At 59.8% G+C, this 57,671-nt stretch carries 45 protein-coding genes (1 of these 45 running past the window's edge); 22 read left to right on the top strand and 23 right to left on the bottom strand.

Going from position 1 to position 57,671, the window contains the following annotated elements; genetic code table 11:
• The 3 genes in view from C7I87_RS20880 to C7I87_RS20870 are tightly spaced (each overlapping or abutting the next) and all read left to right on the top strand, a layout consistent with a single transcriptional unit that may run on beyond the window.
• Positions 1-2,756 carry the 3' portion of a class I SAM-dependent DNA methyltransferase gene (locus C7I87_RS20880; protein ID WP_149905990.1) on the top strand. It extends 25 nt beyond the left edge of the window, so the window shows 2,756 of its 2,781 coding nt (coding positions 26-2,781); the start codon falls outside the window, past its left edge; the stop codon is at positions 2,754-2,756.
• On the top strand, positions 2,753-4,807 hold the full coding sequence (locus C7I87_RS20875) for a DEAD/DEAH box helicase (RefSeq protein WP_149905989.1): 2,055 nt from the start codon (positions 2,753-2,755) through the stop codon (positions 4,805-4,807). The genes C7I87_RS20880 and C7I87_RS20875 overlap by 4 nt, the downstream gene beginning before the upstream one ends.
• Positions 4,804-5,982: a GIY-YIG nuclease family protein gene (locus tag C7I87_RS20870; protein ID WP_149905988.1), complete on the top strand. Its 1,179-nt coding sequence runs from the start codon at positions 4,804-4,806 to the stop codon at positions 5,980-5,982. Before C7I87_RS20875 ends, C7I87_RS20870 begins: the two co-directional genes overlap by 4 nt.
• 9 nt (positions 5,983-5,991) lie before the next feature.
• Here the strand turns inward: C7I87_RS20870 and C7I87_RS20865 are convergent, their stop codons facing one another.
• Positions 5,992-7,857, bottom strand: a complete 1,866-nt coding sequence (locus tag C7I87_RS20865; RefSeq protein WP_149905987.1) for a DUF262 domain-containing protein — start codon at positions 7,855-7,857, stop codon at positions 5,992-5,994.
• Between the two features lie 348 nt (positions 7,858-8,205).
• On the opposite strand from C7I87_RS20865, the gene C7I87_RS36640 reads away from it, so the two are divergent.
• Both C7I87_RS36640 and C7I87_RS20850 read left to right on the top strand, forming a co-directional pair.
• The gene (locus tag C7I87_RS36640) at positions 8,206-8,745 is read left to right on the top strand and encodes a hypothetical protein (protein WP_306440511.1); all 540 of its coding nucleotides are present in this window, start codon (positions 8,206-8,208) and stop codon (positions 8,743-8,745) included.
• 512 nt (positions 8,746-9,257) lie between these two features.
• Positions 9,258-11,198: a ParB/RepB/Spo0J family partition protein gene (locus C7I87_RS20850; protein WP_149905986.1), complete on the top strand. Its 1,941-nt coding sequence runs from the start codon at positions 9,258-9,260 to the stop codon at positions 11,196-11,198.
• A 156-nt stretch (positions 11,199-11,354) separates the two neighbouring features.
• Here C7I87_RS20850 and C7I87_RS20845 read toward each other — a convergent pair whose 3' ends face one another.
• The 4 genes from C7I87_RS20845 to C7I87_RS20830 form a co-directional block, all read right to left on the bottom strand.
• Positions 11,355-11,633, bottom strand: a complete 279-nt coding sequence (locus C7I87_RS20845; protein WP_149905985.1) for a DUF2285 domain-containing protein — start codon at positions 11,631-11,633, stop codon at positions 11,355-11,357.
• Positions 11,634-11,788: 155 nt separating this feature from the next.
• Positions 11,789-12,226 (bottom strand): hypothetical protein, encoded by a 438-nt coding sequence (locus C7I87_RS20840; protein WP_149905984.1) that lies wholly within the window; start codon positions 12,224-12,226, stop codon positions 11,789-11,791.
• A 204-nt stretch (positions 12,227-12,430) separates the two neighbouring features.
• Positions 12,431-13,024 (bottom strand): hypothetical protein, encoded by a 594-nt coding sequence (locus C7I87_RS20835; protein ID WP_149905983.1) that lies wholly within the window; start codon positions 13,022-13,024, stop codon positions 12,431-12,433.
• Positions 13,025-13,254: 230 nt separating this feature from the next.
• Positions 13,255-13,944 carry a hypothetical protein gene (locus C7I87_RS20830; protein ID WP_149905982.1) on the bottom strand — a complete coding sequence of 230 codons (690 nt, stop codon included), beginning with the start codon at positions 13,942-13,944 and terminating at the stop codon, positions 13,255-13,257.
• A 166-nt stretch (positions 13,945-14,110) separates the two neighbouring features.
• On the opposite strand from C7I87_RS20830, the gene C7I87_RS20825 reads away from it, so the two are divergent.
• Positions 14,111-14,656, top strand: coding sequence for a recombinase family protein (locus tag C7I87_RS20825; RefSeq protein WP_149905981.1), 546 nt, complete (start codon positions 14,111-14,113; stop codon positions 14,654-14,656).
• A 52-nt stretch (positions 14,657-14,708) separates the two neighbouring features.
• Here C7I87_RS20825 and C7I87_RS20820 read toward each other — a convergent pair whose 3' ends face one another.
• A complete protein-coding gene (locus C7I87_RS20820) occupies positions 14,709-15,212 on the bottom strand; it encodes a hypothetical protein (protein WP_149905980.1) in 504 nt (167 codons plus the stop codon).
• 408 nt (positions 15,213-15,620) lie between these two features.
• Between C7I87_RS20820 and C7I87_RS20815 the strand changes: the two genes are divergently transcribed.
• Positions 15,621-15,923, top strand: a complete 303-nt coding sequence (locus tag C7I87_RS20815; RefSeq protein ID WP_149905979.1) for a hypothetical protein — start codon at positions 15,621-15,623, stop codon at positions 15,921-15,923.
• On the opposite strand, the gene C7I87_RS20810 is transcribed toward C7I87_RS20815, so the two are convergent.
• The 4 genes from C7I87_RS20810 to C7I87_RS20795 all read right to left on the bottom strand — a co-directional run bounded on the left by C7I87_RS20810 (position 15,866) and on the right by C7I87_RS20795 (position 20,834).
• Positions 15,866-16,408 carry a HEPN domain-containing protein gene (locus tag C7I87_RS20810; RefSeq protein ID WP_246696331.1) on the bottom strand — a complete coding sequence of 181 codons (543 nt, stop codon included), beginning with the start codon at positions 16,406-16,408 and terminating at the stop codon, positions 15,866-15,868. The genes C7I87_RS20815 and C7I87_RS20810 overlap by 58 nt on opposite strands.
• A gap of 65 nt (positions 16,409-16,473) precedes the next feature.
• Complete coding sequence (locus tag C7I87_RS20805) at positions 16,474-16,971, bottom strand: hypothetical protein (RefSeq protein WP_149905978.1); 498 nt, start codon at positions 16,969-16,971, stop codon at positions 16,474-16,476.
• 87 nt (positions 16,972-17,058) lie between these two features.
• A complete protein-coding gene (locus C7I87_RS20800) occupies positions 17,059-17,271 on the bottom strand; it encodes a hypothetical protein (RefSeq protein ID WP_149905977.1) in 213 nt (70 codons plus the stop codon).
• A gap of 377 nt (positions 17,272-17,648) precedes the next feature.
• Entirely contained in the window at positions 17,649-20,834 is a 3,186-nt protein-coding gene (locus tag C7I87_RS20795; protein ID WP_149905976.1) for a beta strand repeat-containing protein, read from the bottom strand.
• A gap of 294 nt (positions 20,835-21,128) precedes the next feature.
• Between C7I87_RS20795 and C7I87_RS20790 the strand changes: the two genes are divergently transcribed.
• Positions 21,129-21,815, top strand: coding sequence for a hypothetical protein (locus tag C7I87_RS20790; RefSeq protein WP_149905975.1), 687 nt, complete (start codon positions 21,129-21,131; stop codon positions 21,813-21,815).
• A 95-nt stretch (positions 21,816-21,910) separates the two neighbouring features.
• Here C7I87_RS20790 and C7I87_RS20785 read toward each other — a convergent pair whose 3' ends face one another.
• From C7I87_RS20785 to C7I87_RS20775, 3 genes are all read right to left on the bottom strand, one after another.
• Positions 21,911-22,306 carry a hypothetical protein gene (locus C7I87_RS20785; protein ID WP_149905974.1) on the bottom strand — a complete coding sequence of 132 codons (396 nt, stop codon included), beginning with the start codon at positions 22,304-22,306 and terminating at the stop codon, positions 21,911-21,913.
• Positions 22,307-22,401: 95 nt separating this feature from the next.
• Positions 22,402-22,653 carry a hypothetical protein gene (locus C7I87_RS20780; protein WP_149905973.1) on the bottom strand — a complete coding sequence of 84 codons (252 nt, stop codon included), beginning with the start codon at positions 22,651-22,653 and terminating at the stop codon, positions 22,402-22,404.
• 103 nt (positions 22,654-22,756) lie between these two features.
• Complete coding sequence (locus C7I87_RS20775) at positions 22,757-22,963, bottom strand: DUF2188 domain-containing protein (RefSeq protein WP_149905972.1); 207 nt, start codon at positions 22,961-22,963, stop codon at positions 22,757-22,759.
• 239 nt (positions 22,964-23,202) lie between these two features.
• Between C7I87_RS20775 and C7I87_RS20770 the strand changes: the two genes are divergently transcribed.
• The gene (locus tag C7I87_RS20770; RefSeq protein WP_149905971.1) at positions 23,203-23,949 is read left to right on the top strand and encodes a Crp/Fnr family transcriptional regulator; all 747 of its coding nucleotides are present in this window, start codon (positions 23,203-23,205) and stop codon (positions 23,947-23,949) included.
• A 678-nt stretch (positions 23,950-24,627) separates the two neighbouring features.
• Here C7I87_RS20770 and C7I87_RS20760 read toward each other — a convergent pair.
• Complete coding sequence (locus C7I87_RS20760; RefSeq protein WP_149905969.1) at positions 24,628-26,001, bottom strand: integrase family protein; 1,374 nt, start codon at positions 25,999-26,001, stop codon at positions 24,628-24,630.
• Between the two features lie 279 nt (positions 26,002-26,280).
• Between C7I87_RS20760 and C7I87_RS20755 the strand changes: the two genes are divergently transcribed.
• Positions 26,281-27,555 carry a YiiX/YebB-like N1pC/P60 family cysteine hydrolase gene (locus C7I87_RS20755; protein WP_149905968.1) on the top strand — a complete coding sequence of 425 codons (1,275 nt, stop codon included), beginning with the start codon at positions 26,281-26,283 and terminating at the stop codon, positions 27,553-27,555.
• Positions 27,556-27,569: 14 nt separating this feature from the next.
• Positions 27,570-30,473 carry an SEC-C metal-binding domain-containing protein gene (locus C7I87_RS36000; protein WP_246696330.1) on the top strand — a complete coding sequence of 968 codons (2,904 nt, stop codon included), beginning with the start codon at positions 27,570-27,572 and terminating at the stop codon, positions 30,471-30,473.
• A gap of 220 nt (positions 30,474-30,693) precedes the next feature.
• On the opposite strand, the gene C7I87_RS20745 is transcribed toward C7I87_RS36000, so the two are convergent.
• The 7 genes from C7I87_RS20745 to C7I87_RS20715 form a co-directional block, all read right to left on the bottom strand.
• Positions 30,694-31,347, bottom strand: coding sequence for a hypothetical protein (locus tag C7I87_RS20745; RefSeq protein ID WP_149905967.1), 654 nt, complete (start codon positions 31,345-31,347; stop codon positions 30,694-30,696).
• A complete protein-coding gene (locus C7I87_RS20740) occupies positions 31,347-34,445 on the bottom strand; it encodes an HsdM family class I SAM-dependent methyltransferase (RefSeq protein WP_149905966.1) in 3,099 nt (1,032 codons plus the stop codon). Before C7I87_RS20740 ends, C7I87_RS20745 begins: the two co-directional genes overlap by 1 nt.
• Positions 34,442-34,915 carry a hypothetical protein gene (locus C7I87_RS20735; protein ID WP_149905965.1) on the bottom strand — a complete coding sequence of 158 codons (474 nt, stop codon included), beginning with the start codon at positions 34,913-34,915 and terminating at the stop codon, positions 34,442-34,444. Before C7I87_RS20735 ends, C7I87_RS20740 begins: the two co-directional genes overlap by 4 nt.
• Positions 34,916-35,422: 507 nt before the next feature.
• Positions 35,423-37,786 (bottom strand): xanthine dehydrogenase family protein molybdopterin-binding subunit, encoded by a 2,364-nt coding sequence (locus tag C7I87_RS20730; RefSeq protein ID WP_149905964.1) that lies wholly within the window; start codon positions 37,784-37,786, stop codon positions 35,423-35,425.
• On the bottom strand, positions 37,783-38,772 hold the full coding sequence (locus C7I87_RS20725; RefSeq protein WP_149905963.1) for an FAD binding domain-containing protein: 990 nt from the start codon (positions 38,770-38,772) through the stop codon (positions 37,783-37,785). Before C7I87_RS20725 ends, C7I87_RS20730 begins: the two co-directional genes overlap by 4 nt.
• Complete coding sequence (locus C7I87_RS20720) at positions 38,769-39,278, bottom strand: (2Fe-2S)-binding protein (RefSeq protein ID WP_149905962.1); 510 nt, start codon at positions 39,276-39,278, stop codon at positions 38,769-38,771. Before C7I87_RS20720 ends, C7I87_RS20725 begins: the two co-directional genes overlap by 4 nt.
• Before the next feature lie 70 nt (positions 39,279-39,348).
• A complete protein-coding gene (locus C7I87_RS20715) occupies positions 39,349-39,786 on the bottom strand; it encodes a MarR family winged helix-turn-helix transcriptional regulator (protein ID WP_149905961.1) in 438 nt (145 codons plus the stop codon).
• A 434-nt stretch (positions 39,787-40,220) separates the two neighbouring features.
• Here C7I87_RS20715 and secE point away from each other — a divergent pair, with 434 nt between their 5' ends.
• The 8 genes from secE (at position 40,221) to rpoC (ending at position 52,359) form a co-directional block, all read left to right on the top strand.
• On the top strand, positions 40,221-40,424 hold the full coding sequence (secE, locus tag C7I87_RS20710; protein WP_013531408.1) for a preprotein translocase subunit SecE: 204 nt from the start codon (positions 40,221-40,223) through the stop codon (positions 40,422-40,424).
• A 28-nt stretch (positions 40,425-40,452) separates the two neighbouring features.
• Positions 40,453-40,980 carry a transcription termination/antitermination protein NusG gene (nusG, locus tag C7I87_RS20705; RefSeq protein WP_015317996.1) on the top strand — a complete coding sequence of 176 codons (528 nt, stop codon included), beginning with the start codon at positions 40,453-40,455 and terminating at the stop codon, positions 40,978-40,980.
• A gap of 174 nt (positions 40,981-41,154) precedes the next feature.
• Positions 41,155-41,583, top strand: coding sequence for a 50S ribosomal protein L11 (gene rplK, locus C7I87_RS20700; RefSeq protein WP_010909262.1), 429 nt, complete (start codon positions 41,155-41,157; stop codon positions 41,581-41,583).
• 4 nt (positions 41,584-41,587) lie between these two features.
• Entirely contained in the window at positions 41,588-42,286 is a 699-nt protein-coding gene (gene rplA, locus C7I87_RS20695) for a 50S ribosomal protein L1 (protein WP_027044965.1), read from the top strand.
• 392 nt (positions 42,287-42,678) lie between these two features.
• The gene (rplJ, locus tag C7I87_RS20690; RefSeq protein ID WP_027146631.1) at positions 42,679-43,197 is read left to right on the top strand and encodes a 50S ribosomal protein L10; all 519 of its coding nucleotides are present in this window, start codon (positions 42,679-42,681) and stop codon (positions 43,195-43,197) included.
• A 54-nt stretch (positions 43,198-43,251) separates the two neighbouring features.
• The gene (rplL, locus tag C7I87_RS20685) at positions 43,252-43,629 is read left to right on the top strand and encodes a 50S ribosomal protein L7/L12 (RefSeq protein ID WP_015317993.1); all 378 of its coding nucleotides are present in this window, start codon (positions 43,252-43,254) and stop codon (positions 43,627-43,629) included.
• A gap of 266 nt (positions 43,630-43,895) precedes the next feature.
• The gene (gene rpoB / locus C7I87_RS20680) at positions 43,896-48,032 is read left to right on the top strand and encodes a DNA-directed RNA polymerase subunit beta (RefSeq protein ID WP_149905960.1); all 4,137 of its coding nucleotides are present in this window, start codon (positions 43,896-43,898) and stop codon (positions 48,030-48,032) included.
• Between the two features lie 130 nt (positions 48,033-48,162).
• The gene (gene rpoC / locus C7I87_RS20675; RefSeq protein WP_149905959.1) at positions 48,163-52,359 is read left to right on the top strand and encodes a DNA-directed RNA polymerase subunit beta'; all 4,197 of its coding nucleotides are present in this window, start codon (positions 48,163-48,165) and stop codon (positions 52,357-52,359) included.
• A gap of 354 nt (positions 52,360-52,713) precedes the next feature.
• Here rpoC and C7I87_RS20665 read toward each other — a convergent pair whose 3' ends face one another.
• Both C7I87_RS20665 and C7I87_RS20660 read right to left on the bottom strand, forming a co-directional pair.
• A complete protein-coding gene (locus tag C7I87_RS20665; protein ID WP_188393919.1) occupies positions 52,714-53,637 on the bottom strand; it encodes a Gfo/Idh/MocA family protein in 924 nt (307 codons plus the stop codon).
• Between the two features lie 145 nt (positions 53,638-53,782).
• Complete coding sequence (locus C7I87_RS20660; protein WP_127277968.1) at positions 53,783-54,064, bottom strand: transcriptional regulator; 282 nt, start codon at positions 54,062-54,064, stop codon at positions 53,783-53,785.
• A 483-nt stretch (positions 54,065-54,547) separates the two neighbouring features.
• Here C7I87_RS20660 and rpsL point away from each other — a divergent pair, with 483 nt between their 5' ends.
• The 3 genes from rpsL to fusA are packed head-to-tail and all read left to right on the top strand — an operon-like array spanning position 54,548 to position 57,570.
• Complete coding sequence (gene rpsL, locus C7I87_RS20655; protein ID WP_006333356.1) at positions 54,548-54,919, top strand: 30S ribosomal protein S12; 372 nt, start codon at positions 54,548-54,550, stop codon at positions 54,917-54,919.
• Positions 54,920-54,979: 60 nt separating this feature from the next.
• A complete protein-coding gene (gene rpsG, locus C7I87_RS20650) occupies positions 54,980-55,450 on the top strand; it encodes a 30S ribosomal protein S7 (protein WP_008875664.1) in 471 nt (156 codons plus the stop codon).
• A 29-nt stretch (positions 55,451-55,479) separates the two neighbouring features.
• Positions 55,480-57,570 carry an elongation factor G gene (gene fusA, locus C7I87_RS20645; RefSeq protein ID WP_127869367.1) on the top strand — a complete coding sequence of 697 codons (2,091 nt, stop codon included), beginning with the start codon at positions 55,480-55,482 and terminating at the stop codon, positions 57,568-57,570.
• Positions 57,571-57,671 lie beyond the last annotated feature (101 nt).

Genomic DNA, 57,671 nt, shown 5'->3' with positions numbered 1-57,671 from the left:
CGATATCGGCCCTTGCGGAGCAGCCGTTTGACCGCGAGGAGTTCCCGTACCTGTTTCTCCAAGCCTTCGGTAACAAGGAAACCACGTTAAAACGGCTGCGCGCCGGCGCATCGAATAAGTCGGACGTAGGCGGCGTTCTCCAGACCAGCAATATCCACATCGCCGTCTCGCCGGCCGGTGAGGTTGGCAAAACGCTGGCGGTCCTCCGGGCTAGCCCTGCGACGGCTAAGGCGAAGGCAAAGTTCGTGTTGGCGACCGATGGCGACGTGTTCGAGGCCGAGGACCTGACGAGCGGTGAAACCGTAGCGTGCGCCTATGCTGACTTTCCGGACCACTTTGGGTTTTTCCTGCCACTCGCGGGCATCACCACCGTACAGCAAATCCGCGAAAGTTCATTCGATATACGGGCGACAGGCCGCCTGAACCGGCTTTACGTCGAGCTCTTGAGGGAGAACCCGGAGTGGGGCACCGGCGCGCGGCGGCAGGACATGAACCACTTCATGGCCCGACTGATCTTTTGCTTCTTCGCGGAAGATACCGATATTTTCATGCAGTCAGGTCTCTTCACAGGCACGATCGAGCGAATGAGCGCCAGGGATTCGGCCGACACCCACTCGGTCATCAGTGAGATATTCCGGGCCATGAACACCAAGACCACCGAGAGGCCGGGCTCCAAGCTGGCCCGCTGGGCTGATGTGTTTCCTTACGTGAATGGCGGGCTTTTTTCTGGCAGTACCGACGTGCCGCGCTTCAGCAAAATTGCGCGTTCGTACCTCCTGCACATTGGCAATCTCGACTGGAAAAAGATCAACCCGGACATCTTCGGGTCGATGATCCAGGCGGTCGCCGACGATGAAGAGCGCGGGGCGCTCGGCATGCACTACACCAGCGTGCCGAACATCCTGAAAGTGCTGAATCCGTTGTTTCTGGATGATTTACGGGCGAAGCTGGGGGAGGCTGCGGACAACCCCCGCATGCTGCTGAATTTGCGCAAGCGGATGGCCAGGATTAGAGTCTTCGACCCAGCGTGCGGCTCCGGGAATTTTCTGGTGATTGCCTACAAGGAAATGCGGGCGATCGAGGCCGAGATTAACCGGCGACGCGGTGAACCCGATTGCCGAAGCGAAATCCCTCTCACCAATTTTCGGGGCATTGAACTTAGGGATTTTCCAGCCGAGATCGCGCGCCTTGCGCTCATCATCGCCGAGTATCAATGCGATGTTCTCTATCGGGGCCAGAAGGAGGCCTTGGCCGAATTCCTGCCGCTGGATGCCATGAACTGGATCACCTGCGCCAACGCGTTGCGATTGGACTGGTTGAGCGTCTGCCCGCCGACAGGGACAGGGGTCAAATTCCATGCCGATGATCTCTTTCATGCGCCACTCGAACAGGCTCAGATCGACTTCGAGAATGAGGGCGGGGAGACGTATATTTGCGGGAATCCGCCATACCTCGGGAGCAAGTGGCAAACAGATGAGCACAAGTCCGATCTCAAGGCGATTTTCGAGGGGCGGACGAATAGCTGGAAATCACTAGACTACGTCGCGGGCTGGTTCATGAAGGCGGCGGACTACGGGACGCGCACCAGCGCAGTCGCGGCCTTCGTGGCTACAAATTCGATTTGTCAGGGTCAACAAGTTCCATATCTCTGGCCTCTAATCTTTCAGACTGGCCATGAGATTGCATTCGCGCATACCAACTTCAAATGGGCCAATCTAGCCAGTTACAATGCAGGCGTCACGGTGGTGATAGTCGGAATATCAAATCACGTTGGAACACGCCGCTCACTTGTTTCAGTGGCGGATGACGGTGCCTTAATTTCCAAAGACGCCGAGAATATCAATGCGTATCTGATCGCCGGGCCGGACGTCATAGTCCATCCGCTCTCCAGGAGCCTTTCTGGCCTTCCAGAAATGGCAAGAGGTAACTCACCGACCGACGGTGGGCACCTAATTCTTGAGCACAGTGAAGTCGCAGAACTCGGCCTCAGCGACGAGGAGTTCGCTCTATTCATTCGCCCGTTTGTTGGCTCAAGGGAATTGATTTCTGGAAGCCGTAGATTCTGCATTTGGATCGAAGACAGAGCCGTAGATAAAGCCCTGGGCATACCAAGCATCAAGCAGAGGATCGAAGGAGTACGCCAGTTCCGACTGGAAAGTCAAAAGGCGGCAACGGTTAAGGCAGCCAACTGGCCATACAGGTTTGATGAACGAAAACCGCTACCGAAGGACCCGGTAATCTGCGTGCCCGTGATCAGCTCTGAAAATCGTCCCTATCTACCTGCTGCATTGCTGGCTAGTGGAACGGTAGTATCGAACAAGGCGTTCACGCTTCATGGCCGTGAATTATGGCCCCTGGCGATTATATGTTCCCGGCTCAACTTGACTTGGGTCGCTGCAGTCTGCGCCCGGATGCGAACTGATTACTCCTACACAAACACCCTTGGCTGGAACACCTTTCCAGTCCCGACACTTACGGAGAAGAACAAGGCCGACCTGACCCGCTGCGCTGAAGACATCATGCTGGTGCGCGAGGCGCATTTTCCGGCGACGATCGCCGATCTCTACGACCCTGACGATATGCCTGTCGACCTGCGCGAGGCGCACGAGCGTAACGATGAAATGCTTGAACGCATCTATATAGGTCGCCGATTCCGTAACGACACCGAGCGGCTGGAAAAGTTATTTGAGCTCTACACCAAGGTTATCGGTGGGCAGGGAGCGACCAATAAACAAAAGGCAGGGGCAAGCGCGTGAACAGAGAAGTGAAATCCGTACCGTCTATTTCGGTCGCCTATGCCCATACAGGGAATTCAACCAAAGCCAATGAGCTCGGCATGCGTCCCATGCAGGAGCGTGCTTTCGATAAGCGAGGTGAACAGTACCTGCTGATCAAATCCCCGCCAGCGTCAGGCAAAAGTCGTGCGCTCATGTTCGTTGCGCTCGACAAGCTGAGGAACCAGGGCCTTAAACAGGCAATCGTCGTGGTGCCGGAAAAGTCTATCGGCTCGAGCTTCAACGACGAGCCGCTGACCAAATACGGCTTCTGGGCCGACTGGACCGTTGCCCCCAGATGGAACCTTTGTAACGCGCCTGGCGCCGATGGCGGCAAGGTCAATGCGTTGGGGGCTTTCCTCGCCAGCAGCGACAAGGTGCTCGTGTGCACCCATGCCACCTTCCGCTTCGCGGTGGACAAGTTCGGGGTCGAGGCGTTCGATAACTGTTTGATTGCGGTCGACGAGTTCCATCACGTCTCTGTCCATCCCGATAACAAGCTCGGTTTGCATCTGGGCCAGTTCATCGGTCGGGACCGCGTCCATATCGTGGCCATGACCGGCTCGTACTTCCGGGGCGACGCGGACGCCGTCCTGTCCCCTGAAGACGAAGCCAAATTCGATACCGTCACCTACACCTACTATGAGCAGTTGAACGGCTACGAATATCTGAAAGAGCTCGATATCGGCTACTATTTCTATTCCGGGTCTTATGCCGACGACATTCTTGTGGTGTTGGATCCGGCCGAAAAGACCATCATCCACATTCCCAATGTTAATTCCCGCGAAAGCACCAAGGACAAGGTCCGCGAGGTTGAGCACATCATTGAGGAGCTGGGCGAATGGCAGGGCGCCGACCCGGTTACCGGCTTCCAGCTGGTAAAAACGACCGACGGACGCGTGCTGAAAATCGCCGACTTGGTCGACGACGACCCTGCTAAACGGGACCGCGTTTCGGCGGCCTTGAAGGACCCGGCGCAAAAGAACAACCGCGATCATGTGGACATCATCATCGCTCTTGGCATGGCAAAGGAGGGTTTTGATTGGATTTGGTGTGAGCACGCGCTGACGGTCGGCTACCGGTCGAGCCTGACAGAGATTGTCCAAATCATCGGCCGCGCGACACGCGACGCTCCCGGCAAGACCCGTACCCGCTTCACCAATCTGATCGCGGAGCCTGATGCGTCCGAGCAGGCCGTCACCGAGGCCGTCAACGACACGCTTAAGGCGATCGCGGCAAGCTTGCTCATGGAGCAGGTGCTTGCACCGAGATTTTCTTTTACGCCTAAAAACGCGGGTAGCGGGCCGGTGGAAGGGTTTGACTACGGGGAAAAGGGCTATGACCCCGAGCAGTGCAATGTTGGGTTTGATCGCCAGAACGGGAAGTTCCAGATCGAGATCAAAGGGCTGGTTGAACCTAAAAGCAAAGAAGCGGCCCGTATCTGCAATGAAGACCTTAACGAGGTCATCGCCTCCTTCGTCCAGGATAAGAATACGATCGAACGGGGTCTGTTCGACCGCGAGCTGGTTCCCGAGGAGCTCACCCAGCTTCGCATGGGCAAGATCATCAAGGACAAATATCCCGACCTGGATGCGGAGGATCAGGAGGCCGTGCGTCAGCACGCCGTGGCCGCCCTCAATCTGACTCAGAAGGCCAAAGAAATAGCCCTAAGTTCGACAGATACTGCGACAGCCGGCAACACCGCTTTTATCCAGGGCGTCCGGCAATTCGCGATGGACGTGCGCGAGCTCGACATCGATATGATTGACCGCATCAACCCGTTCGGCGAGGCTTATTCGATCTTAGCCAAGACGATGAGCGAGGAAAGCCTCAAGCAGGTTGCGGCCATCATTACCGCCAGGCGGGTCAATCTGTCGCTTGAGGACGCGCGGGAACTGGCCAAGCGCGCCCTAGCATTCAAGCAGGAGCGCGGTCGCCTGCCATCGATCACGTCGGCCGACGCGTGGGAGAAGCGCATGGCCGAAGGCGTCGCTTTTCTCGCCCGTAAGACCAAAGAGGCGGCACAACAATGACCGACTTTTCCGACCTTGAATTGTTGGATGCCCTCGGCGTTGAGTTGGATCACGATAAGGCGTCTGCCCGATCTCCACGCGAAGAACGTGTTATCGCGGGATTTGAAGAAATCCAGCGCTTTGTCGAGACGCACGGCCGTCAGCCGCAGCATGGTGAGGGTGGCGACATTTTTGAGAGGATTTATGCTGTACGCCTCGATCGGCTGCGATCTCTGGACGACTGCCGTGTCATTTTGGAACCCCTTGACCGACAGGGGCTCTTGTCGGCCGACACGCAACATCAGGCAGTCACCACTGCGACTGATGATGATGAACTGCTGGCGCTGCTAGGAGTCACTGATGGCGCAGACGGTGATCTTTCTGATCTTCGGCATGTCCGCTCAACTGCCGACCGGCGGGCTGCCGAGGACATTGCCAACCGAGAGCTTTGCAAGGATTTCGAAAAGTTTAAGCCCTTATTCGAGCAGGTGCAGAAAGACCTGGAAACAGGGCTCCGGCAGACAAAGCCGTTTGCGATGAAGGCCGAGATCCAGCCCGGCCATCTGTTCATCGTCGGTGGCCAGAAGGCCTATGTTGCTGAAATGGGGGAGATTTTTTCGAACGCCCAAGGTCGCACCGATGCGCGTCTGCGCGTCATTTTCGACAACGGTACGGAAAGCAACCTGCTGATGCGCTCGTTGCAGCGAGCCCTCCATAAAGACGATGCCGGCCGGCGCATCTCCGATCCCGTCGCGGGGCCCTTGTTTACCCAAGAGAGCGAGGATGGAGACGAGGCGAGCGGGACTATCTATGTGCTACGCAGCAAATCCACTGATCCCGCGGTCGTCGCTAATCGTTCAATTTTGCATAAGATTGGAGTTACGGGCGGCAGCGTTGAACGCCGCATCGCCAATGCGCGGCTCGACCCGACTTTCCTGATGGCCGATGTCGAGATAGTCGCCACCTATGAGCTCTTCAACATTTCCCGCGCCCGGCTGGAAAACGTCATCCATCGGATCTTCGGCGCCGCCCGCCTGGATATCGAAATAAAGGACCGCTTCGGGAATACGATCATTCCGCGCGAATGGTTCCTGGTGCCTCGCTTTGTCATCGACGAAGCCATCGAGAAAATCAGGGATGGCACGATCGCCGGCTACGCTTACGATCCGGCGACCGGCACCCTGCGACTATCATAAGAGCTCAGATTAACGCTCCCAGACGCTCAATGCCCGCTCGAACAGCTGCTCTCCACGGGTCTGAACGGTGCTTTCGTCCCAAACTGACATTTCAAGCAGGCTCTGGTTAATCGGGAGCAGCGAGTGTTTCATCATTTCTGGCCGCTTTTTGTCCCAAGACTGATTGGATTGAGAGGTGTTCAGACCGGAGCTAAGAATCGTCAAATTTCCAAGCGTTTGAATGGCAACCTCGCGCTTCCTGGTAGCCGTCACGCGCGGATCCGCAGGGGAGGCTGAATACAGCTCCGTAAAATCCATGCCTTGCCCACCATCTGGCAACGGCCAGGTTTTGGTCCAGGTTTGGGGCATGATGTGCTCGACGGTTGGCTGGGTGCCGAAAACAACAGCTTCAGACTTTGAGGACATGAACGTCTGATTGAGACGGCTGAAGAGGTGGACCAATTTAGGGCTGTTCAACGGTCCATAGAGCTGTTTGCTTACCCAAGCCTCCCGGAAAGTGGCGTCATCCGGCCAAACCCCGGATTCGCCTGTCTGGGCGAGGAGCAGAGCTTTGAGCTTGGCAGCGCTGAAGCCATCCCTGCGAAGATTGCGCGTGAGCCCGAGGAATATTCTATTGTAGTTCTTTGTGCCGAGATTGCAGACTGCCCGGCGCAAAAGGTACGACTCAAGGATTTCAGATATTGCCTGCCATTCTGTCGCTTCCAGATTGGCATCAAGCAGGGCCAGGAGAAGCGGGTACGCTGTCCTGATATCGTAAGCCTCTAGAAATGTGCATAGGCCGTAGATCTCGTCGCTTTTTTCGGGGGCGATGATGCGGCGAAACTGGTCGCCTTGCCGGGCCAAAGTTTTGAGCTCGGTAGCCACGTCAGGAAAGGGCTTCTCGGATTCAATCCAATGTCGATACTCGATGTAGAGGTGCTTGATGGGGATGTCCTGCCCCTGTCGGCTGGACAAAAAATGCTGCATGAAAAGGTCACTACGCGGTCGCGTCAGACGCCCCTGTTTAACCTCTTCGCGCCAGAATTCTTCATCGAAACGAGCCCAGTATTGCTTGTAACTGGCCTCCACATCGAGGCCATCGCGGCTTGCCCGGAAGAAAATGTAGTTCCTCAGCAGGTCGGCGGGGAGCAGTGGCTGTCCCCGCGCATTCAACGTTTCAAAAATGACCTGTGGATCATCGTCCTTCTGAAGGTCGATCACGACCACCATCAGGGCGTTTCGCAACGTTTGAAAGCACTCGTCAACGCGGGTCGTGAGGGGAAATTCTGAGGCAAGAGGCGCTTCGCCATTCTCACCGCTGAAAAACCCAATTAGTTGCTCGTAGAAAAACAGATAGGCCTCGACCATCCGAGGCCGAGGGTCGGGCTTGCGAGCGTAAGGCTTCTTTCGAAGTGGATGCCTTCTCAGAACTTCGGTGCGACTACCGGAAACAATTACGTCGGTAAATTGAGGTCGATCGAGTTGCGTAGGCCACACTTTAAAGCGGTCCACGGATTGATCGGCCATCATTCCAGTATTCTCCAGAAATTTGGAGCACTCAGCAGCCAGCGCAGGGCACTCTTTCTCGCTGCAGAAGTCTCGGTAGGCCGCGAGGAATATCTGAAGCGTCGTCAAGCGTTGCTGACCATCGATGACTTGGCGCACCACAACATGACCGGTTGGGGTTTGCTTCTGATCGAGGACCATGGCCCCAAGGAAGTGAACAGGAGCGTCTTTGCGCCCATCCAACGCCTCGGTGAACTTCCGCTCAATATCCTCCCAAAGCGGCAGCCATTGCTGCTCTTCGCTCCAAACGTATTGCCGCTGAAAAAGCGGCACCTCAAGCCTCTGCTTGGCATCAAAAACAGCTAAAAGTGAAGTCTTGTGAACATCCATACTGCGATATGACATCAAAGCACAGGGCCGTCGATAGAAATGGTGGTGCCAAAGTGAGCTTGTGGAAAAAAATGGCGCTCAGGATACCTTGTGACGAATTCACTGCTTTTGGAAATGGATCGATGGCACCCTCGCCGGGGCGGTCGGTCCCGCGTCCCGCCTGTGGCGGCGCTATGCTGGCGCTCCTTAGGCCGCCCTGTTGAACCGGTCTCAGGGCTACAAACTTTCTCGACTGACTTGGGTACCGCTGGCGGGCATTTCGGTGCTTCAGCATTGTTCGTCGGGTGCACGGCAGGGTTGCAAATCGGGAGCATTGTGATAAGGCATTTATGCGAAGAGGCTTTTGAAATGAAGCGGATGCGAGAAGCGGATATTCCGGCGTTCGTGCAGGAGGTGGCCGCAACCGGCTGCGACATCTGCGCCGTCGGCCCTGGTCACTACGTTATGGGCGACGTCGATGTTCCGCGCGGCAAGCGCAGAGGGCTGTACAAGAAGCTCGGCGAAATTGACGCTCGCTACGGCAGTCGCGATCACCTGCGGTACAAGATCGCGTCGCATCTGACTTCGATTGGCCGCTATATCGACACGCCTCCATTAGAAGCAGAAGCTTGGGGGCAACTTCCCGCCTCCAAACGCAAGATTGATGACAAGGCGCCGGACCTGGCCGCCATCACGGAGTACGACGTGGCGCACATCCCGACCTACGCCGCCCTGCTACTCGCGGAAGCGGAGGGTGCCGATTGGCGTCACGTGGCACGAGTTACGCTGAGTATCGACCCGGAGCGTGATCGGGAACGGGCTCGTCGGGCCTGGGCATCACACTTGGCGCGGGCGCTGTGGCTGGCAACGAGAGCCTGCGGGAAGCTTCGGAGCGATTTGTTGCAATAGGCCATCTGCCAGTCGCAAGTCTTGGCAGTTATTTGCATGAGGTCGGCGCAGTCAATAAGGCGCCCTTCGCCGGGGGCTGTCGGTCCCGCATCCCGCCTGACGGCGGCGCTATGCTGATGCTCCTGCGGCCGCCCTGTTGAACCGGTCTCAGGGCCACGAACTTTCTCCAGCACCGAACTGACTTGGTCCCGCTGGCGGGCATTTCGGTGCTTCCGCCTTGTACGCCCTTCTTTGTTGGAGCCGCTCTCGCGGCACGGCTGCGCCGATATGGATGTGCCTGGCGGCACCTTTCTTGTGAGACGGGGAGAGAGGCGCGCGGCCCTCTCTCCCTGCAAGCCGCCGCGGGCGGCTTCCCCCATCTTCCTCCGCTTCGCTCCGTGCAGACCGGGGAGACCCCTCCGCCCCCGGGACTTGCCCCCTCTCTCCCCGCTACTCGCCGCGAGGCAGGGGTTCAGGTGACCTGAACCCGAAGGGGAAGGGTTTTCCTGAAACGAAAATCAAAGGAGCAAGTCATGAATACCGCTGAAATCACCATCCCGCTCGGCAAGTTGGTACCGAGCAGGGCCAACGTCCGCCGCGTCAATTCCGAGGCAGGCAGGGCCGAATTGGCCGCCAGCATCGAAGCCCACGGCCTCATCCACAACCTCGTGACCCGCAAGGCCCCGAAGGGAGCCAAGTTCGAGGTCGTCGCGGGAGGGCGGCGTCTAGGGGCATTGCGGTTCCTACTGGACGAGGGCCGCACCGTGCAGGGCGTGACCGTGACGAAGGACTATCCGGTCAGGGCCATCCTGCGCGAAGACGGCAGTGATACCGAGATTTCGCTGGCCGAGAACGACCAACGGGAGCCGATGCACCCGGTGGACGAGGTCATTGCCTACCGCGACCTTGTGGAACAGGGTATGGCAGCCGAGAACATTGCGTCCCGTTTCGGCAAGTCGATTGTCACGGTGCGCCAGCGCCTGAAACTGTCCAGCCTGTCGCCGCGCATTCTCGATGCCATGCGAGCCGACGAGGTGACACTTGAGCAAGCCAAGGCTCTCGCGGTGAGCGACGACCATACAGCGCAGGAGGCAGCGTGGTTCGAGCAGGATGGCTGGAGCCGCAACCCCTCCAATCTCCGGTCATTCCTGACTAACGCGCACGTGCGTGGAACAGACCGGCTGGCCCGTTATGTCGGCATCGAAGCGTACGAAGCTGCCGGGGGTGGGGTGTTGCGCGACCTGTTTGCCGAAGATGAGTTGACGTTCCTCACCGACCGGCCCCTGCTGGTGAAGCTTGCCAGCGACCGGCTGGAGACGATGGCCGAGGAATTGCGTCTATTCGGCTGGAAATGGGTGGAAATCAGCCTCGACACCACCTTCATCCATGGCTGCGGGTTTGGGCGTATCCACGCCGTTCGCCGTGACCCTACCGAGACCGAGCAGGTAGAGCTATCGGCACTCGGCGGCCAGTATGACGAATTGGCCGAGGCCATCGACGCCTATGCCGAGGGCGACCCGCAAATCGAGGCCGATGAGGCCAAGCTGCAGGCACTGGAAAGCCGCATGGAGGCCATCCAGAACGCCGCAGAGGCCTTTGACCCGCAAGAGATGGCGCTGGCGGGCTGTGTCGTAGCCATTTCCCACGGAGGAACGGTGCAGGTGACGCCGGGGCTGGTGAAGGCCGAAGACCTGAAGGCCCTAGCGGCCTTACAGGGCAGCAACGCAGGCAGTGACGATGATGAGGGCGACGACCCGGCGCAGGGGAAAGCCAACGAAGTTGAGGTTGCCGGTATGTCGGCGGCCCTCACCGAGGAACTGACAGCTATTCGCACCGCAGCCTTGCGTGTGGAACTCTCGAACCGTCCCGAAGTCGCATTGGTCGCCATCCTGCATGCGCTGGTGAGCCGGACGTTTTACGACTACCACCATGGGCGCATCGAGGCTGCGGTGGAAGTCACCGGCCAGCGCCGCAATCTCGCCCCATCCATCAAGGAGCCGGATGCCTGCCGGGCTTTGACCGGCTGGAACGAGGTCTTGGAAATGTGGGGACACCGCTTGCCCGGAAACCCCAACGACCTGTGGCTCTGGTTGATGGATCAGCCACAAGACGTCTTGATGGAGCTGTTGGCGGTGGTGACGGCAGCCAATCTCAACGCCGTAGTGGCCCGCCATGAAACCGGCAAGGAACGCATCGCCAACGCCGACCTGATGGCCGAAGCACTCGGACTGGATATGGGCCTGTGGTGGGCACCGGAAGCGGCGTTCCTGTCGCGGCTGTCGAAGGCCGACATCAGTGGCGTGATGCGCGAAGCCGGGTGCCCGGAAGAGGCCGCGAAAGCGGTTGAACGCGCCCCGAAACCCGAAGGCGTCTTGCAGGCCGAAAAGGAACTGGACGGCAAGGCTTGGCTTCCCGCCGCATTGCGAGCGCCGGTCAAGGTTGACGGCAAAAACTTGGCAATCGCGGCGGAGTAGCCACCTTCATCGCCTAAGGCCGGGGCAGCGATGCCCCGGCTTTTTTGCGTGCGGAATGGTCCCCGGCCGATGTCGAACCGGCCGAGACCCAGGCGAGGGCGCCCCTGGCCCGCCCCTCGCGCTCCCCGCCCACCCGACGGTCCTCTGCCAAGGTTCTCAATGCGGGGCACCACCTGCCAGTAAATATTTGAACCCGTTCGTCGTCATCCACCGCGCACGCGCAAGATGCGTCTCCCAGGCCCGGAAAGCGCGTTCGGGCTCGGTCTCAGGATCGATGTGCAGAACGATCTTGGCCACTTCCCGCCAGTCGGCGTCCTCGGTGGCTGCATCGAGCAGGCGAATGTAGGTCAGCAAATGCTCTTCGTCATAGCCGGTCAGGACCGGAGAAGTTGGCGCCTCATCGGCGACAGCGGGGTCGAGCAGCGGCTGGAGCATTTTTTCTTTCTAGCATCGTCGTCGGCGAAGGAAAGGGTCAATGCGGATTCCCTGCGGCCAAGCCGCAGCTGCGGCGTCTCTATGTGTGCCGCCAACACAAGATCGTCCCTCTACCCGCCTTAAAGTGGCTCTGGTTCTCCAGGGCTGCCAATTGCTTAAATCGGACGCCTCTTACCGTCTAACGATTCCCTAAGCTCTTGAATTTCCTCTACGGTCATGGAGCGATTGCTCCAATTATTTCGGCCGATACCGCCCTCCGTTTTTAATGTTTTGTGGCTGCTTCCGTTGTACGCGGTTGTGAAGGAGGTCATATATTCCAGGTCTTCCCGGTCAGCTCGATTTGGCTTTCCGCGTCCCAGGATAGCGTCTCGAAATGCGGCGTCGCTTATCTGAACTGTACGATTTCGGTCGGGCTCAATTCGATAGTGCGGGCGTTTACCTTCCCCCGAAAGACCGATGTAAACTCGCGCCGATCCAAATTTCTTCGTGCATTCGTGCATGTTAGAGAAGACGGCCCTGAGGTACTCTTTTGGGTCGTCAAGCTTTGTCACTATGTCGGCAATAGTCGCATCAGGCGAAAGAATTTGTGCCATATGGAACTCCTGTTGAACGGGTGCACAGCCAACTCAGGCCGATGACGAGGCCCGGAGGCCCGGAGGCCCGGAAACTGAACCTAACATGCCACCGTTGGTGGGCCGGTGTTTTTTGCGCCCGGAATCTCCCACCGCTACCGAACCTGCCGAGACTCATGCGAGGGCGTCCCTCCCGCTCCCCGAGCACCCGCTAAGACACATCGGTCATTTTTTGCAGAAGTTGGCCTTCATGTAGTGGATCGCATCGTTCAGACGATTTTCTGCCGCATCCCCTTTGGTCTTGCGGGAATCGTCAAGCGGGCCAATCCGAGGCCATTCGCCCTTATCAAGCTCGGGCTGCCGATATTGGCAATAGTACTTTTCCCCTACAACGCATTGGAACTTTGCCCCCTCGAAAGTTGTCGGTTTGTTATCGCCCGTCTGCGTGGCATGTGACACCCCCGAAAGGTCAGCCTTGAGCGTATAGGAGCCAATGGAGCCAAGATCCTGTTGCGGCGTGAAATCTTTCACCTGATACGTGAATGAGCACCCTCCATCATGCGTGACACTGACCTGAAACATGGTGCGGCTCTGCTGACCGCTCGATGCTACAACATCGAGGACCAACGGTTTGGTCGACGAAGAGATGACCTTGAGGCCGAAACCCTTTTGATCCGTACGTTCGAATCCGACCTCAAGTCCCGACAGGATGAACGCAGCAAGCTCTTCCTGGGATTTGCCGTCGAAAGGCCCGGCCGAGCTTGAGCAAGCCGATAGAACAGACGCGGCAAAGCCCGCTGCGAGCAGTTTCGTTTTCATGGTGATGATCCTCAGAGACATGAATTCGGTTGTTAAAAGGAATTGCGGAAGGGCGTCCTCACTACAGGACCGGTCCGCGGCGGCACTTGCTTCTGGCGGCCAGGAGCGTAGGTGCCCCCGAGAACTGCGCTGGCGACCAGGCCAGCGCCCGGAGTTGTGACGATGGGGCTGACGACCGCCGACGATGTAACGTGTCGGGATCGGCGATCGCGAACATCTACAGTGCCGGCCTATTGGCGGCGGTTCAGTGTGACGGCCAGGCTACAGCTCGTCAGGCGCAACTCATTTGCGGTGACTGAGTAGCCGCATACTGTTGTCTGGGCCCCAAACATGCCCGAGCCGGGCTCGAGCTTCAGACGTCCACCATCGAGCCTCGTCCATTTCCAGACGCCTTGATTGCCACCGCTGCCAAAGAGAGCGGTCCCGTCGCTCAGAAATTCAACGTTGGAACCGACGCCATCTTGGGCCACGTATTTGCCCTCGATGCTGGCGGCGAAGGACGCCACCGATGAGAAGTTTGGCAACCTGGTGATCCCCAAAGCGATGCCGACCAAGACGCCAAGCAGAACCGCCGCAACAGCGGCGACAACCTGACCGAACGCATTGCGTTTAGCTTGGGATCGCTGTTGAAGACTCGCATCCGCCGTAAGGCCCTTCCTGTAGGTCCCATATGCGCAATAGGCGAATAGCGCGGCCAGCAGGAACCGAATGGCAAACAAACCGATGTCGTAAGAACCGGGAAGAAAGAAGGGGAAGAAGACCAGCGCGGCGATACCCCACGCGATAGTCGGGATCTTAATAGCGTTTGGCATGAAAATTACCTCGAAAAGAGAGATCAAGGCGGATTCCATGCCGTGGCAGAACGGCTGAACCCGCCGCTCGGCCTGCGCCGTTGGCGGGTTCTGCATATCAAAAATCACGATATTTGAGCCGGAACATAAGCTATCGCTAACTAACGTGGGATTGGGATTTTCGCGCGATATTTAGGCAAACGGTCGTGACCGACACAGGGAATATCGACAAAAATATCAGGACGACGATGTTGCAAATATCGTGATTTTTGAAGCAAACAGGAGGCGCACGTGAATGAAATACGGATATGCGCGGGTCTCGACCGAGGCTCAGGATTTAGCCGCGCAGGTTGAGCGTCTGAAGGCAGCCGGCTGCCAGAAGATTTTCTTCGAAAAGCGAAGCGGCAAGGATACCAACCGCCCGCAGCTCCAGCGCCTGCTGAGGGTACTGAAACCAGATGACATCGTGCATGCCGTCGTTAGCGACCGGATGGCGCGGGATCCCTTTGACATGCTGCATATCCTCCGCACCGTGACCGCGGCTGGAGCTGGTCTGCGCCTGCTGGACGAGCCTTTTATCGACACCGCATCGGAAATGTCAGACCTCATCCTGTTTCTCGTCGGATGGGCCGCCAAATGGCAGAGGCGCAGGATCCTGGAAAACACCTCGAATGGGCGGGCTCGCGCCAAAGCGAGGGGCGTCAAATTTGGCAGGAAGCCCAAGCTTACAAAGCAACAGCAGGGGGAAGCGCTGGCGCGACTTGCGGCCGGGGAGGCGAGAGGGGAGGTTGCCCAACGCTTCAACGTCAGCAGCAGCACGATTTCGCGGCTGCATCCGTGAGCTTCACGGGTAGCGGATCTCCCGCTGACGATCTGTAACGAATCTGGAAAATTTATGACACTGTAACGATCGGGCCGGCCAGCAAATCTTGCCAATCATACAAGCCGGAATATAGCATTCGGTACACGTATTCGTCAGCGTTGTCTTTGCTCTCGGCGTCATGGAATATTGTCGCTTTGAATTTCTGCATATATTTATTGAATTTTTCTGACGTCCAAAAATCCGACCCTAAGAGCTTCCAGACCATATATTCGGCAAACGCCTCCCGACTCTCTTGTGAGTAATCCTTATTGAACGGGACATGCTCTAGCTGTATCTCGTGCGCCAAATCACGCTCTGGGTATTCGTCCCCAGTTAAGATGATAGACGCCGCCCGGAACAATGCGGCCTCATGAGAAAACCTGTCATCTTTCCCCAAGGATCGCGCTTCCGCAAATATCTGGTCATATGCCGAACCACAAAGCCGTCGTATTTCATCCGCAGCTTCCATCATTTCGCTACGGCTCAGGGATCCAACCCTGCTCTTCATCATTGAAACATACTGGTCAAGCGCCATACGGCACGATCCTCTAGCAGCTCTCTTGCAACAGACACTGAAAGTCACAATAGCTTAAAATAAAGCGGACAAGCGAGCCCGGAGACCGCAGCGACAGTGGTTATTTCGTGCGGTACCCTCTTTGGCGAGGGCATGGCAGCAGAATCAACTGCTTATCAGATAATACTGCGTTTCCGGTCTAAGCTGACCGGTTCCCCAGGCCTTCAAAGGGGGTTGGTAAACTGCCTTCGGTGCTGACCCTTCTGCTGAGGATTGCATCTGCGAAATTCTCGGATATCCTGTTCGCGCGCATGTGAGCACAAGGTGGCGCCTGGCGCATCGACTAGCCACCTCTTCAAGAACCAGCGTCGGCATGGCGACCGAAAATGCTGAGGCAAGAGACCGCCATTCCATAAGGAAACAACCGTCATGGATACCCATGCCGTTATAGCGTCCCTGCCAGTCGCGGGGGTTGACCGAGCTTTGCTCATTGAGACCGCCAACGCCGCGTTCGAAAGGGTTATTGAGCGGATTGAACCGAACAATGAAGCACTAACCCGAAGCCTCTGGGATGCCGGTGACTACATTGACAGCTGGCTTGCTACTGACCTGCTCAACAAGCTGCCGATGCCGCGCGATGAGGTTGCGTACTATGTCGATGTATTCCTGGTTCATCACGTCATTGGTTTGGCGGAAGAGGCGGACAGGGAGGCCGCCGAATCGCGGGCATGAGCCTCGGCGGCGCCTGCAATTCGCTTTGATGGCGGCAGCCTCGTTGGCGGCGGCGCCATCAATCCGGTCACCTTAGCCGCCACCTGGTCGAGGGTGGCGGTAAGTCGGTTGATCTGCGAGACGGTTGCGGCGAGTTCGGGGCCGTAGCGGGTGACCAGATACTCGCGGTTCTGGCTAAGGGACCGAAGATGGTTGGCCGTTTTCACGCGAAGGCGTAGCCCCGCTTGCAGGGCATGTTCTGTGCGCGCCGCCAGGTCGTGCTGCATCTTGCGGATTTCATTGGGATTGTGCCCACGGTGGAGCAAAAGCGCGGTCAGATAGAGTTCGACGGCGTGGATGGCGGAAAGCCTGAACGGCGCCCAGGTCAGCGGCTTGCCTGAACGGCCGAGCGGAAGAAGCAGGGTTGCCGCCTTGCGGTACTCTTCCGCCAGTTCATAAATCTGCTGCGGGGAGGCCAGTTCTCCCGGATATTTGGAATCTGTCATCGCCATCTACGCAACGTGGTACGGGTTTGCGGGTCGGTTCGGCACGCGGAAAGGGCCAAAAAAGGTCACTGTGATTGTTCGCGCCCCCATCTCCAAGAGGCATCCCGAGACTCGTGATGAAATGCCAATTCATCGACGACCGGAATTCCCAGGCGCCGAGCACCTGCTGCAAACCCGGCAAGAGAATACTCTTCGAGTTCACCTGTTTTCAGGCCGCTTTGATTGACGCAAAGTGCGGTCAACATCGGCAGCCCACGGGCGTAACAAACGTCGAGCAGCCGATCGAGGTGGCCGTTTGCGCCACTTATGAGCCGGTGTGCCTGGCTCCATGCAACATCGCTGGCCCTCGCCAGATCCCCATAGGTTATGCATCTTTGTTCGATCGCTGCCTGGCGCAGGAGAGCGAGCGACTTGTCAATGTTCAGCTTATGCTTGATCTGGCTGCGCCTTGCCCGTTCCTCAAGCAGTTCGTGATAGAACGGTAGGGCCGTTGCGCCCTTCAGCTCATAATTGCGGATGAAGTTTTCAATCTCCTTATCTGTCTTTGCGGGCAAAGCGGTCATCGCAAACTCCTACTACGTGATAACGGAATTGACGGGGAGAAACGTCGCCGGATCGACGCAAGCTAAAAGGCCTATGGTGACTATGGGCTAAGCCCATCCGATATGATCTTTTTGGGAGAGTTTCAGAAACAGATTGAACCAGAACAGGTATTCGGAATTTCCGCGATTGCCAGACACTTCGAAGGCGCAATAGGCAACGGACGTTTTAGGGTCCTTGGCATGCTTTTCGGTCGCCGCTTCGATCGCTTCCTCGTCAGTTAGCGTCTCCCACCCCTCAAAAGTGCTGACGTAATTTTTCATACCGAATTCCTCGACCTTCGAAAAATATAGCTCTCTGCGCATGCCGTTGACTGCTGAAGTGAGCCAAAAGGCGCCAGCCCAGCGCGATCAGAATCCATACGTTTTCGGGTTGGCCAGCACCCGACCGTCAGATGCGGATCGGAAACATCAACCTGCTGCAACACCTCAATCATGGTGGCCCGATCTTGCCGCCGAACTGCGGCTACCCACCGATCGAGAATGCCAACATGGAATAACCGCTCGTTGATCGTCATGCCTGCCAGGCTCGGCTTGTCTTGCTCACCCATGGCCGCAGATTGGCATGGCAACACTCCGGCGCCAACGGTTTATGAGTTCACGACCTCGGAAAGCCCGCTGGCTCCGGCTCTACCCGATCACTACTGCCGGCAATAATAAGGGCGACCATTGACCATTTTCATGGTGCCGTAGGTGGATGGCCCACAGATGGTGGGCGGACCATCTGCCAACTGCAGGACGGTAGCCGAGACGGTTCCGGAAACCTCCAGCGCCGCGCTGGGGGTCCTGCCTATTCCCAAGCGGTTGTTAATATAGGCAGTGCTGGCGCTGACCGCGCCGGTGGTGCTGACTCCGCCCGCGACCCAGATGCCGTTGTAGTAGTAGCCGGTGGTGACGCCGGATTCGGTAATGGAGATGGAGTTGGTATTGCCGTTGGCGATAACCTGGGCGGTGCCGGATGTAATGCGATCGGCGGTGGTTGTGGTGCCGGATGTGTTGCTGAAGGAGGACCAGCCGGTACCGTCGCATCCTTGGAACGCACCCGAGACGTAGCGGATGGCGCCGGTGCGGTTAGTGTCGCAGGTTTCGCCGCTGTTGGAGAGCTTAAGAGAACCGGAGATATCGAGGGTGGTGGAAGGTGTCTTGCCATTCATGGCGATGCCCATGGCGCCCACGGTGGTGACGATGCCGCTGTTATCAATGTTGAGGCGGGTCAGTCCATTGGTGCGCAAAAGGACGTTGTCACCACCATTGGTTCCGATAGTCATGGCGCCTGCCGAGTAGTCGATGATACCCACTGTATTGGGTGCGCCGGCGCGGCTGAGGAAGATGGTGCTGCTGGCGGCACCCCCGTAAATGTGGAGGGTTGCGCTGGGGGAGGATGTACCGATACCGACCTGGCCAGTGCCAAGGATACGCATGAGTTCGGTGCCGCCTGCCATAAAGTAATGGTTACGGGTGCTATTATAGCTGGTGTAATACAGGTTACCGCTGGAGCCGTTGATGCTGGAGTAGAGCCCAGTTATGTCGCTCAGGCGAATAATAGGCGATGCACTCATGATGTTGAGTGTTGTGCTGGGAGTTGTCGTGCCGATACCTACGCTGCCACTGACGTAAAGGTTGGTGGTAGAGATGGCGCCGGTGGTGGAGACGCCGCCCGCGACCCAGATGCCGTTATAGTAGTAGCCGGTGGTGACGCCGGACTCGGTGATGCTGACGGAGTTGGAGTTACCGTTGGCGATGACCTTGATGGTGTTAGAGGCGATGCGGTCACTTCCCGCCGCGGTGACGCCAGTGAGGCCGGAGCCGTCGCCGACGAATGTGCCGTTGATGGTGGTGCCGGAGATGTTGGTGAAGTAGCCGTTGGTGGCGGAGACGGTGCCGCTGCGCGTTGCGTCGATCAGGCTGGCGGATACGTAAGTGGTGCTGACGCCCTTACCGACGTAGACCCCGGCGGTGGAAACTTCAACAATATTCCCGTCGCCCAAGACCACCTGATTGGACTTGTTAGGCTGGGCGTTGTAGCCGACGCCTGTGACGTTGCTGAAAGTATTGGACACGCCGCTGGTGTAGACGGCATAGGCGCCAAGGGCGGTGACGTTGCTGCCGATGTTGTTCCGCCCTGCGAGATAACCCACGGCGGCGGTATTGGCGCCGGTATTGTATTGGCCCGCGTAGGATCCAATTACGGTGGAGTTGGAGCCTGTGTTATACTTCCCGGCAGCAACCCCCATCGCCACCAGGGCGTAGCCGGAGTTCAACTGCCCGGCTTCCTCACCCACAGCCGTCACAAAGGGGGACGTATTGTCCTTCCCGGCGAAATAGCCGACGCCTGTAAGGTGGGTCTGGGTGTTATTCTGCCCGGCAAAGCCGCCGACCAGGGTGGCATAGTCCCCGCTGTTAATCTGCCCTGCACCATAGCCCAAGGCGGAGAGGTAGAGGCCGGAATTGGCCTGGCCTGCCAAGTACCCCGCCGCCGTTGTGTTATTGCCGGTATTGTTCTGTGCTGCCTGATAGCCCATTGCCGTAACGGCTGTACCGGAGTTTTGGTAACCGGCATACGAACCGATTACCGTGGTGTTGCTTCCGGTGTTGGAATAACCCGCGTAATAGCCATAGGCGGAAACCTGCGTGCCGGAGTTACGTGACCCGGCGTCGTATCCGACGGCGGTCAGCTGGGGGCCGTTGTTGTAGTGCCCGGCATCCACACCAATGGCGACACTGTAGTTCCCTGTGTTAATCACGCCCGCCCCATAGCCCATGGTGGTAAGCCCGAAACCGGTGTTATTGGCGGCGGCCCCATAGCCCGTCGCAGTGGTATTACTGGTGGTGTTGTATTGTGCCGCCTGGTAGCCCACTGCCGTGACGTACGAGCCGCTGTTGTTTTGCCCGGCACCACTGCCCACGGCCACCACGCTGGTGCCCGTGACGACATCGAGCAGGCCACGGACGGTAAGGTTGCCGTTTGGGGTTAAGGTTGCCACTGAGGTGCCAGAGGTAAGGCGGTCGGTGACCGCACTGACGCCGGTCAGCCCGGAGCCATTACCGACGAAAGAGGTGGCGGAGACCGTGCCGGTGATGCTGACGCCCTTGCCGACGTAAACGCCGCTGGTGCTCACCTCAACCACGTTGCCATTGCCCAGCACCACCTGGTTGGACTTGTCGGCAGTATAAACCTTGTAGCCCAGCAGGGTGACGTTGCTGTAGGTGTTGGATGTGCCAGCCCAGGCCCCGAGGGCGGTGACGTTGTTTCCGATATTGTTCTGGGCGGCGGCATGTCCCACGGCTGTGAGCGCACTACCGGTGTTAGTTTGCCCGGCGTAATCACCCACCCCCGTGACCCATGTCCCTGAGTTGGCGTATCCGGCCGACCTCCCCACCAGCGTTACGTTGCTGCTATTGTTGGTCGACCCGGCGTTAGTGCCGATGACAACGACATCGGCGCCAGAATTGGTCGACCCGGCATTGTTGCCGATCGCGACCACATTCGTGCCGGTCACGATTTCAAGTCTCCCGGCCAAGGTCAGGACACCGTTCCGGTCGATAACGGCCGCACTTGTGCCGCTCACAATGCGATCGGTTGTAAACGTGACGCCGGTGAGGCCAGAGCCGTCGCCCACAAACGTACCCGTGATCGTCGAGCCGCTGACAACCGGCGCGTCGGCCGGGCAACCGATGTCGCCCCGGCTTGCCTCGCCGTAACAAAGCCGGCTCCCGGTGACGCCCATGGTGGTCGAGACGTTGGCGACCTGGCCCCAATCTTGTGCCCATGCCGGCGCCGCCGCCAGGGTGGCGGCCAACACTAAAAGGCGGAAAAGGAGGCGCATAAAGTCACTCTACCGCAACCCCAGCCGCTTGGCGTCGCCAGTGATACCAAATGGAGCAACCGCCGTTGCCGCTTCGCCACTGCGGTGACCATCGAATGTGTCAGGAAGGTTCCAGGCCGGCGAATTGGCAGTTGCCGCCGCCGTCGGGCGCGCGCCCGGCAACACCTGCGGCGCAAAGCACACACACCCCTACAAGAAACCGTTTGGCCTCGTGTCAGAATTATTTGTGCGGCATATTATACGGTTAAGCATCTACACAATGTAACTGCTCAACCAGTAAGGAATCCCCTGACAATGAACCTCGCCTTCAACCGCCTGCTCAGCCGCATGTCCTCCAACAAGGGCTATACGATTGACCAGACCATCCTGATCGTCGCCATTATTGCCATTCTGATCACGCTTGTGATCATTACTGTGGGGTGGCAGCTCATTAACCGCTCCTCCGGTACCAAGGCTGGCGCCCAGTTCAAGCAGGTTGAAGATGCCAACGGCCAGTTCTATTCCGGCCAGCATATGTGGCCAAGCGTTGCCCTTACTACCGCCGGCACCCCGACCAGCAACATGGCGGTCCTGGTTGCCAACAGCATTCCCGCCGCGAGCTGGGCTTCCAATGTCGATAAAACCGATCTGCGTAACATTCTGCCTGGCTTCCGTACCAGCGGTACCGGTACCGCCACGGTTGTTTACCATGGTTTCGGCGGTGGTAGCTCCACCACCGGCGTCATTACCGAACAGGTCAACACGATGGCCACGGTGGGTGCCGACCAACGCATGGTTGTCCAGTTTGTCGATGTTCCCCTGTCAGACGCCAAGGAAGCCGACAAGGCCCTCGATGGCGCCATCGATGCCACCAAAGGCCGCATTGTGTACGGTACCAGTGCTTGCTTGAACGGGACCATCGGCGGTGCAACCACGATCCCGACCACTCAACCAACGGCGAGCCTTGTTACCGTCTGCTACGCCGCCAACACCGCCCAGTAGCCAATGGTCTATGCTGAAAGCCGCCACGTTAGGGCGGCTTTCAGAGTTCTTAAGCCGGGAAGAGCAGTTCAAATCCTCCGCTCTGAGGCCCGAGCCTATTGCTGCCGGTAGTAGGCATCCCATGCCAGTTTAATGTCTGCGAATGTCCATTCCCTACGTCGGCCATAAGCGGGGCTTGGGCGAGTAGAACATTCGTTCAGACCGGTTTGCCTCTGGAACTTCATGAACCACGCGGTGGATTTTGGCTTGCCACGGGTTGTCGATTCAATCTGGCAGATGAGGCCCCTATGCGCCCAATGGTCTTGCGGGTTCGCTATGGAGGCCGGGTCTGCCAGATAAGCGCGGAGTTTTTGCAGGGTTGCGTCGTCGGGCGTCTGATGGAGTTCGGCACGCAAGGACGCGACGGCTAAGCTTGCGCCCTCCCGGGCGGCTTCTGTGAGCATATCGCGCAGCTGGGTTCTGGTCAGCACAAGCGCGTGCATGGCTTCCATGGGCAAAGGCTTTCATTGATGGGGTATCGCGGCTGAAGGCGCCGCCATACCATTGCCTCACATGCCGAAAATGACGTCAAGCGTTATACGAGCCATCACTGTCTGTGGAGCAGCCGCTCGATCGGGCAACTGGCTTGTCGGTGGTTCTCGACGAGGACGGCCTTACCGTTGGTTTTAATCAGCTCCCGGTTTGCACCACCTGGATCCTCCGATTCCTTGGGACATGCGATAGCGCCATCGTGCTGGAAGCCGGCGGATATGGCTTTGGCCGTATCAGGCGCCGCCCAGGACAGGAGGGCGACGCTGACCAAGAATGAGATCAGCAAGGCGAACGCGGTCGCGAGCACGACAGGATCCTGTTTGAAGGCCCAAGCATAATCGACGCGCTCCGGATCGGTTGTTCACGATGGATGAGGGGTGTGTGTCGTGGTTAGCGCCTGCTTAACAATTTCAGGCTGTCGGCCATTCGGTGCGCCACTTGCCGTCAATGCCCTGAACCAAGACCTCGGCCTCATGCCCTTGTGCTGAGGCGAATGTCGCAGCGTTCACAGCGGCCAGGACAGCAGCTGAGTGAGTGTCGAACGGATAGTCCTTGCCGTCATATCGGACACTCCACCGGTGGACGTCCTTGGAGATGTAGTATTTCGCGTTTGCCATTCTCGCCGCCCGAAGTCCGCCACCAAAGCATCAAAGTTGTTTATCGAAAAGTCGATCGAAGTCGAGCGCCGGCATCAAGGGCGAATCCATCGTCACGTCCGAACAGGGCCTGTTAAAGGTGCGCTTCGCGAATTTGCGCGTGGCGCCCATAGGGTATACGCTAACGTATCGGCCGCCCTTTATTCGGATGCAGTCGACAGTGAGAGGTACGCGCTCTTGCCCGTAACGGGAGAAGAGCGATGCCCCAATCCCTCCTTCGTAATTATGTTTTGAAAACACTCGCAGCCGAAGATTTTGCCCTGTTGCAGCCTTCGATGCACCACGTTGTTCTCGACATCAAGGCGCGGCTGGAAGACGCCAACAGGCCCATTCAACACGTCTATTTCCCCGAGGCAGGCATTGCTTCTGTGGTCGCCGCCATGTCAGGGGGCAGGCAAAGTGAAGTCGGCCTCATCGGACACGATGGCATGACAGGGGTTGCGGTCATTCTCGGCCGCGACAGCTCCCCGAACGAAACCTATATCCAGGTCGCCAGCGATGGCTGGTGCCTGCCGGCAGCCAAGCTTCGTGCGGTACTCTCGGAAAGCGCGACCCTTCGTGAATCGCTTTTGCGGTACGCCCATGCCTTCCTGATCCAGTCTTCCCGGACGGCCTTGGTCAATGGCCATTCAAAGCTTGAGGAACGACTGGCGCGCTGGCTGCTGATGGTTCATGACCGGGTGGAGGGCGACAAAATCTATCTGACGCACGAATTTCTGGCGACGATGCTCGGAACACGGCGTCCCGGCGTCACTACCTCACTGCAAATGCTGGAGTACCGGGGGCTGATCCACGCCAGGCGCGGGGAGATCACGATCGTCGACCGTCCCGGAATGATCAAGCTGACCAGTGGTGCCTACGGCGAGGAAGAACAACGCCACTTCGGCACGGCTTTGCCGAATGTCCGGACTCAGCCGGGCGTGGCCGCCAAGAGCGGGCGCGTTTAGTCGATCCTAATGAACTGGCCTTACTAGCGCAAACACGCCTTTGCCCGCCTGTCGCACGAAATCATGCCGGAGCTCGCCCCACGTGCCCATCGGCTTATGGCACGTCGAACACGGGATGACGGTGTTGGAATCGGGCTGGTCCGGAAGATCAAGGCGAACCGTGCCGCATTCGGGACATTGCAAGGTACCATTCAGCCGGTGCTGGGTCATCGTATCGCTCCAGAAACGTCGACAGACTGATGGTCAGGTGTAGCGAGGCAACCAGAGAAATAGGCTGTCGCTTTACCTCAAATAGCGAAGATATGATCCGGATTTTTGCCGAGTCAAGCGTATCGCCGGCCTCGCGGAATCGCACAATTTCAAGCTATCGCTCTTTGCTCTATGGAGGAGGGGGACAGCGATCCTCATCGCGCTTCCTTAGGCGGTCCCGTCTGTCTCACTGTCCTCATCAAGCTCCAGCGGAACCGGCAAATAGGCGTTGGCTGTCAGCCAATTGCTGACGATTGTCCTGATCAGGTCGGATTTCCGCCGTTGCGAGAAGTGCGGCAGGTCAGAACACATTGATGCCGAGCTTGTGCACCTAGTCGGAGAGGAGGCGATCACCGGGCGATACCGCCGTCTCGTCGAAATCAGGTTCGTGCGGCGGGAGATCTGGCGGGACGAGCCCTGAGACGCGTTCTAGATGCCGAGCAGCACGCCAAGCCGTTCGGTCACCGGGCGCAGCGGATCCACCAGTCCGAGATCGTAGATCATGGTGGTTTCGAGATTGCCCTTGTGGTCCACGTAATGGGAGATCGCCTCGTGCGATACACCCTGACCGGTCAGCATCAGCGAAATCGCAATCCGCTTGAGGTCGTAAAGCTGGAAATACTCCGGCACACCCGGAAGGGCTTTGAACCTGTCTAGCCCCTTGCGGAAGTTGTCGCGGGGCAGGGCCATGTCCGTGTGCGACGGGAACAGCAACTTGCTTTCAGGCCAGCGAAGGCGCTGGGCCTGCACCATCCCGGCAACCCGAGGATGGATGGGCACCGAACGATAGGCGTATTCATAGAGCGAACGCGAGAGCTTGAGGCCCTTGGTATTGTGCTTGTGCCAGACCAGTTTCTCCAGATCGAAATGGTCGAATTCCGCGTTGGTCAGGTCACTGGGGCGGGCCATGGTCAGGAACAGGATGCCCATGAAATTGCAGAGCTCCTGCATCTGGTCGTTGGTAGTTGTTATCCGCGCCTTGACCAGGGCCGTATCCCGTTTGGCAAGCCCTTCGAGCTTGGCGGTTTCGGGCGGCACATCGAGGATCGGATAGAAGATGTGGGCCGCAATCTGCCTAATCTGTTCGGTGGAATAGTCCCGGCGGCGCCGCATCACTTTCCGCGCCCTGATCGGGCTGCACGGGTTGCGCATATCCACGAGCTGCATCCGGATCGCCCAGTTGAATAGCGCCGTAACGTGCCCCAAGGCGTCGTTGTGGCTGTACGGCGAGGAAAACTGCCGCTGGAATCGTTCAGTGTCCAAGGGTTTGATCGAGGAAAACGGCCGGTCCGCAAACATCGAACCGAAGTCAATATACGGTTTGCGGATGTTATGACCTCGACGAGTGACCTTTTTCGGCCGCTTCCGGTGCCACGTCGCCACAAATATTGCGAAGTTGACCTGATACCCCGCCGATAGCGTCTGGATATGACTCTCCCAATAGCGGTCAATAGCCTCGCGGACCGTCAGGAGATGGGCGCGGCGCTTGTCGCAGTCATCAAGGTCAGGATTTTCGCCGGCCTCCAACTGACGTTGCCGCTGGCCGACGGCCAGGCGCGCAGAGGCTACGTTGAGGACGATGGTGGAGCCCAGAGCCTTCCGGTAACGTTTGCCGTTGAACTGATAGGCGTGGACAAAGGATTTATGCCCCAACGCTGTGACGCGCAGACCTAACCCTGAGACGGAGCCGTTGCGGATACGCCGATCCAATCCCACGGGATGGTCCCAATAGATTTCCTGGTCTTTTTCAGAAGGGCAGTTAGCGGCAAGGACAACGGAATCATCCAAAAATAACTTAGGCATTTCATGTAACTTTCATGTAACCGATTTATAGCAAATGTTACATAGAAAGTGAAGTAATGATGTGGGAATACTTCATAGAAATGACGGTATATCAGATATATAATTGTTCGTTTTCGACTAGTCATTCCCAGCTTTTGCGGTTGACATTGTAGGGGTCACTGGTTCGAACCCAGTATCGCCCACCAAATTTTTCAACAAGTTACGTGAACTTCAATCACGCCGCTTGTTTCTGTGTAACTTTCGTGTAACCGCACTCTGAGCGGTTTAGTCGGGGGAGATATGAAGCGCATCAAGATCGACAGCGTTGAGCCGGGAGACATTCTGTTCACGGCACGACCCGGCACCAGCAAAGCGGTCCGCATCGCGACGCATGGCATCGTGTCTCACGCTATGATTTGCGTACAGCATGGCTCCTTCATCGACTCGACAATGGACGGCGTTCAGGCGCGCAATCTGCAGCGCGAGCTGTTCCGGGACGATGAAAAGGTATTTCACTTCCGCCTTAAGGAGCCCGTCACACAGGAAGTCTTATCGAGCGTTATTGACTATGCCCGCGCCGAGATTGGTGCGCGTTATTCGCTGCCGGAGGCTGGGCGTTCAGTGCCCGCAGCGCGTTCAATGCGTAAGCCGAGGACGAAACGCCAGTTCTGCTCCCGTTTGGTTGCAAGGGTGTACAAGAAGGCCGGCATCGATCTTGTTCCGGACGCCGACTATTGCTCACCGGAAGTTCTGCGGCTTAGCCCCTTGCTGGTAGAGGTGCCGGTCGAGACAGAGACGGTTCCTCCCCAGGAGGTGAAATGGTCGAAAGCTCGCAGGAACCCAGTCAAGGCCACGCATAAAGCCCAGAACGCCGTCCTCGCCGCAGCACGGTCTGTTGATCCTGATGTCGAGAGCCTCAACGATATCTATCCCTTACTCGTCAATCGGCCTGACGCGGATCCAGTCATAGCAGCTGCCCTCCGTAGCAGCGGCTACCTCGATGTGTGGCGAATGGAAATTGGCCTGCATCCGTGGCGCTATGACCAGAGCCTCATCGAACAGATGACTGGTTCACAGGAGGATCTGCGGGAATATTGCATCGGCACAGTCAGAGAGGCCTATAGCGGCGGCGTCCGGTTCGCGGTCAATCTTGTTCAACTCTATGCACTTAACAGCAAACACCCGCGTGAATCCCTGCGCCTGCAGATCGAGCTCTATCAAACCCTCGTTCAGAACGACCAGCGGCGTCGGGAAGTCGCCTACACGTGGCTTGCCGAACATTATCCAGACGACCTGAAACGGTACATGGAACAGGTCGAGCCGCACAGCGCCTACTGGTACTCAATTGTTGACCGAGTCGAACCACACCTGGCGGCTCTGTCCCGTCACGCCGTAGAGGCGGAGGGTGGGACGAACGTTTGCTCATCCTGTGGAGACGAGCCGACGCTGGACTATCGGTTGGTCAATGGCGCCGAGACCATGCCTGGAGTGCCATCCTTGCGCCTTTGCGACGACTGCATCAGAAATCGTCGTGGCATGGGCAACGTGCTGGTCCGGTTTCTGGCCGCATCATGAAAAAGGAAGCTGCAATGTACGCTGCAAACGGGGAGGACTCGCCGCCCTTGTCCCAATCGACCCGAGTCGGCCCCAGCGTTCTCGACCCCGCGCAACTGGTTCGAATTGAAGCGGTCCATCGTGGCTTCCTTTTCCAGCACCTTTACACCGTGCAATGCCTGCTGTCGGCGGCAGCGTTGGCGGCAAAGACCGTTTCTGTCGAAAGCGACGAAGATGTCGAGGTGCAACTGGACGGAACTCGCATCTACGTCCAAGTGAAGCATCGCAAGGAAGCCCTCGCCTGGAATGATATCGAGAGCGCTATGGCGCGATTTGCGGAATTGCGTGCCTCCCATGCCAGAGGAGAGCGCGACGGCACTGCGCATTTCGTCGTCGTCTGCAATGCACAGCCGAACGGGCCTTTGTTGGAAAGGCTTGGTGCAGGCGATTGGCCCGGGGACGTAACCATCGACTGGCCGGCGGCCGCACCGGCCAAACGGATCCTTCCTCTCCCGCAGCCCTCTTTGATGGAAGCAGTCCAGGCTACTTGTGGGCTGGCAGAAACCTTGCCGTTTGCAACGCTGGCGCCTGAGACACTTGTCTGGAAGCTGGCAGGGCTCGTCACGCTTGCGGCGACAGGAGAGAAGGCGACGCTCGACCATGTGTTTGCTGCGCCAGACCTTCCGGCCCTTTTTGAGCAACTGGTGCTGCAATTGCAAGATCTGCCAGTGCCTCCGGTCCCCTATCGGGTACAACAGAATGAGCCCATTCTCTCAACGGGCGAGCGAATCCGTCTGATCGTTGGCTATTCGGGCGCAGGCAAAACCTCATGGCTGGCACAATCCGCCCAGCATGCTCCGAATCCTCTGGTCTACCTCGACGTCGCTGACCTCCCAGGAGCGGCTCTGGCCAATGCTGTCGCGCGCGAGGTCGCCGGGCGTTTGCTCGGCGGCGGGCAGGGCCTTGGCGAGATCTTTCTTCCTGGGGCTTCTGGCCGCGAAATCCTGCAGCTTCTCTCTCGCCGCGTGCATGAACTCGGAGAAGTCGTGACGGTTGCCCTGGACAATGTCCACAAGCTGGTTGCTGACGATCTGATCGGTGTGGTTCAGGCGGCTGAGAATATCCGCTTCGTGCTTCTCGGCCGACCGGAGGGTGAAGTCGCCGCGATCGAAGCCATTATCGGGGCTACTCGTGAAAATCTGTCAGGGTGGGCGCCTGATACGGTTGCTGCTGCCGCACATGAAGCAGGATGTCACGGCGATGCCGCGGATTGTCAGCACTTGATCGACTTGACGGGAGGGCTCCCGCTTTTCGTGCTCAATGCGCTCTCCGTAGCAAGGTCCGACTACGAGGGTTCGGCGAAGCGCCTGTGTGCAGACTTGGCGCGCTCGGCCCACACCAGAGAGATGGCGCAGGAATTTATCCTGGGCCGCGTCTTCGAACGCTTGCCAAGCGCTGTGGCCGAAGTCGCAGACCTCCTCAGTCTTTGCGATGCGCCCATCACGCGTGAGGAAGCTGGCTCATACGTCGGCGCCGCCGGAGGGCCAGAACGACCGATCTTTTTGCAATCGCTTCGCCATCTCCTGAGTCAGGGCCTGCTGCAGGCCTTCGCGGGCGACAAGATCAAGTTGCATGATGCGGCCCGAGTCGTCGGCAAAGGGCGCCTCGCTCTTCACGGGACAGAGGCGATGAGGGCGCGTCAGGAGGCCCTGAGAACGGTGGTCCAGGAGAGCCTTCAAACGAGCTGGAGCCCGATGAAGCTCTCTTTGTTCTTGCGGCTCACGGGTGCAGTGGGTCGGCTCGATGTGCTGGTCGAGATGGCGACGGAAGAACTGTTTCACGAGATGGGCGTCTGGCCCGAGGTCGAAGCCTACCTCGAGCACGGCGCGCAGGACGAAACCGTTCCTCCAGATCAGCGCATCAAGGCTCTTGATGCTTTGGCCTTTGCCGATATGAAAGCCGACTCGGATCGGGCGGCCGTTTGGCTCGATCAGATGGACGCGCTGATCACGGCCAATAATCTCGGAGGGGAGGAGCGGCTTCGTGCGGGCATGAAGCGCATGAACTTCTTGGCGAGGATTGGTGACCGTCGGGGAGCAGTGAGCCTGATAGCAGACCTAACACCAATCGTCGAAGAACTGCCCGCCGCGCATCGACGCATCTTTTCATACAATATCGCCTGCGCCGAACTCGCACTTGGAGAGCCGACGGCGGCCGTGGCGCGGGTCGACCCTTTGATAGGGGAATACTACGATCTCATCGGGCTAACGCCCGCACGGGTCATGGGCAACAATGCGCCGGACCTTGCCAAAATGTTGAAGAAGGGAGCGGATGTTGACGATATCAAGCATCTTGCGGATTCCCTCGACCTTTTAGCCAAGGCGATGGATGCGCAGGGCAAACCTTCGCCTTTCGCGCGAATTCACGCTTTGAAGTTCTACGACCTGGCACGTGCGCCGGATTCTATATTCCGTGTTGCGCAGGATGTCGTTGACCAGTTTATCCGCCGCAACGATTTCGATGGCGCATTGAACATGATGGAGACGATTGTCCTGCCGCAACTGCGGCAATGGAAGTTGGCGGATTACCTCATCACCGTTCGCTCGCACTACGCCGTCGTTTTGGCCTACTGCGGTCGATTTGATGATGCAGAGGCGGAAATCGCTCGACTTATGCCGTATGAGCCCGGTCTCAAGCCGTTGGTACAAAAGGAACTAGCCGCTCAGGGTGAGTTGATCCGGCATCTTCGTGCAGTCGGGCCGCCACCCAAGTGGGTTCCTCCGCCGGGGGCCTTGGAGCAAGCTGCGGCGCTGCTGAAGGGAAACGGGCGCATTCCGACTGTGCGGGGTCCAGTAGCGGTGCGGAAGGTAGGTCGTAACGAGCGATGCCCATGTGGATCAGGCGAAAAATACAAACGGTGCCACGGGCGGGTCAGTTGATAGATCGATGCTAGTTTCTTGGGAACGGCACCTTCTTGGGCAGGCATTTCGCCCGCTCCCCTTGCCGCCTAGTACGGGAACACGGGTAGGGCCAGGATCGATGGTCTATCGTTGGCCATAGCGAACGCGAAAACCGTTCTCCATGCCTCCCTCCATGGTCCTGGACGATGGAGGCGCCATCTGCTGTCGAACTCAGGAATGGTCGATCGGGTTCCGTTCGTCAGCCAATTGGCGCAGTCACTGATGGATAAGAAAATAGCGCGTGTCGAAGCTCAATTTCTAATCCAGCTGGACGGGTGTGCCGTGTTCGGAATCGTTCGATGGTTTCGATTGCGGCAAGTGGCGTTGGCCCATCGATGAGAGCAAGAGGAGGATGGCTTCCTATGGCGCTGGCGAGCCGCGCCTTGGCAAAGGGCACATCCCCGTCCAGCACATAGCCCAGCATGCAGCCGACAGGCAGATGCTCCGCATACTGTTCACTGAGAAAACGCATCATGCCTTGGGTGACGTACACGGTGGCCAAGGAGCTGCGGCTTCCGCCGTTGATCACGTTGAGCCGCTTGCACTCATAGGCCAGATATCGCTCCCGTTCCCAGTCGAAGAGCACGGCGATGTCGATGATGCCCTTGCTGTATTTCGACCCGTCCGTAGCGAGGCCAAATGGCTCGAACTGATACTCGACCCAATGGCACAGCCGACGCACGACGACGTCCTTGGTGAGATGATCGACGAGGTTGATGGTGATGTCATCTTCCCCGGGCTGTTCGGGTAGAATGGCCATGCAAGCGGGCCACGCGACGGCGATCCTCTCCAAGAAGCGGTCATCAAACGAAACGAAGCTGTCGACCCACTCCTGCATATCACCGATTAGCATCAATCAGCACTCCGCCGTTGCGGCACGGCTGCGGCTTGCTGGAGATCGAGCGCTATACCATCCGCATCGGCGAGCGCGGTGGAGCGTAGCCAAAAGCGCATCTGCATCGGCTTGATGAGGTAAAGGTAGTCACCGACGAACAACCGGAGGTCCGGCATCAGCTGGAAATTGCCATCGAGGGGCCTGTTGATGTGAGCAGCGAGTTGCTCAAGAACGTCGCTTAGCTCGCCGCCGGCATCCTCGGCATAGCCTTCATGGCCGCCCAGGTGCAGGCGAAGTATCGCTAGGTCCGCTCCGCGCGCGACGAGGCGAGCATGAATTTTCTTGTCTTTGAACCAGTCCGCCAGGCTGGCCGCCAATGTGCGCGCGTATTGTGCCCGTTGCGGTTCGTCCGGTGCACCCCACAGTTTCGGGAAGTGGCCTTCATGAGGCTGCAGCGCGGGCAGGATCGCATCGACGGTATCGTCGATCAGCGCGATTTCATCGGGGGACAGGCAAAAATATTGGTACGCCAGCCGATCGATGGTTCGAAGGATCTCGCTCTCTTCGATCTGCATCGAAAACGGCCCGTTCGACCGTCCGCGTGCGTCGTCAACGATCGCAATCAGCTCACGAGCTGCTCGAGCGGCGGCATTTTGATCGGGAACATCGGCCGGCGACGGAAATGGCAATCGCAGCAGGTCGGCCTGCTGGACCTCCGGTCGATCCGAACCGAACGACGCGGTGCCATGAAAGGCGTACCAGACCGCGACGCGACTATTGAGTATCGCGGTTAGGACCTTCGCACGGTCGTGTTGGCCATCCGGCACCATGATCGCCTGGAATATATGCTGGAAGGTCAGCGGCTCGTCGCAGTAGGCGGCCCGCATGCGATTTTGCGATGTCTCCACCCCACGCGGGATAAGAATGCGCGTACCGTCGAACCCGGCCTCGAATCCGCGACGGCGAACCGTCGGTGAAGCGGCCGGATGCAAGCCTTCCGCAGCCTGAGCCAAACGTGAATACGCTGTAATCGGTAGGTCTGGCAATCGACCGACGTACTCGCTGGCGAGCGGTGGCGCGTCGCTTTCGCTGCCCTCATTGAAAGGCTGATAGCCTTGGCCGATCACCCATCGATCGCCCGGCTCTTCACGGCGACGGCTCAGGCTGCCGAAGTCGTTGACGAAGGCCTCCAGCTTGGGAAGCCTGGCGAGGTAACCAAATAGCTTGGCGTCTGGGTCCCGCATCCAAAGCCGTTGCTTGAAGATAAGCGGGTTATCCAGAACCGCGCCGACCCCAAGTCCGGCCTTGTCGGCGCTGCTCAGGGTAATGACACGTTTGATGCGGAGATTAAGATCGGCCTTCGGCGCCCAATAATCGAAACGATATGGGAAACCGTCCGCTTTCGCGCTGCCGTAGATAATCAGAGCGGCGGGGCGATGGGCTTTCTCGAAGAGCTGAAATCGAAGGTCCGCGAAGTTGATGATGCGGCGGACCTGAGATTTCCGGAAGAACGCGTCACGTGCGTCAACCGTGTTTTGGGCGTGGTTGTGCAAAAATCCCATCGCTGGCAACAGGAACGCGATCAGTCCGTCATCGGCGAGATGTGAGAGGGCTTTCCAACTGAATGCCCAGGCGTCTTCGCCTCCAGGCATAGGATGGCCGGTCTTCTTGCTCCACTGGACGGACGAGCGCGCCGGGCCTCGGCGGCTGGTCCATGGCGGATTTCCGATGATGACATCGTACCGGGCGCCGTCTGGCGACACCTCGAAAAAGTCTCGGCAGACGAGGGTCTTGCCCCAAAGCTCGGGGAGGAGTTTTCCCCGGGTGATGAGTTTTCGGATGTCGCGTGGCGAAACCTCTTCGAGCAGAGCGACATAGAGCGAGAACACCGCGACCCGAACGGCGCCGCCATTTAGATCCCAGCCATTAATTTGGCTCAGCAGTGATAGAAGCGTCTTCCAGGAAATCGTCTGCGTTTTGTGCTTGGCGCGCCAATGCTCGCATAGCCGCTGGAACGACCGGACAAGGAAAACGCCCGAACCGCAGGCGGGGTCGAGGAAGTTTCCACTCGTGCGTGTCGCGTCCGGCAACATCTCCCAGGCTTGGGAAACGACGGTGTCGGCGAGGAACATGGGCGTGTAATAGGCGCCATTGGCGCGGCGTTCGGCCTCGCGTTCCCCCAGAAAGCGATCATAGACGGCGCTGACTAGCTCGATCGGGATATAGCGGAAGTCATAACCCCAGAACCGTTGCTGGCCTGAATGCGCCATCTCTTCGCGCCCCGATCGAAAGCGGGCCAAGATGGTAAGATGGGTGGCCGTGACTTCTGGCGCCTCGCCTTTTGGCTCGAAAGAGCAGGGCGCAACGAACAGGTCACCATTGAAATCTGTGTGGAGCGTACGAAAGAGCGATCGAAAGAGATCGACGTCGCCGGTTTCCAGCAACGCGGAGAAACTCTCAGCGCTCTTCTCGGTAACGGCCGCAAAATAGGCAGGCGTTACGATCTCCCGGTCTTCAAGATAGGCGATAAACATCGCCTGGATCAGCAAGGCTTGCGCCGCATCAGGGGCAAGCGCGGCAGCTTGCAGGAGTTCGTGGGACGCGTTCAGATTGTCGAGTAGGACTTGGTCGATACGTTCCTTAGGGGGGAAGTAATCGCCGTAGTCCTTCCAGAGCCGTCCGGATTCCGCTCCATAGATCAGATTCTGAAATCTTAGAGCTTCGGTCGTCAGGCTGAGGCTATCAATGAGGCAACGAGTCTCGAATGCGTCACCGGGATCGCTGAACGGAGTACGCGCGAGCGAAAACGCTCTGAGAGTGTCATCGGCGATAACTAACAATAGGCTCGCCAAGCCCTGATTCCAGAGCGCGCCGTGAAGATCGATAATCTTGGCACGATCATAATGATCGGCTTCGAGGATGGCGACGGTGGGAACTCCCTGGACGCAGAAGATCGCCGAAACACCCATTTCATTCAGTGCCGCGCGGATAGCTGGCGCATGCGGCACGTCGCTAACGGCGTCAGCCGACTCGTAGAGTTCGGGTGAGCGCCGATGTGTGAGCCCTAAACGGTCCTTCCACTCTGTCGCCAGTGCTGAAGCGAAGACGGTGGTCATGCTCGTTTTCCGCGTTGCTCAGGCTGACCGGGCACGGAAGTCGGGGGAAACTGTAGGTATCCTTGCACGTCATCGGATTCAGTCGCTGTGAGCGCGGAGCGCAGGCGAGATATGATCGGGCCACAAGGAACGCGAAGGGTGGAAGCGTCCAGCGATGGGCGATCCGCCTTCACGTCCACAAGGCGGAGATTGTCGACTTCGATCAGAGCAATGCAGTTTTCAAGCGACAGCCATGACCTTCCCCGACACTCCATGAACAGTTGATCGAAACGGTGCCCGACGGTGCCAACACGGACACCGAAATCCCTGACGAGTTCCGCGACAATTGCCATCGCAACAACGTCTCCAGGCGTGAAGCTAGGAGCATGTCCCTTGTGCATCGCCAGCGCGGGAATGGCATCCCGCCACGTGCGGAACGCATCCACCGAAATGGAAAGCAGCTCGCGGATCTGGCTTTGGGTGTAACGCATTCGACTACATTAGTATGGAAAATGCCCTAGATCAACCCGGGATGAACCCCTAGAGTGTTCCCTGTACGTTCTTGCGCCATTTTTGTTCAATTTGCAACCGGACGTGAAAGAATGGTGAGGGGATAGTCCGCCCTCGATCCCATCGAGCGAAAGAAGCCTTTAATCTCTCAGGCAAGCCGACGACGGTGCGCCCAATCAAGCGAAAGTATAGCGATTGGCTTTCACAAATCCTTGCACATCGCTCAGAAAAATGCCAAATATCACTTTGAAAGCAATGAGATATGAAAAGGCTATTCGGTCTCCAAAACCGCAGGTCGTAGGTTCGAGCCCTGCTGCCCGTGCCATTCCTTCCGAGGAATGATGAACGCCTCGAGACTTCCCCATGGCCGAAATTGTGTGCCAGAGCCTTGTGCAACATGCCTTGGCGCTGAACGTCTCCTTTTCGCTCTATCGACGCCTTGACTTCGAAGTGGCTGACTTCTTGTTGGTCTGATCAGATATTTGTTTTCACGGGAATTCCGGACGGGAAATCGCTTCGCGCTTTTCCGGAGTTGCATTGGAGGCCAGCTTGTCGAGGGTGATAGGCAGGTCGCGCACGCGAGTACCGGTAGCGTTGAACACGGCATTGGCGACCGCTGCGGCCACGCCGGTCGTACCGATCTCGCCGATGCCGCGCGCGCCCATGGGAGTGCGCGGATCAGGAATGTCCGTCCACAGCACATCGATCTCCGGCACGTCCAGATGCACCGGCACGTGATAGTCGGCCAGCGACGTGCTCATGATTCGGCCGCTTCGCTCGTCGAGCAGCGTCTCTTCCGTCAGGGCCATTCCCAGCCCCATGATCATGCCGCCCTTGAACTGGCTCGTTGCGGTCTTCGCATTGAGAATACGGCCGCAATCGAAGGCGCCGACCAGGCGATCTATCCGGATTTCCCCGGTAACCTCGCTCACGCGCAGCTGGCAGAAAATGGCCGACGTGCTGTGCATTGAGAATTTGAGCATTTCCAGCGGCGCACCGCTTTCGCCTGTGACGCTGAGCTCGTTGCGTCCCGAGCGCCGAAAAATCGAAGCGAAGCTCTCGTGCCGGGAGGGGTCCTCGATGCTGCGCAGCCCGCTGTCGGCGAATTCGACCTCACTCGCCCTGAGGCCCGCCAGCGGCGTGTCGTTGCCGGCAAGGCGCAACAACTCGGCGGCAAGTTTGCCGCTCGCTGCACTGATAGCCGCGCCGAGCGAGGCTGTCTGGGACGATCCGCCGGCGAAGCTGGCGAACGGCAGGCGGGAGTCGCCGATAGTCACCGAGACGCTATCGAGCGGCAGACCCAGCCGGTCCGCTGCGTGCTGCCGTTGGACGGTCGCGGTCCCCATTCCCATCTCGTGCGCGGCGCTTGCGACATGCGCCTGACCGCCAGCGTCGAGGGTGATTCGCGCGGAAGTGCCCGGCATGCGGGCGAAAGGGAAGGTTCCGCCCGCGCAGCCCATACCAACCAGCCATTCCCCTTCGCATCGCGCACGAGGTGCAGGCGCGCGCCTGGCCCAACCGATGCGTTCGGCACCTAAGTCGTACGCGGTCATCGTGGCGCTCTGCGAGTGAGGGGAGCCGCTGATCGGATCGCAGGAAGCGATGTTGCGGCGCCTCAATTCGACCGGGTCCATCCCCAGTTGATGGGCGAGTTCGTCCATCGCGCATTCAATCGCGAAAGTTCCTGGAGCCTCTCCGGGGGCACGCATGAAAGAGTTGGCCAGCAGGTCGAGATCGACGTGGTGCTGGACGATGTCGAAGCTTCCGGACGCATAGAGCGATCGCCCGGTGAGACTGAAGCCTTCGTCGCATATGCTGTGCTGCGGCTTGGTTGCATAGCCGTGATGCAGCAAGGCGGTGAGCTTCCCATCGGCGCCGGCCCCCAGCGCCACCCGCTGCTCAGTCTGAGTGCGACCGCCCACGAGGCGGTGCATGCTCGCTCGCGACAGCACGACACGCACCGGCCGCCCGGCAAGCTTTGCCGCGGCGGCGCCGAGGATCTGATGGTCCCACATCCCCTTTGCGCCGAAACCACCCCCAACGAAGGGTGAACTGACGAAGACATCCGCCTCTTTCAGCCCGAACACTTTTGCCAGAGAACCCGCCGTAGCGTGAATCATCTGCGTCGCGTCGTGGACGATCAGTCGCCCGTCCTGCCAGGCGATCGTGGCGGCGTGCGGTTCGATCGGGTTATGGTTCTGCCACGGCGTCCTGTAGACCGCATCGATCTTGTAGGCCGCTTCGGCCAGCTTCTTTCTGGCATTGCCCTTGTCGACCCGGTTCCGCTCGATCAGTATTGAGTCCGGCGTGCGCGCATTTTTCTTCCCCTCCTTGAACCGCGTGCGTGACTGCTCGGCATTGTAACGAATCCGGACCAGCGTGGCGGCATGTTCGGCCTGTTCGCGGGTTTCGGCGAGTATGACGGCGACCGCCTGTCCGTTCCACCGGATTTCAGCGTCCTGCATCACCGGAAGCGTGTGGTTGCCTGCCGCCTTCAGATTGGTGATGCCGATCGCGGGGGGCACCGACATTTTCGGCGCGTTGCGATATGTCATCACCAGCGCGACCCCTGGCGCGGCTTCGGCGGCGGAAACATCGAGCTCGGCGATCTTGCCGCGCGCGATGGTGGAATGGACAAAAGCGGCATGGAGCAGGTTCGCCATCGGCACTTCGGCCGCGAAGCGCGCCGCGCCGCAAACCTTGTCCGGACCGTCGATACGTGACTGTTGTGTACCGAGCGTCGCGCGCTTCTGGATGATCGGATCGGGCGTGCCGCCGGGCAGCCAACTGGCCGGAACGCGCCCCAGCACTGTGCGAACTCCGCCGACGAGGGCGTTCTGTAGCTTGCTCATGCGCGCTCTCCTGCCAGCGATTCAAGGACGGCGGCGGTCGTCCGCTGCACCAGGCCGATCTTGAACGCATTGCCTTCAAGCGGCTGCGCCTTGGTCAGTTCCTCTTCCGCGGCGGAGAGAAAGTTTGCGCGGGTCGCCGGCAATCCGCGAAGCGCAGCCTCGGCACGCGTGGCGCGCCATGGTTTTGCGGCCACGCCGCCAAGCGCGATCCGGGCTTCGGCGATCTTGCCTCCCACCACTTCCAGGCCAGCTGCCACGGACACCAAAGCGAATGCGTAACTCGAGCGGTCGCGGACCTTGCGATATTCAGAATTCGCCATTGCGGGGGTCGCGGGCGGAAGCTCTATCGCGGTGATCATCTCCCCGGGCCGCAAGACAGTCTCGATCTGTGGGCTGGCGCCGGGCAAAACGTGAAACTCGGCAAGCGGCACGGTTCGCTCACCCTCGGGTCCGACGAGATGCACCAGCGCGGCGAGCGCGGCAAGCGCTACGCACATGTCCGAGGGATGGGTTGCCACGCAGTCGTTCGATACACCCAGAATGGCGTGATAACGGTTGAACCCGCCTATCGCGTCACAGCCGCTACCAGGCTGCCGTTTGTTACATCGCGCCCCATCCACATCGTAGAAGTAGGCGCAGCGTGTCCGCTGCATAATGTTGCCGCCGACCGTGGCCATGTTGCGGATCTGCGCCGAGGCCCCGGCCAGTAGAGCGCGCGACAGCATCGGATAGCGACCACGGACCATCGGGTGCGCGGCGAGCGCGCTGTTCTTCACCGATGCGTCGACGAGAAGCGCGCCGTTACCGACTTCGTGAATGTTGGCGGCCAGACGGCTGACGTCGACCAGTTTGGAAGCGGACTCGACATTCTGCCTGAGCAGATCAACAAGGTTCGTGCCTCCGCCGATGAATCGGGCGCCGCTGGCAGCGCCGAGCGACAGGGCTTCCGCGCAATCGCGCGCGACATGAAATGCAAAGGGTGTCATGCCGCCTCTCTACCAAGCATTTCCTCGATCGCTTCGACGATGCCGTTATGTGCTCCGCAGCGGCACAGATTGCCGCTCATTCGTTCACGGATTTCCTCTCGGGTCGGCCCATCGGGGCCGGCGGCGAGATTGGCAGTAACATGACTTGGGTCGCCGCGCCGCAACTCCCGCGCCATGGCGACCGCCGAGCAGATCTGGCCTGGAGTGCAATAGCCGCACTGCAAGCCGTCGTGTTCGATGAACGCCTTCTGCAGTGGGTGGAGGCTGCCATCCGCTCCTTGCATCCCCTCGATCGTGAGGACATCACGGCCATCGGCCTGTGCAGCCAAGGTGAGGCAAGATAGCACCCGTTCCCCGTCCAGCAGGACAGTACAAGCGCCGCAGGCACCCTGATTGCAACCGAGTTTCGTGCCGGTGAGGCTCAGCCGCTCGCGCAACATGTCGAGCAGCGACACGCGCGAATCGTAGGGAACGGCATAATCGGATCCGTTGATCGTGATGGTCACAGGCGCCTCCATTCGGGGATCGGCAGAGGAAAGGCAGCAGGCCTGTTATTATGATAGTACGAAATTCGTACTATTCAACGTTCGTATCTGCGATTTTCTCGGTAAGCCGGATCAATTCCTGTTGTTCACTGGCATTGAGTGCCCTGAGCATTGCTATGCAGGCGTTGCGGTAACCGGCTTTTTGATCGCCGACCACCTCCACGCCCTTCGCCGTGGCGGTGAGGGCTACCGTCCTGCGGTTCTCTTCCGGCCGGCGGCGCTCGATCAGTCCCTTGCGTACAAGCCTGTCCGTGGCCGAGGACATGGTTGTCGGCGCGACGTCGAGATAGCGGGCGACGTCCGCCGCACCGCACCCGGCATTATCGCAGATGAAGACCAATGTCTGAGCGTCTAGTGCGTTAAGCGCGTTCTCCGCTGCCGCGGCGGCTTCGGCTACCTTGAACCGGCGCGTGAAGCGCTCGAAGGCGGTGGTAAGGTGCTCAACCTGTTCTTGCGTCGGCTCGGTCATCGTCCCAAGAAAGCATGTCTCAGGCATGGATGCCAAGTTATCCGCCGCCATACCGCCGTACGCGCTTTCATACGCGAACTGGATCGAGGTGGAGAATGGAGGATTGCGGTTGCCATTTGAAAATCGGCGACCCGCTTGCCATATTAGCCCAATTGGGGCATAAGGACGCCATAGCCGGGACGGAACGACTGGATGGTTCCGAGGCGGCGTTTGGTCATAAAGCGGACACTTGCCACTTGCGTGGATCAAGAATCGGTTTTATGTAGACGAGACAGACACGCGACGCGTGAAGCTGGGAAGCCGGCTTTACGCGTCTGATTTGCATGGGCGAAATGATTGCGCTGATTCGGCGCGAGATTGAGCTCAGGCGGCACGTCCCGGTCAGCGGGATCATCCAGGGGACCCGGCCAACGGGTCTTGAAGACAGGCGGCATATGGCTTCGAAAACCACAAATCCTTTCGTCTTTCTCCAGCAGGTGCGCGCGGAGACAGCCAAGGTGACTTGGCCGTCGCGCCGCGAGACGATGATCTCGACGGTCATGGTCCTGGCTTTTGCTGTGATCGCGATGATCTTCTTCTTCACCGCCGATCAGCTCATGGGCCTCGCGGTCGAGCAGATTCTGGGCATTGGACGCTAAGTCCGGCGATTACGGAGAAGTCGTAAAAATGGCTACGCGCTGGTACATCGTCCACGCTTATTCGAACTTCGAGAAGAAGGTCGCCGAGGACATCGAGAACAAGGCCAAGCAGAAGGGCTTGTCTGCCGATATCGAGCAGATCGTGGTGCCGACCGAGAAGGTGGTCGAGGTTCGTCGCGGCCGCAAGGTCGACGCCGAGCGCAAGTTCTTCCCGGGCTATGTGCTCTTGAAGGCCAACCTGACCGACGCCGTGTTCTCGCTGGTCAAGAACACGCCGAAGGTCACCGGTTTCCTCGGAGACTCCAAGCCGGTGCCGATCACCGAGGCGGAAGCGCAGCGCATCCTGAACCAGGTGCAGGAAGGCGTCGAGCGGCCGAAGCCGTCGGTCACTTTCGAAATCGGCGAGGCGATCCGCGTTTCGGATGGTCCCTTCGCGTCCTTCAACGGTTTCGTCCAGGAAGTGGACGAGGAGCGGGCGCGGCTCAAGGTGGAAGTTTCGATCTTCGGGCGCGCTGTGCCTGTCGATCTGGAATTCGGACAGGTCGAAAAGGGCTGATCCGAAATCCCTGATGCCGGTCTGGCGATCAGGGGAGGCGGTGCGGCAGCGCGCAGCCCTATGAACGGTGGGAGGCGAAGGCGGCTTTAGCCGGCCGCAAGAACCGCACCACCAGACTGCAACCGCCGGTGTTTCCCATATCTGGGCCCGGCATAGACAAAGGCAGGAAAAGAGATGGCTAAGAAAATTGCAGGCCAGCTCAAGCTCCAGGTCTCCGCGGGATCGGCTACGCCGTCGCCCCCGATCGGCCCGGCGCTTGGTCAGCGTGGCATCAACATCATGGAGTTCTGCAAGGCGTTCAACGCGCAGACCCAGGAAATGGAAAAGGGATCGCCGGTTCCGGTCGTCATCACCTATTACCAGGACAAGTCGTTCACCTTCGTCATGAAGACGCCGCCGGTGAGCTACTTCCTGAAGAAGGCCGCGAACCTGAAGTCGGGCTCGAAGGAGCCGGGCAAGGTCAAGGCTGGTACCGTTTCGCGCGACAAGGTTCGCGAAATCGCGACGGCCAAGATGAAGGATCTGAACGCGAACGACGTCGAAGCGGCCATGCGTATGGTCGAGGGCTCGGCCCGCTCGATGGGTCTGGAAGTGGTGGGCTGAGATCATGGCAAAGATTGCAAAGCGTGTATCGAAGACTCGTGAAGGCATCGATCCCAACAAGGCCTATGCGCTCGGTGATGCGCTGAAGCTGCTCAAGGATCGTTCCTCGGTCAAGTTCGACGAGACCGTCGAAGTCGCCATGAACCTCGGCGTCGACCCGCGTCATGCCGACCAGATGGTCCGCGGCGTGGTCAATCTGCCGAACGGCACCGGCCGCTCGGTCCGTGTCGCCGTGTTCGCCCGTGGCGACAAGGCTGAAGAGGCCAAGGCCGCCGGCGCCGACATCGTCGGTGCCGAGGATCTGGTCGACATCGTCCAGAAGGGCACGATCGATTTCGATCGCTGCATCGCCACGCCGGACATGATGCCGCTCGTCGGCCGTCTCGGCAAGGTGCTCGGCCCGCGCGGAATGATGCCGAACCCGAAGGTCGGCACCGTCACCACCGACGTCGCCGCGGCGGTTAAGGCATCGAAGGGCGGTGCGGTCGAGTTCCGCGTCGAGAAGGCCGGCATCGTTCATGCCGGCGTCGGCAAGGTCTCGTTCGACGTCAAGGCGCTGGAAGAGAACATCCGTGCCTTCGCCGATGCGGTGACCAAGGCAAAGCCGGCTGGCGCCAAGGGCAACTACGTCAAGAAGGTGTCTGTCACCTCGACGATGGGCCCAGGCCTCAAGCTCGACGTCTCGACGCTCGCCGCGTCCTGATTAGACCATTTTGGATCGGCCTCTCGAAGGCTGATCCGTGACTGAATTCCGGGCCTCGGATTTATCCTGGGCCCGGTACCGGAAGCCGGAAGGCTTCCGGACATCCTGTCCGAGATTGCGGGCGGCCCGAGTCTTGATTCAAGAGGAGGGCCTTAATTCATGTGGGCCTGCATGAGACGGGTGAAAACCGGACAACGGAGCAACAAGCTCCAATGAAAGGTTCGAACCGTGTTTGCCTTTTGTCTGCGCATCGCCGGCTTGGCCGTCGATGTGGCGAAAGGGGGCAGGATCCTCGAGCGTCGTTCGGGAGATCCGTTACTGGATGGCCCGGCCGGCAAAAGGCAACCCGACGCCTGTCCTCGTATTGGGCAGGGGTCAACTGGAGATAGGCAGTGGACAGAGCGGAAAAACGCGAACTCGTCACGGGCCTGAATGATGCGTTCTCGGGCGCAGGTTCAGTCGTCGTGGCCCACTATGCCGGTATCACCGTCGCGCAAATGAACGACCTTCGGTCGAAAATGCGCGCCGCCGGTGGCACCGTTAAAGTCGCGAAGAACCGTCTCGCCAAAATCGCTCTTCAGGGCACGGACTCCGCATCGATCATCGACCTGTTCAAGGGACAGACGCTGATCGCCTATTCGGAGGATCCGATTGCGGCGCCGAAGGTCGCGTCCGATTTCGCCAAGGGGAATGACAAGCTCGTCATTCTCGGTGGCGCAATGGGCACCACCTCGCTCAACGCCGACGGTGTGAAGGCACTCGCCACACTTCCGTCGCTCGATGAGCTGCGCGCCAGGCTGGTTGGCATGATCGCCACGCCGGCAACCCGGATCGCCCAGATCGTCAATGCGCCAGCGGCCTCGGTCGCGCGCGTCATCGGCGCTTACGCCCGGAAGGACGAGGCGGCATGAGGCCGTTCCTCGCTATCAAAAACACACGTTCGAACCTAACGAAGGAATACAACAATGGCTGATCTCGCAAAGATCGTAGACGACCTTTCGAAGCTGACCGTCCTCGAGGCGGCCGAGCTGTCGAAGCTTCTGGAAGAAAAGTGGGGCGTTTCGGCTGCTGCTCCGGTGGCGGTTGCCGCTGCTGGCGGCGCTGCCGCTGCTGCTGCCCCTGTCGAGGAAAAGACGGAATTCGACGTCGTCCTCACCGAGGCAGGCGCTCAGAAGATCAACGTCATCAAGGAAGTCCGCGCCATCACCGGTCTTGGCCTCAAGGAAGCCAAGGACCTGGTCGAAGCGGCTCCGAAGCCGGTCAAGGAAGGCGTTTCCAAGGCCGACGCTGACAAGTTCAAGGCCCAGCTGGAAGCAGCCGGTGCCAAGGTCGACCTGAAGTAACCGTAAAAAGCGGCGGGCGGCCTCGCGCCGTCCGCCACTCTCTTGGGTGACCAGGGGAGGCTGCGTGACGCGAGATGTACGAAAACCTCTTTCCTGAGGGCCGTAAGCCGGCCTTCAGGAAACGGGTTTTCTCCCGTTTTAGCCGGTAGCCGCCAAGCAATTGGAAAGGCGGCCGGAGAACAGACAGAGAGCCGCTGCCCAGGTGGCTCAGTATGCAAGACGAACCGCGGCGAGGTTCGTCCCGAGTTTAGAGCTAAGGAGCGACGATGGCCCAGACCCAGACTTTCAATGGCCGCAGACGCGTACGCAAATTCTTCGGAAAGATCCCGGAAGTTGCGGAGATGCCGAACCTTATCGAGGTTCAGAAGGCATCCTATGACCAGTTCCTGATGGTGGACGAGCCCAAGGGCGGACGTCCCGACGAAGGGCTGCAGGCTGTTTTCAAGTCGGTCTTCCCGATCTCCGATTTTTCCGGCTCCTCCATGCTGGAGTTCGTGAAGTACGAGTTCGAAGGACCGAAATTCGACGTTGACGAATGCCGTCAGCGCGACCTGACCTATGCCGCGCCGCTGAAGGTGACGCTGCGCCTCATCGTGTTCGACATCGACGAGGATACCGGCGCCAAGTCGATCAAGGACATCAAGGAGCAGGACGTCTACATGGGCGACATGCCGCTCATGACGCTCAACGGCACCTTCATCGTCAACGGCACCGAGCGCGTCATCGTCTCGCAGATGCACCGCTCGCCGGGCGTCTTCTTCGACCATGACAAGGGCAAGTCGCACTCGTCGGGCAAGCTTTTGTTCGCCGCCCGCGTCATCCCCTACCGAGGCTCGTGGCTCGACATCGAGTTCGATTCCAAGGACGTCGTGCACGCCCGCATCGACCGCCGCCGCAAGATCCCCGTCACGTCGCTGCTGATGGCGCTCGGCATGGACGGCGAGGAGATCCTGTCGACCTTCTACAACAAGATCACCTACAAGCGCGCCGGCGACCATTGGCGCATTCCGTTCAACGTCGAGCGTTTCCGCGGCCTCAAGGCCGTCGGCGACCTGGTCGACGCCGACACCGGCGAGATCGTCGTCGAGGCTGGCAAGAAGATCACCGCCCGCCAGGCGCGTCAGCTCGGCGAGAAGGGTCTCAAGGCGATCAAGGCGACCGACGAGGATCTGCTCGGCAACTACCTGGCCGAGGACATCGTCAACTACGCCACCGGCGAGATTTTCCTCGAGGCCGGCGACGAGATCGACGAAAAGACGCTCAAGGTGCTGCTCGGCACCGGCGAGCAGGAGATCCAGGTCCTCGACATCGACCATGTCAATGTCGGCGCCTATATCCGCAACACGCTCGCCGTCGACAAGAACGAGAGCCGCCAGGACGCGCTGTTCGACATCTACCGTGTCATGCGCCCGGGCGAGCCGCCGACGCTCGAGACCGCCGAAGCCATGTTCAACTCGCTGTTCTTCGACAGCGAGCGCTACGACCTGTCCGCCGTCGGCCGCGTCAAGATGAACATGCGCCTCGAGCTCAAGGCCGAGGACACCGTGCGCGTGCTTCGCAAGGACGACATCCTGGCCGTGGTCAGGACGCTGGTCGAACTGCGTGATGGCAAGGGCGAGATCGACGACATCGACAATCTCGGCAATCGCCGCGTGCGTTCGGTCGGCGAGCTGATGGAGAACCAGTACCGCGTCGGCCTGCTTCGCATGGAGCGCGCGATCAAGGAACGCATGTCCTCGATCGAGATCGACACGGTCATGCCGCAGGACCTGATCAACGCCAAGCCGGCGGCCGCCGCCGTGCGCGAGTTCTTCGGCTCCTCGCAGCTGTCGCAGTTCATGGATCAGACCAATCCGCTGTCGGAGATCACCCACAAGCGTCGTCTCTCGGCGCTTGGACCGGGCGGTCTGACCCGCGAGCGTGCCGGCTTCGAAGTGCGCGACGTGCACCCGACGCATTACGGCCGCATCTGCCCGATCGAGACGCCGGAAGGCCCGAATATCGGTCTGATCAACTCGCTGGCGACCTTCGCGCGCGTCAACAAGTACGGCTTCATCGAAAGCCCGTACCGCAAGATCGTCGACGGCAAGCTGACTAATGACGTCGTCTATCTCTCGGCGATGGAAGAGGCCAAGCACCATGTCGCGCAGGCCAACGCCGAGCTCGACAAGAACGGCGGTTTCGTCGACGAGTTCGTCATTTGCCGCAGCGCCGGCGAAGTGATGATGGCGCCGCGCGAAAACGTCGATCTGATGGACGTGTCGCCCAAGCAGATGGTGTCTGTTGCCGCGGCACTCATTCCGTTCCTCGAGAACGACGACGCCAACCGCGCTCTGATGGGCTCGAACATGCAGCGTCAGGCCGTGCCGCTGGTGCGCGCCGAGGCGCCGTTCGTCGGCACCGGCATGGAGCCGATCGTCGCCCGTGACTCGGGCGCCGCCATCGGCGCCCGCCGCGGCGGCATCGTCGACCAGGTGGACGCGACGCGTATCGTTATCCGCGCCACGGAAGATCTCGACCCGGGCAAGTCCGGCGTCGACATCTACCGGCTGATGAAGTTCCAGCGTTCGAACCAGAACACCTGCATCAACCAGCGTCCGCTGGTGCGCATGGGTGACCGGGTCAACAAGGGCGACATCATCGCCGACGGTCCGTCGACCGAGCTCGGTGATCTGGCGCTCGGCCGCAACGTGCTGGTCGCGTTCATGCCGTGGAACGGCTACAACTACGAGGACTCCATCCTCCTGTCCGAGCGCATCGTCGCCGACGACGTCTTCACCTCGATCCACATCGAGGAGTTCGAGGTCATGGCGCGCGATACCAAGCTCGGTCCGGAGGAAATCACGCGCGATATTCCCAATGTCTCGGAAGAAGCGCTGAAGAACCTCGACGAAGCCGGCATCGTCTATATCGGTGCGGAAGTGCAGCCGGGCGACATCCTGGTCGGCAAGATCACGCCGAAGGGCGAAAGCCCGATGACGCCGGAAGAAAAGCTTCTGCGCGCCATCTTCGGCGAAAAGGCTTCCGACGTGCGCGACACGTCGATGCGCATGCCTCCTGGAACCTTCGGCACCGTCGTCGAGGTGCGCGTGTTCAACCGCCACGGTGTGGAGAAGGACGAGCGCGCCATGGCGATCGAGCGCGAGGAGATCGAACGCCTCGCCAAGGACCGTGACGACGAGCAGGCGATCCTGGACCGCAACGTCTATGCGCGTCTTTCCGACGTTCTCGTCGGCAAGGAGGCGATCGCTGGACCGAAGGGCTTCAAGAAGGGCTCGACGCTGTCCAAGGACACGCTCGACGAGTATCCGCGTTCGCAGTGGTGGCAGTTTGCGGTGGAGAACGAAAAGCTCCAGAGCGAACTGGAAGCCCTGCGCGGCCAGTACGACGATTCCAAGAAGGCGCTCGAACAGCGCTTCATGGACAAGGTCGAGAAGGTGCAGCGCGGCGACGAAATGCCTCCGGGCGTCATGAAGATGGTCAAGGTCTTCGTGGCGGTGAAGCGCAAGATGCAGCCCGGCGACAAGATGGCCGGCCGTCACGGCAACAAGGGTGTCGTGTCGCGCATCGTTCCAGTCGAGGATATGCCTTTCCTCGAGGACGGCACGCATGCCGATATCGTGCTCAACCCGCTGGGTGTGCCGAGCCGCATGAATGTCGGCCAGATCCTGGAAACGCATCTGGGCTGGGCTTGTGCCGGGATGGGCAGGAAGATCGGCGAGATGATCGACGCCTACAAGTCGGCTGGCGACATCAAGCCGCTGCGCAAGACGTTGGAAAGCTTCATGCCGGCCAACGACCGCAACGAGCCGGTCCGCGACTATGACGACGAGAGCATTGTTCGCCTCAGCGAGCAGATGCGCCGCGGCGTCTCCATCGCGACCCCGGTGTTCGACGGCGCGCACGAGGCTGATATCAACATCATGCTGGAGCAGGCGGGCCTGCATACCAGTGGTCAGTCGCAGCTCTACGACGGACGCACCGGCGAGCCGTTCGATCGCAAGGTGACGATGGGCTATATCTACATGCTCAAGCTTCACCACCTCGTGGACGACAAGATCCACGCGCGTTCGATCGGTCCGTACTCGCTCGTCACCCAGCAGCCGCTGGGCGGCAAGGCGCAGTTCGGTGGCCAGCGCTTCGGTGAAATGGAGGTCTGGGCGCTGGAAGCCTACGGCGCCGCCTACACGCTGCAGGAAATGCTGACGGTGAAGTCGGACGACGTCGCCGGCCGCACCAAGGTCTACGAGGCGATCGTGCGAGGCGACGACACGTTCGAAGCCGGCATTCCCGAGAGCTTCAACGTGCTCGTCAAGGAAATGCGGTCGCTTGGCCTCAATGTCGAGCTGGAAAACACCAAGCTCGACGAAGCTCCGGTTCGATTGCCGGACGCAGCAGAGTAAAGGCTATGGCGCGTCGCGGAATGCCGCGGCGCGTCCACGAAATTCTACGGCCGGTGGGCCGACCACTCAGCGGGCATTCGGCCCGCGTTAGATGCAAGGGGTTTTCGAGGACCCCGAAAAGGAGAACGGCATGAACCAAGAGGTCATGAATCTCTTCAATCCGCAGGCGCCTGCGCAGGTGTTCGATTCCATCCGGATTTCGCTTGCCAGCCCTGAGAAGATTCTGTCCTGGTCGTTCGGCGAGATCAAGAAGCCGGAGACCATCAACTACCGCACCTTCAAGCCGGAGCGCGACGGCCTGTTCTGCGCGCGCATTTTTGGCCCGATCAAGGACTACGAATGCCTGTGCGGCAAGTACAAGCGCATGAAGTACAAGGGCGTCATCTGTGAGAAGTGCGGCGTCGAAGTCACGCTGTCGCGCGTCCGCCGCGAGCGCATGGGCCATATCGAGCTGGCTGCACCCGTCGCCCATATCTGGTTCCTGAAGTCGCTGCCCTCGCGCATCGGCACGCTGCTCGACATGACGCTGAAGGACATCGAGCGCGTCCTCTACTTCGAGAACTACATCGTCACCGAGCCTGGCCTCACCGCGCTGAAGGAGCACCAGCTGCTCAGCGAGGAAGAGTACATGATCGCGGTCGACGAATATGGCGAGGATAGTTTCACCGCCATGATCGGCGCCGAGGCCATTCATGACCTTCTGGCCGGCATGGATCTGGAGAAGATCGCCGGCGACCTGCGTTCGGAACTGGCTTCGACCACGTCCGAGCTGAAGCAGAAGAAGTATCTGAAGCGGCTCAAGGTCGTCGAGAACTTCATGGAGTCCGGCAACCGTCCGGAATGGATGATCATGAAGGTTGTTCCGGTGATCCCGCCGGACCTGCGTCCGCTGGTTCCCCTGGATGGTGGACGCTTCGCAACGTCGGACCTGAACGATCTCTATCGCCGCGTCATCAACCGTAACAACCGCCTGAAGCGGCTGATCGAGCTGCGCGCCCCCGGCATCATCGTGCGCAATGAAAAGCGCATGCTGCAGGAAGCCGTCGATGCGTTGTTCGACAACGGCCGTCGCGGCCGTGTCATCACCGGCGCCAACAAGCGTCCGCTGAAGTCGCTGTCCGACATGCTCAAGGGCAAGCAGGGCCGGTTCCGTCAGAACCTGCTCGGCAAGCGCGTCGACTATTCCGGCCGCTCGGTCATCGTCACCGGTCCGGAGCTCAAGCTGCACCAGTGCGGCCTGCCGAAGAAGATGGCGCTCGAACTGTTCAAGCCCTTCATCTACGCCCGCCTCGACGCCAAGGGTTATTCCTCGACCGTCAAGCAGGCGAAGAAGCTGGTCGAGAAGGAGCGTCCGGAAGTCTGGGATATCCTCGACGAGGTCATCCGCGAGCATCCGGTTCTCTTGAACCGCGCGCCGACGCTGCACCGCCTCGGCATCCAGGCGTTCGAGCCGATCCTGATCGAAGGCAAGGCGATCCAGCTTCACCCGCTGGTCTGCACGGCCTTCAACGCCGACTTCGACGGCGACCAGATGGCCGTTCACGTGCCGCTGTCGCTGGAAGCGCAGTTGGAAGCCCGCGTGCTGATGATGTCGACCAACAACATCCTGCATCCGGCCTCCGGCGCGCCGATCATCGTGCCGTCGCAGGACATGGTTCTGGGTCTCTACTACCTGTCGATCGTCAACCAGAACGAGCCGGGCGAGGGCATGGTGTTTGCCGACATGGGCGAGCTCCAGCACGCGCTCGAGACCAAGGCCGTGACCCTGCACGCCAAGATCAAGGGTCGCTTCCGCACGGTCGATGCCGAAGGCAAGGTCGTGTCGAAGATCTACGACACCACGCCTGGCCGCATGATCATCGGCGAGCTTCTGCCGAAGAACGTCAACGTGCCCTACGAGACCGCCAACCAGGAGATGACCAAGAAGAACATCTCCAAGATGATCGACACCGTCTACCGCCACTGCGGTCAGAAGGAGACGGTCATTTTCTGCGATCGCATCATGGCACTCGGCTTTGCTCATGCGTGCCGTGCCGGCATCTCGTTCGGCAAGGACGACATGCTGATCCCGGACACCAAGATCAAGCTGGTGTCGGACACCGAGGCTTTGGCCAAGGAATACGAGCAGCAGTACAATGACGGCCTGATCACGCAGGGCGAGAAGTACAACAAGGTTGTCGACGCCTGGGCCAAGTGCTCGGAAAAGGTCGCCGACGAAATGATGGCCCGCATCAAGGCGGTCGAGTTCGAGGACAATGGCCGTCAGAAGCCGATGAACTCGATCTACATGATGTCGCACTCCGGTGCGCGTGGCTCGCCCACCCAGATGCGCCAGCTCGCCGGCATGCGTGGCCTGATGGCCAAGCCGTCGGGTGAAATCATCGAGACGCCGATCATCTCGAACTTCAAGGAAGGCCTGACCGTGCTCGAGTACTTCAACTCGACCCACGGCGCCCGCAAGGGTCTGGCTGATACCGCCTTGAAGACGGCGAACTCGGGTTACCTCACCCGTCGTCTGGTCGACGTGGCGCAGGACTGCATCGTCAACTCCGTGGATTGCGGCACCGACAAGGGCCTCACCATGCAGCCGATCGTCGATGCTGGTCAGGTCGTCGCTTCGGTCGGCCAGCGCGTGCTGGGCCGCACATCGCTCGACGACATCACCCATCCGGTGTCGGGCGAGGTTCTGGTCAAGGCAGGAACGCTGATGGACGAGCGTGACGTGGAACAGATCGAAAAGGCCGGCGTACAGTCGGTCCGCATCCGCTCGGCCCTGACCTGCGAAGTCAGGATCGGCGTCTGCGCGGTCTGCTACGGACGCGATCTGGCCCGCGGCACCCCTGTCAACCAGGGCGAAGCCGTCGGCGTCATCGCGGCGCAGTCGATCGGCGAGCCGGGCACGCAGCTCACCATGCGCACCTTCCACATGGGCGGTACCGCGCAGGTGGTGGATAGCTCGTTCCTTGAAGCCTCCTATGAGGGCAAGGTCGAGATCCGCAACCGCAACGTGGTGCGCAACTCGGACGGCCAGCAGATGGTCATGGGCCGCAACATGGCGGTGCTGATCCTCGACGAAGCCGGCAAGGAGCGTGCGACGCACCGCGTCACCTATGGTTCGCGTATCTTCGTGGATGATGGCGACAAGGTGAAGCGCGGTCAGCGTATCGCCGAGTGGGATCCCTATACCCGTCCTGTCCTCACTGAAATTGAGGGCAAGGTGTCGTATGAGGATCTGGTCGACGGCATTTCCGTTCAGGAAACGGCCGACGAGTCGACCGGCATCACCAAGCGTGAGGTCATCGACTGGCGTTCGACGCCGCGCGGCAACGACCTCAAGCCTGCGATTGCCATCCTGGACACCAAGGGCAAGGTCGGCAAGCTGTCGAAGGGTGGCGATGCCCGCTTCCTGCTCTCGGTCGAGGCCATTCTCTCGGTCGAGCCGGGTGCCCAGGTTCGCCCCGGCGACGTGCTGGCGCGTATCCCGATGGAAAGCGCCAAGACCAAGGACATCACCGGCGGTCTGCCGCGTGTTGCCGAACTGTTCGAGGCACGTCGTCCGAAAGATCACGCCATCATCGCCGAGATCGATGGCACGATCCGCTTCGGCCGCGACTACAAGAACAAGCGTCGCATCATCATCGAGCCGCACGACTCGACGCTCGAGCCGGTCGAATACCTGATCCCGAAGGGCAAGCCGTTCCATCTCCAGGACGGCGACGTCATCGAGAAGGGCGACTACATCCTCGACGGCAATCCGGCGCCGCACGACATCCTGGCGATCAAGGGCGTGGAGGCGCTTGCGTCCTACCTCGTCAACGAGATCCAGGAAGTCTACCGTCTGCAGGGCGTGTCGATCAACGACAAGCACATCGAGGTGATCGTTCGCCAGATGCTGCAGAAGGTCGAGATCACCACGCAGGGCGATTCGACCTACATCCCGGGCGACCACGTCGACGTGATCGAACTGGAAGAGGTCAACGAGCGCCTGGTCGAGGACGGCAAGAAGCCGGCCGAAGGCCAGCCGGTGCTCTTGGGCATCACCAAGGCCTCGCTGCAGACGCCGTCCTTCATCTCGGCCGCCTCCTTCCAGGAGACGACCAGGGTGCTGACGGAGGCTGCGGTTGCCGGCAAGACCGACATGCTGCAGGGCTTGAAGGAAAACGTCATCGTCGGCCGGCTGATCCCGGCCGGTACCGGCGGCACGATGAGCCAGATCCGGCGCATCGCCACCTCGCGCGACGAACTCATCATTGACGAGCGCCGCAAGGCCTCGGGTGTGGAAGTCGCCGAACCGATGCTGGCGGATATGACAACCGCCGCGCAGTAGGCGCGGCGGGCAAAATCTCAGGCAACAGAAGCCGTCGGGGCAACCCGGCGGCTTCTTCGTTTCAACGATCAGGGGAAGGTAGATGAGCACGAAGACCTGGACGGCTGTCGACAACTACATCGTTTCCTCGCTCTTCGAGCCGGATCCCGTTCTCGACGCGGTTCTGGCGGCCAACCGGGACCAAGGCCTGCCGGCGATCGACGTCTCGGCGGCGCAAGGAAAGCTGCTGCGGCGTTTTCCTTCATCGGCGGCGACAAACGTCTGGACGGCACAGCCATCCAGACCGTGGGCGCCAAGGGCTATGACGGCTTTGCCATCGCGATCGTCGACTGAGGCCAGCGCGCCCGGCGACCCTCAGTCGAAAAACGCCTCGACCACATTGCGCTTGCCCAGCATGAACGCGTCGGCGACGTGCTGGAGCGGCGCAAGGTCCACATCCGACGTTCGGGCGTGGACGATCTCGGCAAATCGCCGATAGAGCATCGGATATTCCGCTTCCGGCTCCTCGTGTACGACACGGCCGTCGACGGCGAGCTTCGAGCCCCCACCCGAGAGCACCATCTTGCCAGCATCCGTGTCCGCGAGAATGTCCCAGCTTTGCGGTCCGGTCTGCAACCAGTCGAGATCCATGGTCACATCGGATCCGTTCGCGGCGCGGAAGGCGACCTGGGCCGCGATCGGCGCGTCGCGATTCTCGGGAAAGTCGAGGACGGCCGAGGTGATGTACATGGCCGGCAAGATGTAGGTTGCGATCGACAGCGCGTTGATGCCGGGATCGAAGACGCCGAAGCCGCCAGGTTGCCAGATCCAGTCCTGGTTCGGATGCCAGCGGCGCACATCCTCCTTCCAGACGACCGCGGCCGATTTGATTTTGGTCGAAGCCAGGAATGTCCGCGCCGCTTCGACCGCCGGCGCGTAGCGCGAATGCCAGCTTGCGAACAAAGAGACGCCCTGTTTTGTCGCCAGTGCCTTCAGGTCCTCGACCTCGCTGACCGTGGCACCCGGCGGTTTTTCCAGGAAGACGTGCTTTCCGGCCTCGAGCGCCTTGCGCGCGGCGTCATAGCGGAACTGCGGCGGCATGCACAGCGACACCGCGTCGAGTTCCGGAACCGCGCCAAGCATCGTCTCTATGTCGGGGAAATTCGCGATGCCGTCGACCTTGCCATGCCGGCTGGCAACCGCAATCAGCTGGTAGTCCTGATCCTTGGCCAGTGCCGGAAGATGTTGGTCGCGCACGATCTTGCCGACGCCGACAATGCCGATTCTTATGGGCGAGATGGATGAGGACATGAGGCTCCGCCGGGTTTGGACGACTGCGCGTCTCTTAGCAGATCGGCCATAACGGGCAAGCGCCGCCCGTGCCAGCTATCTGAACGAATCGGCATCATGGCGCAGGGCACAGGTGAGGGGCGCCGCGCCTCGGTCAGATCGGCACGTCGAAGGTTACGATCGATACTTCGCCTTCGAGCGCGCCCTGGAAGGCCGAAAGATGCGGCTCATCGTCGGGCTCGCCCTCCATGTCGCCGATCTGGTCGAGCTCTGCCTCGGCGTAGCCTTCCGCTGCGAGCGATTCGAGCGCCCGGCGCACCGCCGAATCGTCATCGGGCGCCACCAGCATGACATGCACGCCTTCCGGCTTGCCGCCTTTCTTCTTCCACACCCGGCCGGTGATGATGGTGACCGGGCGCTCTTCATTGTCGTTCACGGGCCGATTCCTCCGCGGCGAGGGATTGTCGCTGTTCATGCGGCCTTTTCGCATGAAGCAAGGCCCTGCAACAGCCGAAAGCCATTCACTTTGCTAGAGGCTTGGCACTTTCTTCCCCGCCCTTGCAAAATGGCGAAAGAAAATTACATGCGGTTTTCGCATGGCTGCCAAGCCCGGGCTTCAACGCAATATTTGCCGCTGCGGGCTTGACGGTTCGCGGGCTTACGAGTAGAAGCCGCCCAGTCAGAACCGATGTGAGGCTCTCCCTTCCGAAGCGACACGCTTTGGAGTTTGCCTCAAACAGGGTTCGTTTTACGAGCGAAAAGACATTTCCGGCGTGCACGAAGCGGTTTCCGCTTCCTCTGCGATTTGTTCGGGCAAGACCGCGAGGCGCGGTTTGTGGCCCGAATTTGCGTACGGAAATGACGCTTTGAGCGAGCCTTGACCGGCACGAGACACGGAATTGAGAGACAAGAGGGTTTAATGCCTACCGTCAACCAGCTGATCCGCAAGCCGCGCATTGCGCCGGTGAAGCGCAACAAGGTCCCGGCCATGCAGCAGAACCCGCAAAAGCGGGGCGTCTGCACGCGCGTCTATACGACGACGCCGAAGAAGCCGAACTCGGCGCTGCGCAAGGTGGCCAAGATCCGCCTGACCAATGGTTTTGAAGTGATCGGTTACATCCCCGGCGAAGGTCACAACCTTCAGGAACACTCCGTGGTCATGATCCGCGGCGGCCGCGTCAAGGATCTTCCGGGCGTGCGCTACCACATCATCCGCGGCGTGCTCGACACGCAGGGCGTGAAGAACCGCAAGCAGCGCCGTTCGAAGTACGGTGCAAAGCGTCCGAAGTAAGATTTTCCGGCCTTGGCGCTGCTTGAATGCGCCGGGCTACGAGATTGAGAGACAAAAGCCATGTCGCGTCGTCACAGTGCAGAAAAGCGTGAGATCAACCCGGATCCCAAGTTCGGCGATCTGATCGTCACCAAGTTCATGAACGCCGTCATGTATGACGGCAAGAAGTCGGTCGCCGAGACCATCGTCTACGGCGCGCTGGACCAGGTCCAGTCGAAGACCAAGCAGGAGCCGGTCACCGTTTTCCACCAGGCGCTCGACAATGTCGCGCCGCATGTGGAAGTGCGTTCGCGTCGCGTCGGCGGCGCCACCTACCAGGTTCCGGTTGACGTTCGTCCCGAGCGCCGCCAGGCGCTGGCGATCCGTTGGCTAATCGCCGCGGCCCGCAACCGCAACGAGACCACCATGGTCGACCGTCTTTCCGGCGAGCTGATGGACGCGGCCAACAACCGCGGCACCGCCGTGAAGAAGCGTGAAGACACCCACAAGATGGCTGAAGCCAACCGCGCTTTCGCACACTACCGCTGGTAAAGCGCGAACAGGACTGAGAGGCAGCTACGATGGCCCGCGAATACAAAATCGAAGACTACCGCAATTTCGGTATCATGGCGCATATCGACGCCGGCAAGACGACGACCACCGAGCGCGTCCTCTATTACACGGGCAAGTCGCACAAGATCGGCGAAGTGCACGACGGCGCTGCCACCATGGACTGGATGGAGCAGGAGCAGGAACGCGGCATCACCATCACGTCCGCCGCGACCACGACCTTCTGGAAGGGTCGTGACGGCAAGATGCACCGCTTCAACATCATCGACACCCCCGGACACGTCGACTTCACCATCGAGGTCGAGCGCTCGCTGCGCGTGCTCGACGGCGCCATCGCGCTGCTCGATGCCAATGCCGGTGTCGAGCCGCAGACGGAAACCGTCTGGCGGCAGGCCGACAAGTACCGCGTGCCGCGCATGATCTTCTGCAACAAGATGGACAAGATCGGCGCCGACTTCTACCGCTCGGTCGAGATGATCGGCTCGCGCCTCGGTGCGCAGGCTGTCGTCATGCAGCTGCCGATCGGCGCCGAGACCGAATTCAAGGGTGTCGTCGACCTCGTCGAGATGAACGCGCTTGTCTGGCGCGACGAAACGCTCGGCGCTGCCTGGGACGTCGTCGAGATCCCGGCCGACCTCAAGGCGCGTGCCGAAGAATACCGCGAGAAGATGATCGAAGCCGCCGTCGAAATGGACGAGACGGCGCTCGAGAACTACCTCGAAGGCAAGATGCCGTCGAATGACGAGATCCGTTCGCTGATCCGCAAGGGCACGATCGCGGTCAAGTTCTACCCGATGTTCTGCGGCTCGGCCTTCAAGAACAAGGGCGTGCAGCCGCTGCTCGACGCCGTCGTCGAATACCTGCCGTCGCCGGCCGACGTCCCGGCCATCAAGGGTGTCGATGCCAAGACCGACGCCGAGATTGAGCGTCATGCGGACGACAACGAGCCGCTGTCGATGCTCGCCTTCAAGATCATGAACGATCCGTTCGTCGGTTCGCTGACCTTTGCCCGCATCTATTCGGGCAAGCTCACCAAGGGCGTCTCGGTCGACAACACCGTGAAGGGCAAGAAGGAGCGCATCGGCCGCATGCTGCAGATGCATGCGAATTCGCGCGCCGACGTCGAAGAAGCTTTCGCCGGCGACATCGTCGCTTTGGCTGGCCTCAAGGACACCACCACCGGCGACACGCTGTGCGACCCGCTGCACCCGGTCATCCTCGAGCGCATGGAATTCCCCGATCCGGTCATCCAGATCGCCATCGAGCCGAAGACCAAGAACGACCAGGAAAAGATGGGCCTCGCCCTTCACCGCCTGGCTGCCGAGGATCCGTCCTTCCGCGTCAAGACCGATGAGGAAAGCGGCCAGACCATCATCTCCGGCATGGGCGAACTTCACCTCGACATCATCGTCGACCGCATGCGTCGCGAATTCAAGGTCGAAGCCAATGTCGGCGCGCCGCAGGTGGCCTATCGCGAGACGATCACCCGCAAGCACGAGCAGGACTATACGCACAAGAAGCAGACCGGCGGTACCGGCCAGTTCGCGCGCGTCAAGGTTGTGTTCGAGCCGAATTCCGAGAGCGAGGACTTCGTGTTCGAGTCCAAGATCGTCGGCGGCGCGGTGCCGAAGGAATACATCCCGGGCGTCGAAAAGGGCATCCAGAGCGTCATGGGCGCTGGTCCGTTTGCTGGCTTCCCGATGATCGGCGTCAGGGCGACGCTCATCGACGGCGCCTACCACGACGTCGACTCTTCGGTCCTGGCGTTCGAAATCGCGTCCCGTGCGTGCTTCCGTGAAGCTGCTCCCAAGCTTGGCGTGCAACTGCTCGAGCCGATCATGAAGGTCGAGGTGGTGACGCCGGAAGACTACGTCGGCAGCGTCATCGGTGACCTGAACGGCCGTCGCGGCCAGATCCAGGGCCAGGAAGCGCGCGGCGTGGCCGTCGTCATCAACGCGATGGTGCCGCTCGCCAACATGTTCAAGTACGTCGACAACCTGCGCTCGATGAGCCAGGGCCGCGCGGCCTACACGATGCAGTTCGATCACTACGAGCCGGTCCCGACCGCGGTCGCTCAGGAAGTCCAGAAGAAATACGCGTAACTCGAAAGAGCTGCCGCGGTAACGCAATTCAAAGCCCGCATGGGCGAGCAGGAAATGGAGACATCACATGGCAAAAGGTAAATTCGAGCGCACTAAGCCTC

It is taken from the genome of Mesorhizobium sp. SARCC-RB16n, from assembly GCF_008520305.1.
In the GTDB taxonomy this organism is placed as follows: Bacteria; Pseudomonadota; Alphaproteobacteria; order Rhizobiales; family Rhizobiaceae; genus Mesorhizobium.
This window is presented reverse-complemented; position numbering and strand designations above follow the sequence as displayed.

Coding starts and splice junctions, on each gene's coding strand:
- rplK (WP_010909262.1), top strand. CDS start 41,155: ATGGCTAAGAAAATTGCAGGCCAGCTCAAGCTCCAGGTCTCCGCGGGA.
- C7I87_RS20845 (WP_149905985.1), bottom strand. CDS start 11,633: ATGCTCCAGCCGCTGCTCGACCCCGCTGTCGCCGATGAGGCGCCAACT.
- C7I87_RS20770 (WP_149905971.1), top strand. CDS start 23,203: ATGCCCCAATCCCTCCTTCGTAATTATGTTTTGAAAACACTCGCAGCC.
- C7I87_RS20795 (WP_149905976.1), bottom strand. CDS start 20,834: ATGCGCCTCCTTTTCCGCCTTTTAGTGTTGGCCGCCACCCTGGCGGCG.
- C7I87_RS20745 (WP_149905967.1), bottom strand. CDS start 31,347: ATGCTAATCGGTGATATGCAGGAGTGGGTCGACAGCTTCGTTTCGTTT.
- C7I87_RS20755 (WP_149905968.1), top strand. CDS start 26,281: ATGAAGCGCATCAAGATCGACAGCGTTGAGCCGGGAGACATTCTGTTC.
- C7I87_RS20760 (WP_149905969.1), bottom strand. CDS start 26,001: ATGCCTAAGTTATTTTTGGATGATTCCGTTGTCCTTGCCGCTAACTGC.
- C7I87_RS20730 (WP_149905964.1), bottom strand. CDS start 37,786: ATGAGCAAGCTACAGAACGCCCTCGTCGGCGGAGTTCGCACAGTGCTG.
- C7I87_RS20775 (WP_149905972.1), bottom strand. CDS start 22,963: ATGGCAAACGCGAAATACTACATCTCCAAGGACGTCCACCGGTGGAGT.
- C7I87_RS20840 (WP_149905984.1), bottom strand. CDS start 12,226: ATGGCACAAATTCTTTCGCCTGATGCGACTATTGCCGACATAGTGACA.
- C7I87_RS20800 (WP_149905977.1), bottom strand. CDS start 17,271: ATGAAAAATTACGTCAGCACTTTTGAGGGGTGGGAGACGCTAACTGAC.
- C7I87_RS20725 (WP_149905963.1), bottom strand. CDS start 38,772: ATGACACCCTTTGCATTTCATGTCGCGCGCGATTGCGCGGAAGCCCTG.
- C7I87_RS20735 (WP_149905965.1), bottom strand. CDS start 34,915: ATGCGTTACACCCAAAGCCAGATCCGCGAGCTGCTTTCCATTTCGGTG.
- C7I87_RS20810 (WP_246696331.1), bottom strand. CDS start 16,408: ATGACAGATTCCAAATATCCGGGAGAACTGGCCTCCCCGCAGCAGATT.
- C7I87_RS20865 (WP_149905987.1), bottom strand. CDS start 7,857: ATGGATGTTCACAAGACTTCACTTTTAGCTGTTTTTGATGCCAAGCAG.
- C7I87_RS36000 (WP_246696330.1), top strand. CDS start 27,570: ATGTACGCTGCAAACGGGGAGGACTCGCCGCCCTTGTCCCAATCGACC.
- C7I87_RS36640 (WP_306440511.1), top strand. CDS start 8,206: ATGAAGCGGATGCGAGAAGCGGATATTCCGGCGTTCGTGCAGGAGGTG.
- secE (WP_013531408.1), top strand. CDS start 40,221: ATGGCTTCGAAAACCACAAATCCTTTCGTCTTTCTCCAGCAGGTGCGC.
- rpsG (WP_008875664.1), top strand. CDS start 54,980: ATGTCGCGTCGTCACAGTGCAGAAAAGCGTGAGATCAACCCGGATCCC.
- C7I87_RS20825 (WP_149905981.1), top strand. CDS start 14,111: ATGAAATACGGATATGCGCGGGTCTCGACCGAGGCTCAGGATTTAGCC.
- C7I87_RS20850 (WP_149905986.1), top strand. CDS start 9,258: ATGAATACCGCTGAAATCACCATCCCGCTCGGCAAGTTGGTACCGAGC.
- rplA (WP_027044965.1), top strand. CDS start 41,588: ATGGCAAAGATTGCAAAGCGTGTATCGAAGACTCGTGAAGGCATCGAT.
- C7I87_RS20805 (WP_149905978.1), bottom strand. CDS start 16,971: ATGACCGCTTTGCCCGCAAAGACAGATAAGGAGATTGAAAACTTCATC.
- C7I87_RS20740 (WP_149905966.1), bottom strand. CDS start 34,445: ATGACCACCGTCTTCGCTTCAGCACTGGCGACAGAGTGGAAGGACCGT.
- C7I87_RS20820 (WP_149905980.1), bottom strand. CDS start 15,212: ATGGCGCTTGACCAGTATGTTTCAATGATGAAGAGCAGGGTTGGATCC.
- rpoB (WP_149905960.1), top strand. CDS start 43,896: ATGGCCCAGACCCAGACTTTCAATGGCCGCAGACGCGTACGCAAATTC.
- fusA (WP_127869367.1), top strand. CDS start 55,480: ATGGCCCGCGAATACAAAATCGAAGACTACCGCAATTTCGGTATCATG.
- C7I87_RS20815 (WP_149905979.1), top strand. CDS start 15,621: ATGGATACCCATGCCGTTATAGCGTCCCTGCCAGTCGCGGGGGTTGAC.
- rplL (WP_015317993.1), top strand. CDS start 43,252: ATGGCTGATCTCGCAAAGATCGTAGACGACCTTTCGAAGCTGACCGTC.
- C7I87_RS20870 (WP_149905988.1), top strand. CDS start 4,804: ATGACCGACTTTTCCGACCTTGAATTGTTGGATGCCCTCGGCGTTGAG.
- C7I87_RS20790 (WP_149905975.1), top strand. CDS start 21,129: ATGAACCTCGCCTTCAACCGCCTGCTCAGCCGCATGTCCTCCAACAAG.
- rpsL (WP_006333356.1), top strand. CDS start 54,548: ATGCCTACCGTCAACCAGCTGATCCGCAAGCCGCGCATTGCGCCGGTG.
- rpoC (WP_149905959.1), top strand. CDS start 48,163: ATGAACCAAGAGGTCATGAATCTCTTCAATCCGCAGGCGCCTGCGCAG.
- C7I87_RS20785 (WP_149905974.1), bottom strand. CDS start 22,306: ATGGAAGCCATGCACGCGCTTGTGCTGACCAGAACCCAGCTGCGCGAT.
- C7I87_RS20835 (WP_149905983.1), bottom strand. CDS start 13,024: ATGAAAACGAAACTGCTCGCAGCGGGCTTTGCCGCGTCTGTTCTATCG.
- nusG (WP_015317996.1), top strand. CDS start 40,453: ATGGCTACGCGCTGGTACATCGTCCACGCTTATTCGAACTTCGAGAAG.
- C7I87_RS20715 (WP_149905961.1), bottom strand. CDS start 39,786: ATGACCGAGCCGACGCAAGAACAGGTTGAGCACCTTACCACCGCCTTC.